This is a genomic window from Paenibacillus polymyxa, assembly GCF_015710975.1.
Taxonomy (GTDB): domain Bacteria; phylum Bacillota; class Bacilli; order Paenibacillales; family Paenibacillaceae; genus Paenibacillus; species Paenibacillus polymyxa.
The window spans coordinates 3,959,558-4,017,228 of sequence record NZ_CP049783.1; the positions used below are offsets into that span (position 1 = coordinate 3,959,558).

Annotated in this window: 26 protein-coding genes and 2 pseudogenes (2 of these 28 running past the window's edge); 20 read left to right on the forward strand and 8 right to left on the reverse strand. The window is 46.0% G+C overall.

Annotated features, from left to right (window positions below; all coding sequences use genetic code 11):
* The 10 genes from G7035_RS17660 to G7035_RS17705 all read left to right on the forward strand — a co-directional run.
* Positions 1 to 13,347, forward strand: the 3' portion of a protein-coding gene (locus G7035_RS17660; protein WP_019687991.1) for an SDR family NAD(P)-dependent oxidoreductase. 60 nt of this gene lie to the left of the window's left edge; 13,347 of the gene's 13,407 nt are visible here — the last part of the coding sequence; its start codon lies beyond the left edge, outside the window; its stop codon occupies positions 13,345 to 13,347.
* Between the two features lie 31 nt (positions 13,348 to 13,378).
* Complete coding sequence (locus G7035_RS17665) at positions 13,379 to 22,297, forward strand: hybrid non-ribosomal peptide synthetase/type I polyketide synthase (protein WP_019687990.1); 8,919 nt, start codon at positions 13,379 to 13,381, stop codon at positions 22,295 to 22,297.
* 59 nt (positions 22,298 to 22,356) lie between these two features.
* The gene (locus G7035_RS17670) at positions 22,357 to 23,232 is read left to right on the forward strand and encodes an SDR family NAD(P)-dependent oxidoreductase (RefSeq protein WP_016822429.1); all 876 of its coding nucleotides are present in this window, start codon (positions 22,357 to 22,359) and stop codon (positions 23,230 to 23,232) included.
* Between the two features lie 62 nt (positions 23,233 to 23,294).
* Entirely contained in the window at positions 23,295 to 24,248 is a 954-nt protein-coding gene (locus G7035_RS17675) for an acyltransferase domain-containing protein (RefSeq protein WP_016822428.1), read from the forward strand.
* A gap of 31 nt (positions 24,249 to 24,279) precedes the next feature.
* A complete protein-coding gene (gene fabD, locus G7035_RS17680) occupies positions 24,280 to 26,631 on the forward strand; it encodes an ACP S-malonyltransferase (protein ID WP_019687989.1) in 2,352 nt (783 codons plus the stop codon).
* 167 nt (positions 26,632 to 26,798) lie between these two features.
* Positions 26,799 to 28,568 carry an aspartate--tRNA ligase gene (gene aspS / locus G7035_RS17685; protein ID WP_019687988.1) on the forward strand — a complete coding sequence of 590 codons (1,770 nt, stop codon included), beginning with the start codon at positions 26,799 to 26,801 and terminating at the stop codon, positions 28,566 to 28,568.
* A gap of 225 nt (positions 28,569 to 28,793) precedes the next feature.
* Positions 28,794 to 29,456: an S-layer homology domain-containing protein gene (locus G7035_RS17690; RefSeq protein ID WP_019687987.1), complete on the forward strand. Its 663-nt coding sequence runs from the start codon at positions 28,794 to 28,796 to the stop codon at positions 29,454 to 29,456.
* Positions 29,457 to 29,715: 259 nt separating this feature from the next.
* The gene (locus G7035_RS17695; protein WP_016822424.1) at positions 29,716 to 30,384 is read left to right on the forward strand and encodes a uracil-DNA glycosylase; all 669 of its coding nucleotides are present in this window, start codon (positions 29,716 to 29,718) and stop codon (positions 30,382 to 30,384) included.
* 16 nt (positions 30,385 to 30,400) lie between these two features.
* Positions 30,401 to 30,823 (forward strand): YolD-like family protein, encoded by a 423-nt coding sequence (locus G7035_RS17700; protein ID WP_016822423.1) that lies wholly within the window; start codon positions 30,401 to 30,403, stop codon positions 30,821 to 30,823.
* A 120-nt stretch (positions 30,824 to 30,943) separates the two neighbouring features.
* On the forward strand, positions 30,944 to 32,830 hold the full coding sequence (locus G7035_RS17705; RefSeq protein ID WP_019687986.1) for an Ig-like domain-containing protein: 1,887 nt from the start codon (positions 30,944 to 30,946) through the stop codon (positions 32,828 to 32,830).
* A 77-nt stretch (positions 32,831 to 32,907) separates the two neighbouring features.
* On the opposite strand, the gene G7035_RS17710 is transcribed toward G7035_RS17705, so the two are convergent.
* Both G7035_RS17710 and G7035_RS17715 read right to left on the reverse strand, forming a co-directional pair.
* Positions 32,908 to 33,210 (reverse strand): hypothetical protein, encoded by a 303-nt coding sequence (locus G7035_RS17710; protein WP_013371923.1) that lies wholly within the window; start codon positions 33,208 to 33,210, stop codon positions 32,908 to 32,910.
* Positions 33,211 to 33,595: 385 nt separating this feature from the next.
* Positions 33,596 to 33,790: a hypothetical protein gene (locus G7035_RS17715; protein ID WP_016822421.1), complete on the reverse strand. Its 195-nt coding sequence runs from the start codon at positions 33,788 to 33,790 to the stop codon at positions 33,596 to 33,598.
* A 141-nt stretch (positions 33,791 to 33,931) separates the two neighbouring features.
* Here G7035_RS17715 and G7035_RS17720 point away from each other — a divergent pair, with 141 nt between their 5' ends.
* Positions 33,932 to 34,369 (forward strand): NucA/NucB deoxyribonuclease domain-containing protein, encoded by a 438-nt coding sequence (locus tag G7035_RS17720; protein ID WP_016822420.1) that lies wholly within the window; start codon positions 33,932 to 33,934, stop codon positions 34,367 to 34,369.
* On the opposite strand, the gene G7035_RS17725 is transcribed toward G7035_RS17720, so the two are convergent.
* A complete protein-coding gene (locus tag G7035_RS17725; protein WP_016822419.1) occupies positions 34,362 to 34,538 on the reverse strand; it encodes a hypothetical protein in 177 nt (58 codons plus the stop codon). The two genes, G7035_RS17720 and G7035_RS17725, sit on opposite strands and share 8 nt — an antisense overlap.
* A 114-nt stretch (positions 34,539 to 34,652) precedes the next feature.
* Between G7035_RS17725 and G7035_RS17730 the strand changes: the two are divergent.
* From G7035_RS17730 to G7035_RS17760, 7 genes and pseudogenes are all read left to right on the forward strand, one after another.
* Positions 34,653 to 36,474: pseudogene (locus tag G7035_RS17730) on the forward strand (sensor histidine kinase).
* Complete coding sequence (locus G7035_RS17735; protein ID WP_016822418.1) at positions 36,449 to 38,074, forward strand: response regulator transcription factor; 1,626 nt, start codon at positions 36,449 to 36,451, stop codon at positions 38,072 to 38,074. Before G7035_RS17730 ends, G7035_RS17735 begins: the two are co-directional and overlap by 26 nt.
* 120 nt (positions 38,075 to 38,194) lie before the next feature.
* The gene (locus G7035_RS17740) at positions 38,195 to 39,877 is read left to right on the forward strand and encodes a type 2 periplasmic-binding domain-containing protein (RefSeq protein WP_016822417.1); all 1,683 of its coding nucleotides are present in this window, start codon (positions 38,195 to 38,197) and stop codon (positions 39,875 to 39,877) included.
* 189 nt (positions 39,878 to 40,066) lie between these two features.
* Complete coding sequence (locus G7035_RS17745) at positions 40,067 to 40,957, forward strand: ABC transporter permease (RefSeq protein ID WP_016822416.1); 891 nt, start codon at positions 40,067 to 40,069, stop codon at positions 40,955 to 40,957.
* 27 nt (positions 40,958 to 40,984) lie between these two features.
* A complete protein-coding gene (locus G7035_RS17750) occupies positions 40,985 to 41,863 on the forward strand; it encodes a carbohydrate ABC transporter permease (RefSeq protein WP_016822415.1) in 879 nt (292 codons plus the stop codon).
* 28 nt (positions 41,864 to 41,891) lie between these two features.
* Positions 41,892 to 43,979: a beta-galactosidase gene (locus G7035_RS17755; RefSeq protein WP_196478866.1), complete on the forward strand. Its 2,088-nt coding sequence runs from the start codon at positions 41,892 to 41,894 to the stop codon at positions 43,977 to 43,979.
* A gap of 98 nt (positions 43,980 to 44,077) precedes the next feature.
* Positions 44,078 to 45,130 carry a glycoside hydrolase family 53 protein gene (locus tag G7035_RS17760; protein WP_019687984.1) on the forward strand — a complete coding sequence of 351 codons (1,053 nt, stop codon included), beginning with the start codon at positions 44,078 to 44,080 and terminating at the stop codon, positions 45,128 to 45,130.
* 93 nt (positions 45,131 to 45,223) lie between these two features.
* On the opposite strand, the gene G7035_RS17765 is transcribed toward G7035_RS17760, so the two are convergent.
* The 4 genes and pseudogenes from G7035_RS17765 to G7035_RS17780 all read right to left on the reverse strand — a co-directional run bounded on the left by G7035_RS17765 (position 45,224) and on the right by G7035_RS17780 (position 51,708).
* On the reverse strand, positions 45,224 to 46,987 hold the full coding sequence (locus G7035_RS17765; RefSeq protein WP_019687983.1) for a methyl-accepting chemotaxis protein: 1,764 nt from the start codon (positions 46,985 to 46,987) through the stop codon (positions 45,224 to 45,226).
* Between the two features lie 322 nt (positions 46,988 to 47,309).
* Positions 47,310 to 48,269: an AEC family transporter gene (locus tag G7035_RS17770; RefSeq protein WP_019687982.1), complete on the reverse strand. Its 960-nt coding sequence runs from the start codon at positions 48,267 to 48,269 to the stop codon at positions 47,310 to 47,312.
* A gap of 100 nt (positions 48,270 to 48,369) precedes the next feature.
* Positions 48,370 to 50,088 carry an NAD-dependent malic enzyme gene (locus G7035_RS17775; protein ID WP_019687981.1) on the reverse strand — a complete coding sequence of 573 codons (1,719 nt, stop codon included), beginning with the start codon at positions 50,086 to 50,088 and terminating at the stop codon, positions 48,370 to 48,372.
* 379 nt (positions 50,089 to 50,467) lie between these two features.
* Positions 50,468 to 51,708 (reverse strand): annotated as a pseudogene (locus G7035_RS17780) (nitrate/nitrite transporter).
* Positions 51,709 to 52,142: 434 nt separating this feature from the next.
* Here G7035_RS17780 and nirB point away from each other — a divergent pair.
* Together nirB and nasC are read left to right on the forward strand one after the other, a co-directional pair.
* Entirely contained in the window at positions 52,143 to 54,317 is a 2,175-nt protein-coding gene (nirB, locus tag G7035_RS17785; RefSeq protein WP_019687979.1) for a nitrite reductase large subunit NirB, read from the forward strand.
* Between the two features lie 44 nt (positions 54,318 to 54,361).
* A complete protein-coding gene (gene nasC / locus G7035_RS17790; RefSeq protein WP_019687978.1) occupies positions 54,362 to 56,542 on the forward strand; it encodes an assimilatory nitrate reductase catalytic subunit NasC in 2,181 nt (726 codons plus the stop codon).
* A 132-nt stretch (positions 56,543 to 56,674) separates the two neighbouring features.
* Here the strand turns inward: nasC and G7035_RS17795 are convergent, their stop codons facing one another.
* Positions 56,675 to 57,671, reverse strand: partial view of an anthranilate phosphoribosyltransferase gene (locus G7035_RS17795; RefSeq protein ID WP_019687977.1) — the 3' portion only. It continues 77 nt past the right edge of the window; the window shows 997 of its 1,074 coding nt (coding positions 78–1,074); the start codon falls outside the window, past its right edge; it ends in the stop codon at positions 56,675 to 56,677.

Genomic DNA, 57,671 nt, shown 5'->3' on the forward strand with positions numbered 1-57,671 from the left:
GAAGCACGATTGCGCCAATTGATGGGCGGGCTTTCGGATGAATCTTTGGAAGAATCATTGGAAGTCCGATCACAGGAATCAACTTCAGAGGAATTGTCTCTTTCGCTACAGCCATTGGACAGCTTTCACGGACCGGAGAAGGAGAGCAACGGCGAAACGGAAGTGCCGCCGGTGGTTCAATTGCAGGAATTTGAGCATGGCATTGTCCTGTTAACAATGAAGGATACCGTGCACAAAAATACATTTTCCGATGAACTGATTGTGGGCCTGAACCAGGCGTTCGCTACGGTGCAGGCTAACGAGAATTATAAAGTTGTGATTCTGACGGGATATGACACCTATTTTGCCACAGGGGGTACGCAGGAGGGATTGCTGGCCATTCATGAGGGAAAGGCGAAATATAGCGATACCAATGTTTACAAGATTGCACTGGATTGCAAGCTGCCAGTCATTGCTGCTATGCAGGGACATGGAATTGGCGCAGGCTGGTGCATGGGGATGTTTTGCGATTTTATCGTGATGAGTAGAGAAAGCATCTACACTACTAATTTTATGAAATACGGCTTTACTCCCGGTGCGGGCTCAACCCTCATTTTTCCTGAAAAATTCGGAGTTAGCATGGCGCAGGAAATTTTATTCACTGGTACTAGATATAGCGGTTCAGAACTGGAGTCCAAAGGGACTCCTTTTCCTGTTCTGCCGAGAAATGAAGTGGTACCGTACGCAATGCAGCTGGCAAGGAAACTGTCCGAGTCGCCAAGAGAGTCATTGATTGAGCTGAAAAACCATATGGCTCAGCCGATTAGAGAAAAGCTGGCGGCTACGATTGAGAAAGAAATAAAAATGCAGGACAAAACGTTTGTGAATCAGCAAGAGGTCAAGGAACGGATTCAGACGGCCTACGGACAACTTCCGAATAGCGATGGTACGCACAAACTGCTCAAGCAGGCGGATATGAAAAAATCTGTGCCCAGTATGCCGCATGGTCAGGAGAAGGATTCTATCGCAATTATTGGCATGGCGGGTCAGTTCCCCAAATCCAAGACATTGACTGAGTTCTGGGATAACCTGGCTCAGGGCAGGGATTGTATATCGGAAATTCCTTCAACACGCTGGTCCATTGATGAATATTATGATACTGATCCCAAGGCTGAGGGGAAAACCTATAGCAAGTGGATGGGTGTGCTAGAGGATATAGATCGATTTGACCCGTTGTTCTTTAATATATCTCCTGCGGAAGCAGAGATGATGGACCCTCAACAGCGTCTATTTCTGGAAAGTAGCTGGAAATGCATTGAAGATGCTGGATTGAATCCAGCCTCACTGTCAGGGAGCCGTTGCGGTGTTTTTGTAGGTTGTGCAGCTAGTGATTATGGAAGGTCCATGAGCGGACAGGGGTTGAATGCGCAGGTTCTTATGGGAGGAGCGCCTTCCATTTTATCGGCTCGGATTTCGTATTTGCTGAATTTGAAGGGCCCTTCTCTGGCGATTGATACCGCATGCTCTTCCTCTCTGGTAGCTATAGCTGAAGCTTGCAACAGCCTTGTTTTAGAAACAAGCGATCTTGCTTTGGCGGGCGGAGTAATGATCATGGCAGGGCCAGGGATGCATGTCATGACCAGCAAAGCAGGAATGCTGTCCAAGGATGGACGATGCTTTACTTTTGACGCCCGTGCAAACGGGTTTGTCCCTGGAGAAGGGGTTGGCGTTATTTTATTAAAACGGCTCTCTGATGCAATCAGGGACAAGGACTCCATCTATGGGGTTATCCGGGGATGGGGAATGAACCAGGATGGGAAAACCAACGGCATTACTGCTCCAAGTGTAAATTCACAGATTTCGCTTGAAAGTGAGGTTTACCAGCGGTTCAATATTAATCCTGAAACGATCTCTATGGTAGAGGCCCATGGGACAGGTACCAAACTGGGCGATCCGATCGAAGTGGAAGGGCTTACCGAAGCTTTCCGATCCTATACGAACAAAAAGGGCTATTGCGCGCTGGGATCGCTGAAAAGCAATATGGGACATATGCTAACAGCGGCCGGAGTAGCTGGCATAATGAAAGTGCTCCTCGCCATGAAACATCGGCAATTGCCGCCAACCATCAATTTTGAATCCCTAAATGAACATATTTCTTTGGAGGAAAGCCCGTTTTACATTAACACTGGGCTACAAAAGTGGGAGTCCAAACCGGGAATACCTCGACGTGCAAGCGTCAGTGCTTTCGGGTTTAGCGGTACTAATGCGCATATGGTTATTGAAGAATATGTGCCTGTAGCCTCTGAGGTGAAGCTGAACCCAGTCGATCAAGATAACCCAGTGCTATTTGTACTTTCTGCCAAAAGCGAACAAGCCCTGAAATCCTATGCCGCCGACATGATGGAATTTGTTAAATTGCACGAAAGCACTAAGCTGTCAGACCTGACTTATACCCTGCAAGTGGGCAGAGAGGCTATGAACTGGCGCCTCGCGTTTTTGACAGATTCAAGAGAAAATCTGATCCATGAGCTGGAACATTTTGTGAATGGAAACTCGTCGGACAAGGTGTTAACTGGACAAGTGGACGATGCTAGAGACGATATTGAACTTTTTGATTCTGACGAAGATACTGGAACCCTCGTTCGGACCTGGCTTCAGAATAAAAGAATTGATAAAGTAGCCAAATTATGGACTAATGGCGCAACTATTGAATGGGATGCACTTTATGGAGCAACCAAGCCCCAGCGAATCAGTCTGCCGACCTATCCTTTCGAGAGGGAACACTATTGGTTGTCTGAGACAGACATGGGCCAGGAGAATATAAACCCGGCTATGACCGCCCAAATTCACCCTTTGCTGCATCAAAATACTTCCGATCTCTCCGGGCAGCGCTACGACTCTACCTTTACAGGCCGGGAATTTTTCCTAGCGGATCACCGAGTTATGGACCAACCGACATTACCTGGGGTGGCTTACCTTGAAATGGTGCGAGCGGCCGTCGAAGAAGCAGCAGGGGATGTCATGGAGAGTGAGACCCGTATTCAACTGAGAAATGTAGTATGGGCTCAGCCCATCGTTGTAGCTAACAAACCGATCAGGGTACACACCAGCCTATATCCTCAGGACGATGGAGCGATTGCGTTTGAAATATACAGCGGCGGGGAAGAAGACGCCGAAGATATTATACACAGCCAGGGGATAGCTGTGTTGGAGAGAAGCGGTGAGCCGCAGTACCTGGACCTGAGTGTTTTACAGGCAGAATGTATTCACAGTTCACTATCTTCAAGCCAATGCTATGAAGCTTTCAGAGCTATGGGAATAGACTATGGCCCGGGACACCGGGGGATCGAGACCATCTTACGGGGAAAGGATTTCGTGCTGGCAAAGCTGTCCCTTCCATCCAATGTATCTCATACCCAAAGTGAATTTGTATTGCATCCGGCTGTAATGGATTCAGCCTTGCAGGCCACAATCGGGTTGGTGATAGATCGAGAAGAACATGTGTCTGAAGGCAACCTCTCGGTACCCTTTGCCTTGCAGGAACTGAAAATATTCGAAAAATGCACTTCTGTGATGTGGGCACGGATTTCCAGACAAGCGAGTGAGGAGACACTAAATGGATTGAGCATAGTACATATCGATCTCTGCGACGAGACCGGAAAGATTTGTGTGCAGCTCAAAGGGCTCTCATCCAGAGAACTGGAAAAAGGAGCAGGGCAAGCAGATTTCGTCGAGAATGTGGGCACACTCATGCTGGAGCCGGTCTGGGAGGAGGAGGCAGTCCTTGCAGGAGAGAACGCGTTCAAAGATATACGGCATATTGTGATTCTGTGCGAATTTGAAGGTATTTCCAGAAAGGATATTGCAGCTCGTATGGATGGTACTCGCTGCATTGTTTTACAGTCCTCAAGTAATGACTTGGATGCGCGGTTTGAAGACTACACTATTCAGATATTTGAAGAATTGCAAAATATAATGCTGGACATACACAAACAAAAAACTTTGCTGCAAATTGCAGTCCCTGCCCGAAATGACCACCAGGTTTATTCCGGGTTCTTTGCCATGCTGCAAACCGCCCAGAAAGAAAACCCGAATGTCATGGGTCAACTGCTAGAGCTTAATGCCAAGGATGGTCCTGAGGGGATTATTGCAAAAATACAAGAGAACCGTTACGGCCAGTACGGCGAACGGATACGATATCATGGCGACAAGCGACAGGCTTTAAAGTGGCAAGAAATTGAAACCTTGCGTGAAGATGCAGCCCAGCCATGGAAAGATGGAGGGACCTATCTCATCACTGGCGGTCTAGGCGGCCTGGGACTGATTTTTGCCAGAGACATCCTGTGCAATGTGAAAAACTCCACCGTCGTACTGGTAGGACGATCACCTCTGTCAGCGGATAAACAGACCTTGTTAAGCGAATTGGAAGCGCTGGAAGGTCATATAGAGTACAGACAGGTGGACGTGGGTCAAAAGGAAGCGGTCACCGAGTTAATTCATGGCATCGTCGAGCAATATGGCGGTCTTAACGGTATTTTGCACACAGCAGGAGTGATACGGGACAACTTCATCATCAAAAAGACGATAGAAGAAGTTAGAGAAGTGCTGACTCCCAAAGTCTCAGGGTTGATCCATCTGGATCAGGCCAGCAGCTCCCTGCCTCTGGATTTCTTTATCCTGTTTTCTTCCGGCGCCGGAAGTGTTGGCAATGTAGGTCAGGTTGACTACTCTGCTGCCAATGGCTTTATGGATGCTTATGCTTCTTATCGAAATGCTTTGGCGGCACGCAAGCAGCGCCAGGGGCACACGCTGTCGATCAACTGGCCGTTGTGGAAGGACGGGGGCATGCATGTCGATCGGGAAACGGAAAAGGCAATGCAAGGTCTGGGCATGATTGCCATGGAAACAGAGAATGGAATAAAGGCTTTGTATCAAAGCTTGTCTTCCGGTAAAAGCCAAGTCATGGTTATCGAAGGGTATCCTCAAACGATTAAGACGGCTATTCTTGGACAGCCTTCAGGAACGGAGATTTCAGACCGTTCCAGAATGGAAGATGGGGAAGCCTCGATTATCGGCGAAGAATGGCTTAGAGAAAAAGCTGAAGACTATTTGAAAACATTGCTTTCGGCTGTAATCAAGCTGCCAGCTGAAAGTATAAATGTAAATGCGCCTATGGACAGGTATGGGATTGATTCCATATTGGTCATGCAGCTCACAAATGAATTGGAAAAAACGTTTGGCTCACTGCCGAAGACATTATTTTTTGAATATCATAATCTCCGCTCATTAACTGGATATTTCCTTGAATCGCACCATGGCCGGCTGGTAGACGTTTTAAAAGCGCAGGAGAAGAATGCGGCTCCTCATAAAGTGGCGAACGAACCTGCAAAAGCAGCAATAGAGCCTTTGGCTCCGATCGCTGCGAGTCGCAGACGTACATGGCCTTTCCCGACAGGTACGCAGCCCCATCAGGAAGAAAAGGGCTTGGACATTGCCATTATAGGGATATCGGGAAGATATCCGGGGGCAGCAGGTATCCAGGAGTTCTGGAAAAATCTAAGGGATGGGAAGGACTCCATCACTGAGATTCCCAAGGAGCGTTGGGACCACAGCCTGTACTTTAATGAAACTAAAGGGAAGCCCGGGAAAACCTACAGCAAGTGGGGAGGGTTCATCGATGGGGTGGACTGGTTTGACCCGTTGTTTTTCAACATTTCGCCAAGAGAAGCGGAAACAATGGACCCTCAAGAGCGTCTTTTCCTGGAATGTGTGTATGAAACCATAGAGGATGCGGGCTATACGCGCGAAACTCTTGGTGCAGACCGGGGACTTGGCGGCATGGAAGGCAATGTTGGCGTTTATGTCGGAGTAATGTATCACGAATATCAGCTTTATGGAGCCCAGGAACAAGCCAAAGGGAATATGCTCGGGCTTCTCGGGAATGCTTCGGCGGTTGCCAACCGTGTATCGTATTTTTGTAATTTTCATGGACCAAGTATCGCTGTGGATACGATGTGCTCTTCGTCACTGACAGCAATCCATATGGCCTGTCACGGACTGCAGCATGGAGAATGTGAACTGGCGGTTGCAGGGGGAGTCAACGTTTCCGTCCATCCTAACAAATATCTATTACTAGGACAGGGAAGCTTTGCATCAAGCAATGGGCGGTGTGAAAGCTTCGGACAGGGTGACGGATATGTGCCAGGAGAAGGAGTCGGGGCTTTGCTGCTCAAGCCGCTGGCCAAAGCTATAGCAGATGGAGACCGGATATATGGCGTCATAAAAGGTACTGCAGTGAATCACGGAGGAAAAACCAATGGATATACCGTACCCAACCCTAACGCACAGGCTAGCGTGATTGGGCAGGCTATTCAGGAGGCGGGAATCAACCCTAGAACCATTAGCTATATAGAGGCGCATGGGACAGGAACTCCTCTGGGTGATCCGATTGAAATTGCAGGCTTACAAAAGGTGTTCCGGGAATATACCAGAGACAAGCAGTTCTGTTCAATTGGGTCTGCCAAGTCTAATATCGGACATTGTGAGAGCGCAGCCGGTATTGCTGCGGTGACAAAGGTGCTGTTGCAGTTGAAATATAAACAATTGGTGCCTTCACTGCATTCAAGCAAGTTAAATCCCAACATCGATTTTAGTGATAGTCCTTTTAAAGTACAGCAGACATTAGAGGAATGGAAAAGACCTGTCGTATCCATGGATGGTGAAATCAAGGAATATCCAAGGTTGGCAGGAGTCTCGGCCTTCGGGGCAGGCGGGTCTAACGCGCATGTGGTAATTGAAGAGTACATTCCAGCAGAGACTGGTCAGCTGCAAGCTGCTCCTGCGTCTCTTCATCCTGCCATGATTGTGCTATCGGCCAAGAACAGGGAAAGGCTGAACGAGCAGGCGCAAAGATTGCTATCTGCCATTAGAGAGCTGAATGACCCGCGTATAGGTCTCACAGATATCGCCTACACGCTGCAGATCGGACGAGAAGCGATGGAAGAACGGCTTGCGATCATCGCCACATCCATCCAAGAGCTGGAATGGAAATTGGAAAGCTTCCTGCTAGAAAAGGAAGGTATAGAAGAACTGTATAGAGGCCAGGTAAAGCGCAACAAAGGAGTGCTGGTCACTCAGGAAATCGATGAGGATATGGCTAAAATGGTGGGTGCATGGGTGAGCAAAGGTAAATATGGAAAGCTCGCCGAGCTTTGGGTGACGGGACTGCTGTTGGACTGGAATAGGCTTTATGGGGAAAAGAAGCATCGCAGGATTAGTTTGCCAACCTATCCTTTTGCCAGAGAAAGCTATTGGGTGCCCGTAAACCAGGTAAAGAACGATGGTATGACAGCCACCCTAGGCCAGTCTGCATTTTTGTCGCCTTTACTGCACCACAACACTTCAAACTTCTTGAAGCAGCGGTTCAGCTCAACGTTTACAGGCGAGGAATTTTTCCTCAGAGATCATACGGTAAAAGGCCAACGGATTCTACCAGGCGTCGCTTATCTTGAGATGGTGCGGGCGGCTGTGGAACGCTCTATAGGAGATGAGGACAACTGCACAACAGGAATCCGGTTGAAAAATGTAAACTGGATTCGGCCAATTGTGGTCGAAGATCAGCCATTCCCAGTACACACAGGCCTATTTTTGGAAGACGCGGGAAAAATCAGCTTTGAGGTATATAGTAAGCAAGCAGGAAGCGATATCGGACATACCGTGCACAGCCAGGGCAATGCGGTGCAGTTTAACGTGGAACAAAAGCCAGTGCTTAACCTAGAGGCATTACAGGCAGAATTTGATCTACACGGATTTGAGGGGGAGCGTTGCTACGATATCTTCCAAAAAATTGGCATGGATTACGGCCCAGCCTTCAGGTGTGTGGAGAAAGTGTATACACGTCCAGGAAAGATGCTGGCCAAGCTGGTATTGCCCTCCGTGCTCTCCGATTCGGCTGACAGCTTTGTTCTTCACCCTAGCCTAATGGATGCGGCCTTGCATGCATCCATTGGATTAATCATGGGTCAAGATGGAGAGCTGCCGGACAGCACAGTACCCAATACGCCTTCTATGCCATTCGCCCTTCAAGAGATCGAAATCCATGGGGCATGCACCCAGAATATGTGGTCGTTGATTCAATACAGCGAGGGCAGCAAGAGAGAGGACAAGGTACAGAAGCTCAATATCGACTTATGTGATGAGGAAGGGAACGTTCGTGTCAGAATAACGGGACTATCCACCCGAGCGCTGGACGGAGATATCCGCACTGAGCATGCACAAGGCGTAGTTGCAGGAGATCATGCCGCCGATCCGCTTGTAGGAGCTGTCATGCTCATCCCAAAATGGGACCCCGTTGCGCTTAAAAAAGAATCAGCTTTCCCATCTTCGACAGACCGAATGGTCATTGCAGGTGGTACGGACAAAGATAGACAGGCCATCCGGGAATATTATCCGAAGGCGCATTTTTTGGAGCTGCAGGCGCAGGATTCCATAGAAACGGTTGCCTCAAAGGTTGAAGAATATGGAGCCGTTGACCATATACTGTGGATTGCACCTACGATTTCTGTCGAATCGGTCACTGCTGAATCCTTGATTGAGGAACAGGAGCCCGGAGTCTTGCTCTTCTTTAGAATGGTCAAGGCGCTGCTCCTGCTGGGGTATGGGACGAAAAAGCTAGGCTGGACCACCATAACCACCCAGGCTCAGTCGATCGATCAGGACGATACAGTCCACCCGGCCCACGCTAGTTTGCATGGGTTGGTAGGCACGATGGCCAAGGAATATCCGAACTGGAAGGTTCGTATCATAGACCTGCAATCCGACTATGACTGGCCGTTATCCGAACTATTTACGTTGCCTTCAGACCGTCAGGGACGGATGTGGGTTTTCAGAGGCGGTCAGTGGTATCGCCAGCAGCTGATTCCGTTTAAGCAGACTCCAGGCTCAAAAGGACAGACGCTGTACAAAACCGGAGGCATCTATGTGGTTATCGGTGGTGCAGGCAACATCGGAGTGGCGTGGAGCAAGTATATGGCTTCGACCTATCAGGCCCAGATGGTGTGGATAGGCAGAAGGCCAAAGGACGCGTCCATCCAGGCTAAATTGGACGAATTTAAAGGCCACGGACCTGTTCCATACTATATTACGGCAGATGCAGCAGATGAAAGGTCGCTGCAGGGGGCATATGAGGAGATAAAGCAGCGGTACTCCAAGATCAACGGCGTAGTCCACTCTGCCATTGCCTTTTTGGAGAAGGGGTTGGAAGATTTGACGGAGGAAGGGCTCCGGTCCGGGCTTTCAGCAAAGGTCAATGTCAGTGTGCGTATGGCTCAGGTTTTTCAAAATGAACCGCTGGATTTCGTGTTGTTTTTCTCTTCTATTATTGCCTATGTAAAAAATCCGGGACAAAGCAGCTATGCTGCCGGATGTACCTTTAAGGATGCGTTTGCGCAGCGGCTTTCACAGGAATGGCATTGCCCTGTGAAAGTCATGAACTGGGGATACTGGGGGAACGACGCAAACAATACCTCCCAAGACAGGCAGCAAGAAGTCGATAATTACTCAAAACTAGCGCAGATCGGCGTCGGACTTATTGAGCCTCACGAGGGGATGGAGGCACTTGAGACGTTGCTTGCCTCACCGCTGGGTCAAATGGGACTGATGAAAACAACAAAACATTTGGAGTTGGAAGGGACTAATCCGGCAGAAGCCATCAATCTATACCCGCACAACACGGATCCCGATCTTCGGGATATACAAGAAAATATTGCTGCAGTGATCAAATCAAAAGACCAGTTTGCCGAGGACTATGCGGCAGAGGATGCTGGTAGCCTGCAGGAAGAGGAATTGGAACACCTTCTGGGCAAGCTGTTGCAGGAGCAGCTTTGGTCCGTGGGGCTGTCAGGGACAGATCGTCAGTCTGTTGACGAGTTCAAACATAAGCATGGACTGCCTGAGTTATACGGCAAATGGCTAGGTGAGAGTGTAAAGATTTTGGCACGGCTGAATGATGCTCTTACAGATGGAAATGCTTCCAGCCCGGCTTACCGAGAGGATGTCTGGCAGGAATGGGAAGAGCACAAGCATACATGGCAAAAATATCCGCAGATGCGGGCGAGGGTACATTTGGCTGAGACAACGCTGCGGGCCTTGCCTGAAATTATTACCGGCCAATGTCCTGCAACGGAAATCATGTTCCCCAATTCCTCGATGGAATTAGTGGAAGGGATTTATAAAGACAGTCTGGTAGCTGACTATTTTAATGAAGTTCTTTCCGATACGATCGCCGCCTATGTTCAGCAGAGAATTATGAGCAACTCCGCTGCAGAAATCAGAATTCTCGAAATCGGAGCAGGCACCGGAGGAACCAGCAGCGCCGTATTCCTCAAGTTACGGCCATATCGCAAACACATTCAGGAATATTGTTATACCGATATTTCGAAGGCCTTTTTGATGCATGCGGAAAAAGAGTATGGGCCAGACAATCCGTATCTTAGTTATCGAATATTTAATGTGGAAGAACCTATTGCTGGACAAGGTATTGATGCAGGTAAATATGATATTGTCATTGCTGCCAATGTACTTCATACGGCAAAAGATATTCGTCAGGCATTGCGTAATGCGAAAGCGGCTTTGAAAAGCAACGGCCTGCTTCTATTAAATGAACTCATGGGCAGCAGCGTGTTTACCCACCTTACCTTCGGATTGCTGGATGGCTGGTGGGCTTATGAGGATTCGGAATTGCGTATTCCCGGCTGCCCTGGACTTTATCCTCACGTATGGAAAAGCGTATTGGCCAAAGAAGGCTTTCACACAGCGTTTTTCCCGGCACAGGAGGCGCATGATTGGGGCCAGCAGATCGTTGCAGCCCAAAGCGATGGCTTGGTTCGGCAAAAGCGACAGCCAAAGCAAAAATCCCTATCGGTAGAGAATAGAATCGTTGAAGCAGGATCAATAAAACAATCAGCTCAGCCCAAAAGAGAGGCAGTACAGGCGGAATCAGCGGAATCAGAAAATGTGCTGCGCAGCAAAAGTACGGCCTACTTTAAAAATTTACTTGGCGAAACCCTAAAAATGGAACCGGGAAGCATCGACTCTACGGTTGCCCTGGAAGAGTACGGGATCGATTCGATATTGGTTGTGCAAATCACCAATGTTTTGCGTGAAGTGATCGAGGATTTTGCCAGCACCCTGTTTTTTGAGTACAACACCATAGATGATCTGGTAGCGTACCTGCTTCAAACGCAAAAGGATTTGTTGAAGAAGCTGGTAGGTATGAAGGAGACAGAGATGAGCGAAGAAACTTCCAGAGTGGAAGAAGTCCCTGCTCCACAGGTAGTCGATATTGCCCCGATGAGGTTTGCACAGGAAGGACGCTTCCTTAAGCCGTCTGCCAGTAAAGGTGAGAAGCCGCAGGAGCACTCCTCTAATATCAGAGATATTGCGATTGTGGGCTTGTCCGGGCGCTATCCAGGAGCTCGTAATGTAGAGGAATATTGGAACAACCTAAAAGAGGGTAAAAACTGCATCACTGAAATTCCGAAAGATCGTTGGGATTGGAAGACCTACTTTGACGAAGAAAAAGGAAAACGAGGTACCATCTATACGAAATCAGGCGGCTTTATCGATGGAATCGATTTATTTGATCCGCTATTTTTCAAGATTTCTCCTGCAGAAGCCGAAACTATGGACCCGCAGGAACGGCTCTTTCTGGAAGCTGCATACGCAAGTATAGAGGATGCCGGATATACCCCTGCCAATCTTTGTGAGAGTCGTAAAGTGGGCGTATTCGCAGGCGTGATGAATGGAAATTACGGTTTGGGGCCTCAATACAATTCTATTTCCAATCGGATATCCTATCATTTGGATTTCCAAGGTCCAAGTATGACCATCGATACCGCTTGTTCCTCCTCATTGACGGCTATCCATCTAGCTTTGGAAAGTCTGTATAGCGGTATCAGCGAGTGCGCTATTGTCGGAGGGGTCAATTTGATCGTAGACCCAATCCACTATATCAAGCTGTCAGCAATGACGATGCTTTCGAAAACTGGCGAATGTAAGTCGTTTGGAGACCAAGCGGATGGATTCGTTGATGGGGAAGGCGTCGGCGCTATCGTGTTAAAGCCGCTGGAGAAGGCTATTGCAGACGGTGACCATATTTATGGTGTCATCAAAGGGAGCATGCTCAATGCTTCAGGTAAAACCAGTGGTTATACCGTGCCTAGCCCTCAAGCTCAATCTCAACTGATTGAGGATGCGCTACGGCGTTCGAATGTTGATGCAAGAACCATCAGTTATATTGAAGCCCATGGAACCGGCACGGCTTTGGGAGACCCTATTGAAATTGCCGGATTGACCAGGGCTTTTGAGAAATTCACACAAGACAAGCAGTTCTGCGCCATAGGTTCGGTCAAATCCAATATTGGTCACACCGAGAGCGCAGCAGGCATTGCAGGAGTAACTAAAATATTGCTGCAGCTTAAGCATCGCCAGTTAGTACCGTCCTTACATTCTAGGAAGTTGAATCCTGAAATTCATTTCAGCAATACTCCTTTTGTCGTTCAGCAGAATCTAGAAGAATGGAAGAGACCGGTAATTACAACCGATGGAATCACTCAGGAGTATCCGAGACGGGCTGGAATATCGTCTTTCGGTGCAGGTGGGGCCAACGCTCATATCGTGATTGAAGAGTATATTCCCGAGGTTCAGGAGCCATCAGGAATAGAACCTGCTTCTCAGGGACCTGCGATGATCGTGCTATCAGCCAAGAGTGAGGAGCAGCTTAAGGAAAAAGGACGACAGCTGCTTGAGGCTCTTCAGGGTCAGCTATCCTCGGCCAGCATATTGGATATTGCCTATACGCTCCAGGTGGGACGCGAACCGATGGAGGAGCGTCTAGCCATGCTCGTGGATTCGATCACAGATCTTGAGGAGAAATTAAAGGAATTTGTGGACGGACGCCACAGCATGCTCAACCTGTATAGAGGTCAAGTAAAACGCAACAAAGAAGCGTTGTCCATTTTTACGGGGGACGAAGACCTGCAACAACTGATTGAACATTGGATTTCCAAAAGGAAGTATACAAAGCTTCTGGAGCTGTGGGCCAAAGGGCTAAATTTGGATTGGGAAAAAGTTTATACAGGGAAGGTACCTCACCGTATCAGCCTGCCAACCTACCCATTTGCAAAAGAGCATTATTGGACTTCGGATAGCAAGGATCAATTAAAAGCCCACGCATTACTGTCGCAAAATGAAAGCAATGTAGATTTTGATGATCAATTGTGCGGCAGACTCTTGGATGAAATGATGAACGACGCCATGTCTGTTGATGAGGCCGCCAATGAAATCTTCAATATATTCATACGTAAATGAGAAGTTTCTACATGCTGGGAGGCAATCGAAGATGAAGGACTTTTTTCAAACTATTCTGGGCGAGGTAAAAAGCGGACGGATGCAGAAAGAGGAAGCTCTCCTCAGAATACGCCAAATTCAAGCTCAAATGGCTTCAGATGGAACTCTGCACAGCAGAGCAGGGAACACGGAGGGGGCTCTGGCGGATACAGGAGTGCTTATGCTTGAGCCTTCATGGAAAGAGCAAGCTGCGCTCCAAAAAGCGACTCTTCATGAATGTAGCCAGCATCTGGTGGTGCTTTGTGAACTGGATCATATCTCAGAGCGAAGTATTGAAGCGCTCATGAAAGGAACCCGATGCATCAAGCTCCATGCCGGTTTGACCGGCATGGATGAACGCTTTCAGCGCTATGCCCTTCAACTGCTTGCAGAAGTGCAAATGCTCCTCAAAGAGAACTTGAGGGGCAGCGTGTTGGTACAGATTGTTGCTTCTTCACAAACCGGGCAGCAGCTCTTTGCTGGGCTTTTGGGATTGCTGCAAACAGCCGAAAAAGAAAATCCAAAAATCGTAGGGCAATTTGTTGAATTGGAAGCTACAGGTTTGGAAGAGATCGTTGAGAAATTGAAAGAGAACAGTCAATACCCCAAAGACAAAAGGATACGGTATGAGAACGGTAAACGTCTGATTCTCAGCTGGAATGAAATGAAAGCCCCTGAAACTCCGGGAAGAGTGCCCTGGAAGGATCAGGGGATTTATTTGATTACGGGCGGTGCAGGAGGTTTAGGGCTTGTTTTGGCGAGAGATATCGCCCGGCGAGTCCGAGAAGCTACGCTAGTCCTTGTAGGACGTTCCATGCTTGACGAAGGCAAGCAGGTCATACTGGAGGAGTTGAAGGCGCTGGGAGCCCGCGTAGAGTACAAACGAGCGGACGTATCCCGAAAGGAAGAGGTCTCGCAACTGGTCCTAAAGATCCGAGAGGAGCATGGGGGGCTTGATGGCATCCTCCATAGTGCAGGGGTGATACAGGATCGTTTTATGATTCACAAGACGCAGGAAGAGTTCAAGGAAGTAATGGCGCCCAAAGTAGCTGGATTGATCAACCTGGATCAGGCGACGAAGGAGCTAGACCTTGATTTCTTCATTTTCTTCTCTTCCATCGCAGGGATTATGGGCAATCCTGGTCAGGCCGATTATGCCGCAGCAAATGCGTTTATGGATGCCTATGCCTTTTATCGAAACAGCCTCGTCTCTTGCAAGGAGCGCAAAGGGCAGACGCTGTCTGTCAATTGGCCTCTCTGGAAGGATGGAGGCATGCATGCGGATGCTGAAACGGAGAGGGTTTGGCAAAGTATTGGCATGGTGGCCATGCAAACTTCAAACGGTGTTAAGGCTTTATATGATAGCCTGGCCTCTGGCCAGAAGCAGGTGCTGGTGATAGAGGGGGATTTGTCCAGATTGCGGAAGCATCTATTGGAGCCTCAGCCACAGGAGAACGTGTACGTTGAAGAGACAGCTTCTTCACCGATAAATCCTGAGCTGCTTCTGGAAAAAACCTTGCACCAGCTTAAAGTGTTGTTTGGAGAAGTGACTAAGCTGAGCGTTGAAAAGATTGATGTCAGTGAGCCTTTGGAGAGCTACGGCATAGACTCCATCATGATTACAAGGCTCAATCAAAAGCTTCAGGGAGTTTTTGGTGAAATCTCGATGACCCTGTTTTTTGAATATCAGACGTTGGAAGCGGTAGCGAAATATTTTATTGCTGACTACTATGAGGAATGCGTACGGTGGACAGGACTTGGCAGACGGGTGGAGCCGGAAGAAAACTTCGTCCCTGCATCCTTGCATGTTAATAGCGAATTATCATTGCCGACTCTGCCAAAGGAAGAAAACCAACGTATCAGCAGCGCAGCTATAGACACAGGCAGTGCGAAACACGAGCAAATAGCCATTATTGGCATGAGCGGACGATTTCCACAAGCGAAAAATATGGAAGAATACTGGAGCAATTTACAACAGGGCAAAGATTGTATTACAGAGGTCCCTGCGGATCGCTGGAAGAGGGAAGGATTTTATTCTCCTGACATCAAGGAAGCTGTGGAGAAGGGCAAAAGCTATAGCAAATCTGGAGGATTTGTAGAGGATTTCGCAGATTTTGATCCTCTTTTCTTCAATATATCGCCCCGGGAAGCGATGAGTATGGACCCTCAGGAACGGATATTCCTGGAAGAATGCTGGAAGGCCTTCGAGGATGCTGGATATAGCAGAGATCAGCTTGCAGTGCAATACAATGGGCGCATCGGCGTCTTTGCAGGCATTACCGCAACAGGCTTCAATTTATACGGGCCCAAGCTGTGGGAGCAAGGCAAACCGATCTTTCCTCGCACATCGTTCAGTTCGGTAGCCAATCGAATATCGTATCTCTTGAATTTGAAGGGACCGAGCTTTTCGGTCGATACCATGTGCTCTTCGTCATTAACTGCAATCCATGAGGCTTGTGAGCATATTCATAACGGAGAATGCGAGATTGCCATTGCAGGTGGAGTCAACTTATATCTTCATCCTTCCAACTATGTTTTTCTAAGCACAATGCGAATGCTATCGCCAGAGGGACGTTGCAAGAGTTTTGGCGAAGGGGGGAATGGATTTGTCCCTGGTGAAGGTGCGGGCGTTGTACTGCTCAAACCTTTATCTCAGGCCATTGCTGACAAGGATCACATTTATGCGGTTATTCGGGCTACTAGTATCAATCATGGTGGAAAAACGAACGGATATACCGTTCCTAATCCGGTAGCACAAGGAGAATTGATCCGAGAGGCTTTGGATAAAGCAGGCGTCAATGCTCGAACAGTCAGTTATATTGAAGCCCACGGAACAGGGACAGAGCTTGGTGATCCTATTGAAATTACCGGACTTACCCAGGCTTTCAAGAAGGATACACAGGATACAGGGTTCTGTGCGATTGGCTCGGTAAAATCAAATATAGGCCATTTGGAGGCGGCCGCAGGGATTGCGGGTGTCGCTAAAATTATACTGCAAATGAAAAACCAGAAAATTGCCCCAAGTCTGCATGCCAAAGTATTGAATCCCAATATAAATTTTGCCAAGACGCCATTTGCAGTTCAGCAGGGACTTGCTGAATGGAAACGTCCGATTCTGGAGGAAAACGGCGAGCAACGGGAATACCCGAGAATTGCAGGAATATCTTCCTTCGGAGCCGGAGGATCTAATGCCCATATCGTTCTTGAAGAATACATTCCAGCAGAACAGGCTGCCTCTACTCCGCAAAGGCCAGTTGTCATCGTATTGTCGGCCAAAAGTAATGAAGCATTGAAAGAGCAGGCTGTTCAATTGACTGCTGCAATGGATAAAAATGACTTCTCGGATAATGACCTGATAAATGTGGCTTACACCTTGCAGATAGGGCGTGAGGCGATGGAAGAGCGCCTTGCTGTGGTCGTTCAGTCAGTGGAGGAACTTAGAAACAAGCTGCAGGAATTTATTGGGGGAAGGCAGAATATTGTACAGCTTTATCGGGGACAGGCTAAACGAGATAAGGAGAGTTTAGATGTCGTTAAGCAGGAAGAAGCGCTGGATGAATCCTCTGATGCCTGGAATCTAGCAGAGAAATACGGCAGGCTTTCGGAATTGTGGGTCAAGGGTGTGCACATTGACTGGAACAGACTTTACAGTGATGTCCAGCCTTTCCGCATCAGTTTGCCTACGTATCCCTTTGCTAGGGAACGCTACTGGATATCAGTAGATGAAGAAAAGCCCGCTGGCGTCACTCCGGCATATCTGCACCCCTTACTGCATCACAATACCTCCGTTCTTTCTGAGCAAAGATTCAGCTCAATCTTCAACGGTCAGGAGTTTTATCTGAATAACTCCGTCGTTGATGGAAGACTTGTTCTGTCGGATGGAGCATGTCTTGAAATGGCGCGGGCAGCGGTTGAACAATCGTTAACAGTTCAGGAGAAGGGTCAGGCAGGCATCACACTCACAGACATGGTATGGACACATGCTCCTGTCATAGGAGATCAGCCGGAAATACATATAGGACTCTTTCCGGGAGATCAAGGTGGAATTGGCTTCAAAATTTACAGCACACGAACCGAAGCAGGAGATCCTGTCTTACACAGCGAGGGAAGTGCCGAGCTGGAGGCTTTAAATAGAACGGAAACATTAGATATTCAGGCTTTGCAGATGGAGTGCATTGATCATATTTTACCTAGGGGAGACGATGAAGCACTGCGCACGACTGGAGCCAACTACGATTCGGAATTCCAGTCCGCTGAGCAAGTTTATATAGGTCAGGGTTTGGTGTTGGCCAAGCTATCACTGCCTTCCGGTATTGCGAATACTGGGGGCCTATTTGTTATGCATCCCTTCATGACAAGTGCTGCCCTGCAATTGCCGTTATACCTGCTTTCGAATAATGAAAATGTTATGCAGTTCAATGGCATTGATTCTCGGGAAAAAATACTGCCGACTGCGATAGATAAGCTTCAAATATTTCAGGAATGTCCGAGCAAAATGTGGGCGTTAGTACGGCATGGAAGAGGAAATCAGATTAATCATAAGATGCACAAGTATGATATTGATTTGTGCGACGAGGCAGGCAGAATCTGTGTGCGCATAAAAGGGGTCTCCTATAAGGAAGCGGAGACTTGTGAGCAACCGCTCGGTGCAATGATGCTACAGCCATTCTGGAAAGAACAGGCGGCTAATAAGGAAACCATAGCAACCGACTACGAACGGCATGTGGTCATACTTTGTGAGACAGATGCCATAGCTGCAGTACATGTCGAGGCCTCCTTGACAGGCGTGGAATGCATCACCCTACAAGCCCGCATGGAAGAGGTCAACCGACGCTTTGAAACATATGCCGTTCAGGTTTTTGAGAAAATACAAGGCATCCTAATTGACAAGCCTAAAGGCAAAGTGCTGGTACAAATGGTAACGATGTCTGGAAATGAGAAACTACTTTTCTCCGGGCTGTGCGGCATACTCAAAACGGCTCATAAGGAAAATCCAAAGTTCTACGGGCAACTGATTGAAGTAGGGGAAACGGAAAAAAATGAAGGACTCATTGAAATATTAAGGTCGAGCAGTCAGCGTCCAGAGGACAGCCGCATCCGTTTTGTAGAAGGTAAACGTTGGATTCCTGCCTGGAACAAGGTTGAAATGCCAGCGACACCACAAATTCCATGGAAAGATCATGGGGTTTACCTGCTTACTGGAGGTGCCAAGGGCCTGGGTCTAATTTTTGCCAAAGAAATTGCGCGCCAGACCAGGGAAGCAACCTTGATTCTGACTGGGCGGTCCCTGCTGACCGAGGACAAGCTGGCCCAATTGGAAGAATTGAAGGCTTTGGGCGCCAAGGTGGAATACAGACAGGTGGATGTCACGCAGAAGGCAGCGGTGGTTGGCCTGATTGAGGACATCCAAATGGCATACGGCGGAATTAACGGCATTCTGCACAGTGCTGGAATCATTAAAGATAACTATATTATCAAAAAGACGAGCGCAGAATTCAGGGAAGTTCTGGCACCGAAGGTGGTCGGACTAGCCAATTTGGATCAGGCCAGTAAGGACATGCCCCTAGATTTCTTTATTCTTTTCTCATCAGCTGCCGGAGTGGGCGGAAATGCGGGTCAGTCTGACTATGCCACCGCGAATGCGTTCATGGATGCCTATGCTTGGTATCGTAATACTTTGGTATCCTCCTGGGAGCGTATGGGCAAAACGCTGTCGATCAATTGGCCGTTATGGAAAGACGGCGGAATGCGACCTGACCAGGAGACGGAAAAAGCTTTGCAGAATGTAGGCATGTATGCGATGAGGACAGAGACTGGTATTCGTGCGTTGTATCAAAGTATAGCCTGCATATCGAATCAAGCGATGGTGGTAGAAGGAGACATTGAGCTGATCAGCAGAATGATGATTATGGAAGGACAGCTTGAAGACAGCGGAGAAGCAGCCCGAGATCAGAGACTCGGATCAGAAGACAACATCGCTCCTTTCTCAGAAAATAAGACAGTGTCCGTCCAAGATGAACATCTGCTGCGTGAAAAGACGGCCCATTACTTGAAGACTTTGTTGTCTTCGTCAATCGAACTGCCTGCATATCGAATTGAAGAGGATGCGCCGTTGGAAAATTACGGGGTGGATTCTATCAAGTCCATGGAACTGACTGACCAGTTGGAGAAAACGTTCGATCAGGTGTCGAAGACGATATTTTTTGAATATCCGAATATCCGGAGCTTAACCGAGTATTTTCTGGAATCTCATCGAGACGAATTAATCGCTCTGTTTGGTCTGGAGCAGGCAGTAACTGTAGGTGTAAAAGCCACCACCGCTACGACAGCAATGGATACAGAACTTCGACCAGGAGAAGAACAGTTGCGTGATCAGGTGACAAGTTATCTAAAAGGCTTGCTTTCTTCGTCTACCGGACTGCCGGAACAGCGCATTGAAGAGGATAAAAACCTGGAGAACTATGGAGTTGACTCCATAAAGTCTATGGAAATAACCGATCAGCTGGAAGAAACGTTTGGATCACTGTCCAGAACCTTACTGTTTGAATATCCGAATATCCGAAGCTTAACCGAATATTTTCTGGAATCTCACCGAGACGAATTAAGCACTTTGTTTGGTCTGGATCAGGTAGCGACTGTAAGTGCAATAGCTGACACGGCTTCCGTAGCCAATGAGACAAAATCCCTGGCTGGAGAAGAGCGGTTGCGTGATCAGATAACGGGTTATCTAAAGGGCTTACTTTCCTCATCCACTGGACTGCCGGAACAGCGCATTGAAGAGGATAAAAACTTAGAAAACTATGGGGTTGACTCCATAAAGTCTATGGAAATAACCGATCAGTTGGAAGAAACGTTTGGATCACTGTCCAGAACCTTACTGTTTGAATATCCGAATATCCAGAGTTTAACGGCTTACTTCCTGGAATCTCATCGGGACGAATTGAACGCTTTGTTTGGTGCTGAACAAGAGCTAGTCGCGGCAGCCAGCACGAAATCCATGGGCATCGTAGAGCATGCAAAAGCGCCCTCTCCTTTATTTCGGCACTCACCTATTTCGTCAGTGCGAGTAGAGCCTAAGGAGGAGGCAAAAGAAACGAAGACAAAAATAGAAACAAAAACAGAAACAGGAGCGATGGACATTGCTGTCATCGGGATGTCTGGAAAATATCCTGGAGCGGAAAATATTCAAGAATTCTGGAGAAATCTCCAAGAGGGCAAGGACTGCATTACCGAAGTTCCCAAAGATCGCTGGGATCACGATCTTTACTTTGATAAAGAAAGAAATAAACCGGGAAAAACCTACTGCAAGTGGGGGGGCTTCCTAAACAGAATAAATCCGTTGGATTCTTCTTTCTTTCACCTCACTCCTTATGAGGTGAGTTTGATGGACCCTATGGAACAGCTTTTCCTGGAAATGATATGGAGCCTGCTGGAAAGTGCGGGATATACGCGAGAGATGCTACAGAAAAAACACCAATCCAAGGTTGGGGTCTACGTTGGTGCTACGTATCATAAATACTGCACCTGTGATACAAATACGGATGCCCCTCGGATCACATCCTTTGGTTCTGTTGCCGTCGCCAACCCCATGTCGCATTATTTCAATTTCCAGGGACCGAGCATATCCATTGATACGATGAGCTCTTCCTCTGCTGTGGCTGTCCATATGGCATGTGAAAGCCTGATCAGAGGTGAGTGTCAAATCGCAGTAGCTGGCGGTGGGAATCTGTTGACAAGCCCCAAAAAGTATATTGAATCCAGCCAGAACCAATTGATCGGAAGCCATGAAGAAAGTCGAAGCTTTGCGGATGGAGACGGATATCTTCCTGCTGAAGGTGTTGGGGCAGTTCTCTTAAAGCCGCTTCATAAGGCAGAGGAGGATGGAGACTGCATTTTAGCAGTCATCAAATCTACGGCCACTAATCATGGAGGACACAGTAATGGGTACACGGTCCCCAATCCCAATGCACAGGCACAACTTGTTGAAGAGAACTTTTTGAAAGCCGGCATTCACCCTCGGACAGTCAGCTATGTAGAGGCAGCAGCCAATGGATCTACATTAGGAGACCCGATTGAGCTAGTCGCCTTGAAAAAATCTTTCCAGAAATTTACGGATGAGCAGCACTTTTGTGCCATGGGTTCGGTTAAATCCAATATAGGCCATGCAGAAGCGGCCTCGGGGATATCGCAGCTTACCAAGGCCATATTGCAATTGTGGCATCGAAAGCTGGTTCCCACCATTAAAGCGGAAAAGCTGAATCCTAATCTTACGTTCAGCAATACTCCATTTTATTTGCAGCGGGAGCTTCAGGAATGGAAGCGGCCTGTAATAGAGCTGGAGGGAGAAGAGCGGGAATTTCCGCTACGGGCAACAGTAAGCTCCTTCGGTGCTGGGGGATCGAATGTTCATTTTATTCTGGAAGAATACATCCCTTCGCCAAAAGAAGCTGTCCAGTTGCAAGGGGCAGATCAGACAGAAGTAGTGGTTCTCTCAGACATAAACTGGGAGCGACTAAATGCGCTTGCGAGTCAATTACTTGAATATGTAGAGCAGCAGCACGAGCTTTCCTTACATGATATTGCTTTCACCCTTCAGACAGGCCGTGAAGCGATGAAGTGCCGGGCGGCAATCGTAGCGAGCTCACGGGAGGAATTGCGAACTGGTCTTAGAGAGCTTATCGAGTCAGTCGGCCAGGGCAACGAGCCGGAGAGAGCATCTATTCCAGTATTTATCGGAGAAGGCGGAGAAGATTCAAATAAAAGTGCACTTCTGTCAGGAAAAGTAGGCGAGAAAGTTTCTCAAATACTTCTAGAGGAGAGAAATCTGGAAAATATTGCGATGTATTGGACCCAGGGAGGCAGGATTACGTGGGAGGCGCTCCATGAGGGACACACTGTTCGTAGAATTCCCTTACCGACTTCTCCTTTCTGAGCACACATTGGGGAACAAAACCCTGTCTAACGAAAAATACGAATATTCCGGAGGTAAACATGAGGGAGTTCAAAGATAAGGTAGCTGTGATTACGGGAGCTGCCAGCGGAATTGGCCGAGCTATTGCAGACCGATGTGTCAATGAAGGGATGAAGGTTGTTCTGGCGGATATTGAGGAGGGGGCTCTTCTAAGGACTGAACGAGAATTGCAAGAAATGGGCGCAGCTACACTATCTGTTGTGACCGATATTTCCAAAGAAGCTGATATTCGTTTATTAGCGCAAAAAACAGTTCAGACCTTTGGTGCTGTGCATCTTTTGTTCAATAATGCAGGTGTGGATGCCGGCACAGGCCGCTTATTATGGGAGAATACTGTGGCAGATTGGCAGTGGGTAATTAACGTAAACATTTGGGGAATTCTGTTTGCTACCGAAATTTTTGTTCCTATTATGGTGAAACAAAAAACTCCATGCCATATTGTAAATACAGCATCGATTGCTGGTCTGCTGTCCGGTCCTGGAAATGGAATATACAGCGCGTCAAAGCATGCCGTTTTAAGCCTGTCTGAAACGCTATACCAAGAGCTAAGATTGATCGGTTCTAATGTGGGAGTGTCGGTTGTGTGTCCGGGATTCGTCCGTACTCAAATTATGGATGCAGAGCGAAACCGCCCGACAGAGCTGCGTAAGCCAGATGGGAGTGGAAATCTTCCGCCCGAAAGACAAGTCATTACCGAATTGGCTCGCAAGGCTGTCCAAAATGGCATACTTCCAGAGGATGTGGCCCATCAAATTTTTGAGGGCATCCGAAAAGGGCAGCTATATATCATCACAGAACCGAAATTCAAACCTGCAATCAGGCAGCATATGGAGAATGTCCTTAATGAAAGTAATCCTACGGCATCCCAAATGCAATTAGTGCGCAATTTGTTATGAACTGTGAATGATAGAGGAACTGCTTAGGCGAGTCTGATCAATACGTTGTGGGGGTTACTCGGATGGACAGATCAGTGGTTTTTATGTTTTCAGGTCAAGGTTCGCAATACTACGGTATGGGAAAGGAATTATATATGTCCAACCCGGTTTTCCGAACATGGATGACCAGGTTGGATGAGATTCATATGGATGTTACAGGCAGGTCTGTATTAAAAACGCTGTTCGATGACACGCGTCGCAGGGGAGAAGAGTTTGACAACCTGCTATATACTCATCCTGCCATTTTTATGGTTGAATATGCGCTCACACAGGTGTTATTGGAAAAGGGAATTTACCCTGATTATGTTTTAGGCTCTAGCCTGGGTGAGTCTGTTTCTGGTGCTGTGGCTGACTGCATGAGCTATGAGGACACACTTCAATGCATTATCAAGCAAGCACAGCTGGTGGAAACGTACTGTCCGAAAGGGGGTATGATGGCCGTCATTGGTGATCCCGGTCTGTATGATGAAGTACCCATATTGAATACCAACTCAGAGCTGGCATCCATCAACTTTGACTCGCATTTTGTTATTTCAGGCAGCTGCGAGGGTCTGTCAGAGATTGAACACTATTTGAAGGCAAATGAGATGATCTGTCAAAGACTGCCAGTACACTATGCTTTTCATGCTTCCTTAATGGACCCAATCGCATTGGAATATACGGAATTTTTAAAGCTCATGACCATAAGAAGCCCTAAAATAAATATGGTTTCATCTATGTACGGCGGGAAGATGACATGGCTTGACAACCGTTTTCTTTGGGATGTTACTAGAAAGCCTATGCAATTTCAGAGCGCTCTAAAGTGTCTGGGAGACAGGGACGGTGTTGTCTATATTGATCTCGGTCCCTCGGGCACGCTTGCTAATTTTGTAAAGTACAATTTTGGCCCCAAGAAAAAGGCAAGCGTCTGTTCTATTCTCTCCCCTTTTCAACAGGACATAAAAAATTTGGATCGTCTGTTCGAAATATTTGCCTAATATGCATCCATTACTAACAAGGAGGAAATCAATGATCGCATATCTGTTCCCTGGACAAGGAGCTCAAGTAAAAGGTATGGGCGAAGGACTGTTTGATGAATTTCCAGAATTGGTTGCCAAAGCGGATGCAGTTCTTGGTTATTCTATTCAGAAGCTGTGCCTTGAAGACCCTGCCAACCAGCTCGGGCAAACGGATTTTACCCAGCCAGCCCTATTCGTCGTAAACGCTTTAAGCTATCTGAAAAAAATAAGAGAGACCGGAAGAAAACCCGATTATGTTGCAGGACATAGCTTGGGTGAATATAATGCTTTATTTGCCGCGGAAGCGTTTGATTTTGAAACCGGCTTGAAGCTGGTCCAAAAAAGAGGAGAGCTGATGGCTCGGGCTACTGGTGGCGGAATGGCGGCAGTTTTAGGCTTGAAAGAAGAAGTGTTTCGGGAAGTAATGGAGAAAAATAAATTAATAGAGCTCGATGTTGCCAACTATAATTCGCCCAGCCAGATTGTCATTTCAGGGCCAAAGGAACTGATTGAGCAGGCGAAACCGATTTTTGAAGATGCAGGAGCCCGAAATTATGTGGTTTTGAATGTAAGTGGAGCATTTCACTCTAGGTATATGGAAAATGCCAAACAGAAATTTGAGGCCTATGCGGCGCCATTTGAATTCTCGAACATCAAAATACCCGTTATTTCCAATGTCCATGCCAGACCCTACAAGCAGCAGGACTTAAGAAGTACGCTGATCAACCAGATTGTAAGCCCGGTCAAGTGGTCGGAGAGTATACGGTATCTGATGGGTAAAAGTGTAACCCAGTTTATCCAAATCGGGCCTGGAAATGTTGTGGCAGGATTGGTTAATGCCATACAACGAGAAGCCGAGCCATTGATCGTGACAGAGGTTGAAGACCGAAACGAACAGGTACAGAAGAGGATGTCGAAGGATACGTTGAGAAATGATGAATCGATATCCGAAAAGCGACAGGCTCCCATAACAAAATCCGGTCATGACGTACTGGAATCCAGCAAACGATTTACGGCAGAGTCTCTTGGGCATAGCGAATTTAAACAAGATTACGGAATTAAGTATGCGTATCTTATAGGCTCTATGTACAAGGGAATCTCTTCAAAAGAGATGGTCGTAACAGCAGGAAAGGCAGGAATGATGGCATTTTTTGGAACTGGGGGAGTGAAGATGGATGTTCTGGAGGAAACCATAAAGTATATTCAGAAGCAATTGAACCATGGCGAAGCCTATGGAATGAATCTGATTCATGTGCCGGACCACCCGGACATAGAAAATAACATCGTTGATTTGTACATAAAATACGGTGTTAGAAATATTGAAGCCTCTGCGTTTATGAGTATCACACCTTCTTTGGTTAGGTACAGGCTGAAGGGGCTGAGACGGAATGCACAGGGAAATGTTACGCCACAGAACAGAATTATTGCGAAAGTATCCAGGCCAGAGGTTGTTGAAGCCTTCCTGAGTCCTGCGCCTCAGAATATTATCAATAAGCTGCTGGCGGAAAATAGGATCAGCCGGGAAGAAGCGATGATGGGGATGGAAATTCCCATGGTAGATGATTTGTGCGTCGAGGCTGACTCAGGTGGGCATACTGACCATGCAGTTGCTTATGTATTGGTCCCGCTGATGCTTCAGATGAGGGATGAAGCGATTCGAAAGTATAAACACAATAAAAGTATAAGGGTAGGGGCAGCCGGGGGAATAGGGACTCCACAAGCTGCAGCGGCGGCGTTTATACTGGGTGCTGATTTTATCATGACGGGTTCAATCAATCAGTGTACGGTTGAAGCAGGGACGAGTGATGAAGTAAAAGATTTGCTCCAGCAATTAAACATTCAGGATACGGACTACGCTCCAGCAGGGGATATGTTTGAAATGGGGGCAAAAGTTCAGGTTATGAAAAAAGGAGTGTTTTTCCCGGCCAGGGCGAATAAATTATATGATCTTTACCGGAATTATAATTCCATAGATGAAATTGATAGAGAAACCAAACATTATATTGAAGAAAAATATTTTAAGAAGAGTATCGAACAAGTCTATGAAGATATTAAAGCTTATTACCCGGCTGAAATCATTGAAAAAGCTGAAAGAATCCCGAAACGTAAGATGGCCTTGATATTTAGATGGTACTTTACTTATTCTACTCGACTTGCCATTAATGGCGACAAAAACAACAGAGTCGATTATCAAGTACACTGCGGACCAGCCCTCGGCGCTTTTAATCAATGGGTTAAGGGGACAGCTCTTGAGAATTGGAAGAATAGACATGTTGACGATATAGGACAAAAAATAATGGTTGAGACTGCAGAGCACCTAAATGAAAGATTTAAAGCTTTAACTGCTAGTCTTACAATCTAGTTGGATTCAAGCTAGGGCAAGAAGCTAATAATGAAGTGCAGTATGTTCTAACCGTATAAACCCATGGCCGGATTCATGCAGAATAGAGTAGCAATATATGCAATCAGACCATGGGTTACATCATTGAAACCATGTAGATACTAGGGTAAAAGAAAGAGGGTGTTTCTGTGCATAGATATAGAACTCATAACTGTGGAGAACTGGATCAGACGCATGTCAGGGAAATCGTGAGAATTGCAGGTTGGGTTAAAAATATGCGTAACCTTGGCGGGATTGTTTTTATTGACCTTAGGGATCATTATGGGGTTACGCAAATCGTTGTCTCTGATCCTAATGAATTAAAGGATTTTGCATCCAAGATCAATAGGGAATCAACCATCTCTGTTATAGGAGCTGTATGTCACAGGTCCGAAAGTACGATCAGTCCTCATATGAAAACCGGTTATATTGAGGTCATTGCCAAGGAGATAGAAGTGTTAGGGAAGGTCATGAACCCATTGCCTTTTGAAGTATCTTCAGCACATGAAGCCCGGGAAGATTTAAGATTAAAGTATCGTTTCCTGGATCTGCGCCATGAAAATCTGCATGATAATATTGTACTTCGCTCTAAAGTCATTCAAAGTATCCGAAAAAAGATGATTGATTTGGATTTTTTGGAGATTCAGACACCGATTCTGACAAGTTCATCTCCAGAGGGCGCCAGAGACTATTTGGTTCCTAGTAGAGTGCATCCAGGCCAATTTTATGCCTTGCCCCAGGCACCTCAACAATTCAAACAACTATTAATGGTTTCCGGCTTTGATAAATATTTTCAAATAGCCCCGTGCTTTAGAGATGAGGATGCAAGAGCAGACAGATCACCCGGTGAGTTTTATCAGCTGGATTTGGAAATGGCTTTTGCTACACAGGAAGATGTTTTTAATGTAGTTGAAAATATGCTGTATGAAGTTTTTTCTGAATTTACACATTTTAAAATTTCAAAGCCTTTTAGTAAAATTCCCTATCAAGAAGCCATGCTCAAATATGGGAGCGATAAACCTGATTTAAGAAATCCATTAATTATCCATGATGTTACAGAGCTTTTTGCAGAGAGTGATTTTAAAGTGTTTAAAAATAAAACGATACGAGTTATTGCTGTTCCTGATTGTGGAGGGCAGCCAAGAAGCTTTTACGACGACATGGTAAACTTTGCTGCTGAAGCTGGAGCGAAAGGTCTTTCATGGATTAAGTTTAATGATGATATGTCTCTCAGCGGCTCGATTGCAAAGTTTATACCGGAGAAGGTAAAAAACGAATTGATCGATGTAACGCAAGCTGGTCCGGGATATGCACTGTTTTTTGCTGCCGATGAGCTTAAAAATGTCGAAAAAATAGCTGGCGCTGTCCGAAACCAATTAGGCAAAAGGCTGGATTTATTGGAAAAGGATACGTTTAAGTTTTGCTGGATTGTTGATTTCCCCATGTTTGAATTGGACCCTGATACTCATAAAATAGAGTTCAGCCATAACCCATTTTCGATGCCGCAAGGTGGCATGGATGCGCTGCTGAATATGAATCCTCTGGAGATCCTGGCGTACCAATATGATATTGTATGTAATGGAATTGAGCTGTCCTCGGGGGCTGTCCGTAACCACGATACAGAGATTATGGTAAAAGCCTTTGAGATCGCGGGTTATACATATGAAGAGATTAAGAGTAAATTTCCTGCACTCTTTAATGCTTTTCAATTTGGGCCACCCCCTCACGCAGGTATAGCACCTGGAATTGATAGGATTGTGATGATCCTTGCAAATGAATCGAATATTCGAGAGGTTATTGCCTTTCCAATGAACAGTAAAGCACAGGATGTATTAATGGGAGCCCCTTCAGAGGTTACTGACAAACAATTGAGAGATGTTCATATAAAATTGGCAAATGCCAAGCCACAAACAGAATGAACGGATTCAACAAGATACTGCAAGCAAAGCTGAATCCAGCACGCAATTAAATCCGATTGAGTGAGCTAAAAACTCTCCCTGCTAGAAGCAGAGGAGAGTTTTTTTATGTAGCTTAGATTGTTCAATTTAGGTTAGTAGCAACTGCTGCAACCTTTCTATCGTGAACCACGTCAAGAAGTTGTTAACGGCCAAGCGGCCTAATTCAACTACAAGGTGGAACTTAACATGAGCATGAGAAAAAGTGCAATCGCAGCCCTTACGACTATAGCTCTGCTGTCCTTCTCGATTGGAGGTCATTTGTCTGCGGCAGACAGTCAATTCAAGGATTTGGGCCATGTAAATGGCAAAGAAAAAATCATATCCCTTAAAGAGCGGGGGTTACTTAAAGGTGCCTCTGACACGCAGTTTCTCCCCTCATCTAAAGTGACCGCTGCCCAAGGCATTCAGTTGATCTCGGGCGGACTTCAGCTTAGTTTGGCCGCCATTGATTTGAACCAGGCGCCGCAGGCGAGTGGACTGTTTACCCAGGTTAGGGATACCGCCTGGTACGCCGAAGCTTTTATTAACGCGTATTATAACGGTGTAGACATTCCAAAAGAAATCAATCCTGCCAAAGCACTAACCAAAGAAGAGTTCACTCACATGTTGATTCAGGGCATGGAAAAAGCAGGTGCTCTTCCCATGATTAAAATCGCACCTGCAAATATTGCGGATGACAGCGAGCTGGAGCCTTCTTACCAAGGCAGCATTCAACGCTCGCTAGTGTACAAGGTCAATGTCCTGGATGGGAAGGGAAATTTTCATCCCAAAAGTGCGATTACACGTGCCGAAGCTGCTGTTATGTTATACAATGCATTGGAATACCTGAATGCTCATCCAAAGTCGTAACCAATACAGCAATTAAGAGCTTTACTTCTGAGGAATTTAAGCATTCAGTTACTTGACATCAATACCGTGAATGCTATAATAAGGAAATCGAATTTAGACCCCGCGGTAGTTGACTATCGTAAGAATACTTTTCTGGTCCTTCGGCATAGAAACACAAGTAACGAATAAATAAGCTGGCTCCGGATGAGGGGTCAGCTTTATTTGTTTGTACAAAAGTTAACAGCTTTCACAGATTTACATATTGAGAGGAGACAGCGGTATGTTTGGGAATGACTGGGATGATGTACTACGGGAAGAGGTCGAAAAGCCTTACTTTAATGAATTAAGGTATACGTTAGCTCGAGAGTACAAGTTACATAAGGTATATCCTCCAAAGGAAGATTTGTTTTCAGCACTCAAATTAACGCCATATCATCTGACCAAAGCGGTTATATTAGGGCAGGACCCATACCATGGAGAGGGACAAGCTCACGGCTTGAGCTTTTCGGTTAGACCCGGTGTGCGTACACCGCCGTCTCTACAAAATATATACAAGGAGCTGCGCGATGATGTCGGCACTCCCATTCCGAATCAGGGATACCTCGTTCCTTGGGCTGAGCAAGGTGTGCTGCTGCTGAACAACGTGTTGACCGTGCGCGAAGGACAACCTCAATCTCATCAGGGAATAGGTTGGGAACGTTTCACGGATGCTGTCATTGAAGCGATTAATGAACGTGAACAGCCGGCAGTGTTCATTTTGTGGGGGAGCCATGCTCAGAAAAAAGCAAGCTTCGTGAATACCAGTAAGCACTTGGTGCTGAAATCTGCTCATCCGAGTCCATTGGCGGCTCATAGAGGTTTTTTTGGCAGCAAGCCTTTTTCACGTACCAATGCATTTTTGCAAGAGCATGGAATGGAACCGATTCGGTGGGAGATTCCTAACCGCTAGCACGGGAGGTGAGGACATGCGTCAATGGAAGGGACGTCAGGTCATTTTATATCACGGCAACAACGGTCATACCCAGAAGGTGCGCGGCACACTTGAAAAATGGGATGATATACGAAAATGCGTTATTTTGGGCCCGAAAATGCTGGCTATTCCTTTTGAAAATATTACGCATATTACCATGCTTCCTCCGGGACGTGAGCGTAAAAGCCGCCAGCCAGCGAGGCTGAACGCTTTCGGTTATGTAATGAATGTTCCGTTACAGTTTGATAATGCCATTCATTTTCAGTCGGCGGTGACGATTTGGAGAGATGATCAACTGATTGCTTATAATGTAAAGCTGGTTAGTCACTCGGCAGACCATGTGACTCTTGAGGATGGACAAACCTTATCCAAGGCAGAGCATTTATTTGTAGTGAGGTCACTGCGTGGCGAACTTTAACTGTTATAATTCACCTTTTTTTGATGAAGGGTTCAATTTAGTTAGCTGCTTACCGATAAAAGATAATGGGATTGTTAATAATATCCTGTTTTATAGAATGAAACCAAGGGAGAGAAACGAATGGAGCGTATGAAACGTATGAGCAAACGGAGTACCTTCTTACTTGCTTTGCTGATGTTTGTATTCGCAGCATGGCCAGCAGGTTTGATCCGGGCTGAGGAGAAAACGACCTCTACGGTACAGTGGGACAGTCAAAATCCAACCACAATCAATCTGGGTGGAAGCCCCGCTCAATTAAAAGTGTGGTCTGTGACGGAGACTGGTAAAACGGATGTAACCGAAGAAGCTGAATGGATCTCCGGGGACTCAAGTATTTTAAAGGTAGAAAAGGGACTCATTACCCCAGTGTCCAAAGGGCAGATTAAGATTGTTGCCACATATGGTCAGAAAACGGTAAGTACGACGATTACGGTAAAATCGCCTTACAGCAAGTTGCAATTCAATCCGACGGGTCCTCTGAATCTGACTATTGGCGGAGAATCGAAGCAACTGACTGCTCAAGGTGTGCTTAGCGGAGGTGGCACGGAAAATGTGTCCGGCGTGGAATGGACATCCACGAATGAAGCTGTTGCTACCGTAGAAAATGGACTTGTACGTCCTCTTGCCAAAGGCGTGACTTATATAAAAGCCGCCAAAGATGGCCTTAATGCTCAATTGATCGTGTATGTGCGCTCTTCATCCCAGGCACTGGTACTGAGTGAGACTGGCTCCAAATCGGTCTATATGGGGAGCTCCCCCATTCAGGTTACTGCAACCGATGTGAACCTGACTGGCGGCAAAACAGATGTGACCAACACAGCAGAATGGACTTCCTCTAATTCGCTGGTTGCCACTGTAGAGCAAGGGAAAATCACACCGATGGATGTAGGGAATTCGACGATTACAGCTTCCTATCATGGTTTGAGTAAGACTCTGAAGATTAATGTACTTCCAACTGTCGAAAAACTGGTCTCAAGCAAAGCCAGTCTGGCTCTTGAAACTGGCAGCAAAACATCTCTTCCGAGTATATCTGCTTATTTGGTCAATGGAGCCAAAAAAGCAGTTCAATCCGATGTAAAATGGAGCTTAAGCAGTGAGAGTGCAGTCAAAATTGCAAATGGTAAACTGGTAGCAGTAAACCCAGGTAGTGCAACATTGACAGCGACAGTAGGTGCGCTCAAGCTGGACATTCCAGTGACCGTACAATATAAGGTTCTTAAGCTGACGGCTTCTGAGAAAAAATATGTATTGGTTGCAGGCCAAGAAACGAGTATTCCGACTGTAAAAGCACACATGGCTGGTGGCGGAGTACTGGATGTGACCAACCAGGTAAGCTGGGTAGCTACAACAGCGGCAGTTACAGTGGGAAATGGCAAAGTAAAAGCGGTGAGTGGTGGAAACTCGGGAATCAAGGCAATGTATATGAATAAATACGTGAAAGTGCCTGTCATTGTGGAGGGAGCCATTTCTACATTGACACCAAGTTTTTCGAATGCTGAGATGAATTTGAAGGGAAGTAAGTCCATCAAAGTCGTCGGCAATTATACAGATGGTAAAAAAGTTACCCTGAGCAGCAAAGTGAAATGGACAACATCGAATGCTTCTGTAGTGCTCGTAAAAGGGTCTTCCATTAAAGCTGTTGGAATTGGAACAGCAACCATTACGGGTACGTACCAGGATAAGTCGTTTAACGTGGAGATTAAGGTTACACCTAAGTTGCTTAAGCTGGTATTGAGCAATAAAAACCTGAAGCTGCCTAAGGGCTCATCTCAAGTGCTTAGCGTGAGTGCAGTTTATGATTCAGGCGCGACTGCGAATGTGACCAATTCAGCGGTGTGGACATCCTCCAAACCGTCGATCGTACAGGTTACAGCTGGTCAGGTGAAGGCCTTGGATAGCGGAAGCTCCAGTATTAAAGTAGTCTATGGTGGTAAGAAGGTAACGACGTCTGCCAAAGTGTTAAAATAGTCTACGTACATTGCCACATCTGGCGTATACCAAACAAATAAACCCCCGGTCCAAAGACCGGGGGTTTTATTTTCAGCTTATTCTACGCCGTCCTGATAATGATTTTTCCAGTGCTTATCGCCTTTGTGCGCGAAATCTTCAACTGTTTTCTCCAGAGTAGCTACTAGTTGGGCTTTAATCTCAGCGATTGTGTCACGAAATAATCTTTCTTCCGTACCGTTGATTTTTTCACCATATAAAGCTTGAGCAGCTACAAATTGACGATGTTGTTCTACAAAACTGTCAATCGAATGCAATGCATGCTCCACGTATTGTGAAATGCTATGATGCTCGTTAGGCAGTTGTAATTTTAATTCCTTAACTCTGTTTAATAATGCCATGATGATCACCTCGTGCGTTTTGTTATGTCAATAATTATACATCATTTTCGGAAAAATTTCATTAAATTTCGGTTAAATTGTGACTTTTATTATGTCATGATTGCATTTTCAATGGTAATCAGTCCTAATCTCGGAATTTTGTGCTTTTTTCTTGGTATCGTGATTTCAAAATTTAAAATATATGATACGAAGACAATGTAAAAGCAGGCTGCGACAGCTGTCTTTCTGACATGCTATAATGGGGAAAAAGCCCAGTCGGAAAGGTTGTCAGTATGGTATGAAGCTTTTTAAAGGTTTATTTTGGGGAATTCTGATTAGTCTTCTCCTGTGGTGCGCCTTGTTTGGGCTTGTCCGCTGGATGACTCATTAAGTCGTTCTCTGTATCTTATACAATAACTCTTGCGACTGTATCCACGTCATTAACGGAAATCGTATATACGTGTTCGTCATCGTAGAGCTTGAATTGCTGAGTTTCTTGGTCAGATAGGAGCTTAGGCCAGCCAATTACGGTATTTCCATTCAGTAACCGGATTACAACAGCTTGCATTTGGCTCACGGCCAGTTTGATCTCATCGTTCATTCGTACAACCTCCTCTCTATACTATTTGTCGTCGGATATTTAACCTTTTTTTATAGTCGGTAAGGGGTTACAAAAAATAAAATCTGGGGATTACCTTAGCTGAAGGTCATTTACTGGAATAGCTTGAAAGGAAGAGGGAAATTGAAGAAAAAGTTGCTAAGTTTTATAGCCTTAGTGTTGCTAGCTGTGGGAGCGTACTGGTTTGAAGGAGACAATCTTTTTACGAAAATAACAGGAGAGAACCCGCCTTCATCAGCTCAGGTAACGCTGCAATTTCCGTCAGGTCGTTATCCTGAAACGGCGCAGCATATTAAGGAAGCCATTCAAGCGGGAAAATCACCAGTATGCACAATTGACCGGGAAGGAGCCGAGCAAAATCGTCAGCATTCACTTGCGGGTGTTCCTACTCGTAAAGGGTTTGATCGTGATGAATGGCCGATGGCTATGTGCTCAGAAGGGGGTAAGGGTGCAAATATCAAATACATAGCTCCTAAGGATAATCGTGGGGCAGGATCATGGGTCAGTCACCAGTTAGATCAGTATGAGGATGGGACTCGTGTAAAATTCGTTATTAAATAGTTTTTGATTTAGTGTTTTTACCTTTTAGCTCCTTAGATGTTTCCTGTTTGGCTTTAATCAGCGCCAAAAAATCAAAAAAATCACCTAGTGTATTGAAGCCGGCACCTAATATGGCCAGGTCTTCAGCAGATAGTTGATCTAACCATTCCATTTGCTTAGCGTCAAACATATTATCACCGCCAACCCTTAATAATGTATAGTATGTAGTGGCGGCAACGAAGGTCAGGGCTCTGGCATACCTTTTAAGTATGCCTGTTTTTTGTGCAGAGGATGTGTAAAACTCATGTTAAAATTTAATTTTTATACTAAAATCGTTTCCATCGTTATCGTATTGCTGATACCTGTGCTGCTTCTGTATGTCTACTCTAATCAGACAACGACAGGCGTATTACGTGAAGAACTGAATCAATCCAATTATAACCAGCTGACTTTTTTTCAAAACCAGGTGAATACGAATATTGAAATGATTTCCTCCTGGCCGCATCTGCTGATTCATGATCCTGATGTAGCCAGTTTCCAAGCAATTTTTTTAAAGGATAAGACTCTCAACCTGGATGGAATTAACCTTGTCAAGCGGATTCAAACCAAGCTTGGGCTTCAGGAAAGCTCTTCGAACTGGAGAACAGGGCTGAGTATATATTCTCCTTCGCTTGGACGAGTTGTATCGGAGAATGGAGCCAGTTATTATGATCAGAAGAAATTAAGACAATCGATTACAAACGGCTGGCAGGTATCTAAAAAAAGAGTGTACGGTAAGGATCAATTTATATTTTCATTGTATACCTTATCCCCGTTTTCCTCACTAGCCAATCCGGAAACCGCTAACACAATTATTAAAGTGGAATTCGATAGCAGCAACATTCAGGACATGCTTGACCGCTTTAAAGGCGATGGGCGAAAGGAGCCTTTTTATTATAAAAAAGGTGTAGGCGTGATTTACAATCGCTCTGCAAACGAAGAATTGTCAAGCCAGCTGATTGCGAAACTGGAGAAATTGGGATTACATGAAGTTGATAATTTGACCGTGAAAATTGGAGAAGAGAGTTACCTTGTTCACGCCGTTCTTTCGCAAACAACAGGTTGGTATTTGATTGACTACATGCCCTTGTCCGATATGATGTCTCCGATTTATTCATCTAACCGACTATTTTATATAACCGTTGTTGGCTCGCTACTGGTGGGGATCATTGGTGCTTATCTTCTTCACTCACAGGTACAAGTTCCGATTCTCCAGCTTGTGCGGGCGTTTCGGAGATTAAAGGATGGAGACTATGCTGTTCGTTTGAGTCCTAAGGGTAGTCATGAATTTGCATTTCTGTCACGTCAATTCAACCTGATGGTCGAACAGATTCAAGAGCTGTTTGAGAAGGTTTACGTTGAGAAGCTGCATGTAAAGGAAGCTCGTCTAAAGCAGCTCCAGTCTCAAATCAATCCCCATTTTTTTTATAATTGTTTTTCCTTTATTACGAGTATGGCAAAGCTGCGCAATCATGAGGCGGTCGTGGCTATGGCTCATAATTTGTCCAAATATTATCGCTATACGACAAGACAGGAAAGAGATCTGGTTCCTTTATCGGATGAAGTCGAGTTTGTGCAATATTATTTGAAAATTCAGCAGATGCGTATGCCACGGTTAACGTTCACTATTGACATTTCTTCACAGGCTCATAGTCTGCTGGTTCCACCGCTTGTATTGCAACCCCTGGTGGAAAATGCAGTGCTGCACGGAATAGAACCTCAGGCGGAGGAGGGGATCATCCGTATTATGACTGAGTGCATCGGCTCATCCATGTACTTGATTGTAGACGATAACGGACTCGGTTTGAGTGAAGAGGATATAACATCCCTGACTTTAGCACTTGAGAAGCCTGTAGAGGAGAAAAGTGGCTATGGTTTATGGAATGTGCATCAACGAATGCGATTACATTTTGGTGAAAACGCCGGGCTGGAATTCTCGTTGTCTCCGTTGGGAGGATTAAGAGTGATTTTAAAATGGCCACTGTCAATTGAAGAAGGGCAGGAAGACGGGTTGATCCATTCTTCATCAAATTCGAGAAATAGTTAAATTGGAGGATACTGATGGTTCAGATATTACTAGTCGATGATGAGAGTTATGTTACTGAAAGCCTGGCGGCTACCATACCGTGGGAGTCATTGGGAATTGAGAGGGTACATCAAGCAGCTTCAGCCTTGGCAGCAGTAGATGTGCTGGAAGCGCATGATATTGATATTCTGGTTACGGACATTCGTATGCCTGGCATGACGGGATTAGAGCTGATTGTTGAAGTAAACGAACGTTGGCCGCACATCCGAAGTTTATTACTGACAGGCTATGCTGATTTTGAATATGCTAAAAAAGCGCTCCAGCTTAAGGCTTTTGATTACATATTAAAGCCGGTGGATGATGATGAGTTTATCAAATGTGTGTCAGCTGCTATGGATTCGATAAAGGAAGAATGGGAAGCATTCGACAAGGTTCATCAATTACAATACAGTCGCAGGAACGATTTCGGTGTGCTGCGCACTCATTTGATGCACGATTTGTTACTCGGGCGTGATTTGACTGTACAGAAAATAACGGACAAAATGTCCGAATATGAAATCAAGCTACGTACAGAACATCCTGCCAGTATGCTGCTTATTCAGTTGGGCAAGCATTTTTCTGATATGGATTATCACTCAGTGTCCTTAATTGAGTATGCGATTGGAAATATTGCAGAAGAAGTGTTTGCTCCTGATTTTCATGTTTGGCATTGCAAAGCGCCACATGATTGCCTAATCGTGTTAATTGAAGGAAATTGGGATTTATTTGCTGAAAGGACTGTGGATGAACAGAATCATTTTTTGCGTGCAGCGATTGAGACCTTTCGAAAAAATGTGAGCAATTACTTGAAAGGTGAAATTTACGTCACATTAACGAATTGGTTTCATTTCCCGGATGAGCTGCCTAAGCTATATCAGACAGCAATCAGATCTTTATATTGGAACCAACAGGAGGAAACGAATCCACTGCTATTCATAGAAGAGCAGACAGAACAGTCACATAGCTCAGTGAAGTCGCTGGAAGGGCTTTATACGCACCCTACGCTTACTCATCTGCTAGAGTCCAGGCAATGGGAAGAGGCCGAAGCAAAAGTAAGCCGTGTATTTGGCAAAATGGAAGAGGCAGGTTATACACGCGAGCATTTGTATGAACTGTTTATTTCGGTAACGAGCGCCTTTATGTATACAGCTCACAAACAAGGACGCTTCATTACACAAATGGACCAGATAGGCTTCGATCCGTTACATGCGCAGAAATTGGTTCATTCGTTTCCCCACCTCAAAGAGTGGATATTTTCCATGATGAACAAGCTTAAAGCCGAGTGGTCCGCAAGCGAGCAAAGCGCCAAAAGCTATGTGGTCAAGCAGGTTCAGGAGTTGATCGCTCAAGATAAAGGACAGGAGCTGTCTGTTAAGACGATTGCCGATCAGGTCTATCTTCATCCCGTCTATTTGTCCAAAATCTATAAAGCCGAAACTGGGGAAGGCCTGGGAGATTATATTATCCGAATGAGAATGGAACGGGCTCTTTATTTGCTCAAATATTCCAACAAAAAAATATATGAAATAACAACTGAACTCGGTTATCAGAATCCCCAATATTTCAGCAAGATGTTCAAAAAACATTATGGAATGACTCCGCATGAATTTCGGGACCAGTAAAGACGAATGAGTAAAGATCAGTTGGGAAAGGTGCAGAAATATTTATTTTGTGACATAGGCTGCTAAGAAAAGCCCTCTTATAATAAAAGAGTAGAAAATGATTTTTAGAGGGGGAACAAGATGCGAGTTCATTCGAAGAAAAAGCTATTGTCGTTGCTCGCCGCAACTATGGTATTAGGGGTTGGCCTTGTGGGCTGCTCAGGTGCAGGAAATGATGGGAATGCGGACAGTACAGCTAAAACTGAAAACGTATACAAAGAAAAATACAACCCAGAAGTTACAATATCCACGGTATGGGGTGTAGATCCCGCCTTAAAATTTAAAAATGGCGAATCTATCGAAAATAACGTTGCGACGAAATGGGCCAAAGAGAAATTTGGTATTAATATAAAATCACTCTGGTCTGTCACGGATACAAACGGTGCGTTTGCTACCAAGCTGCGGTTGGCGATGTCCTCTGGTCAGGAGATGCCTGATGTCGTTGTACTGGGAACGGAGAATGAGCAACTGGCCCAGGATATGATCGATTCCGGTATGTTCGCTGAAGTTGGCCCGTTGTTTGATAAATATGCTTCGGATTCTTGGAAGCAGGCCATGAGTCAGGATACGAATGTATGGAATCAGTATAGCCGGGATGGTAAAAAAATGGGTATCCCTGTGCTTGATTTCGCCTATAACCATGATTATGTATTGTGGGTACGACAAGATTGGTTGGATAAGCTGGGGATGAAGGCTCCTGAGACGATGGATGATCTGGAAAAAGTGATGGATGCCTTTAAAAATAAAAATCCGGACGGATTGGCTCCGGACAAAGTGACCCCGCTCAGCATCGGTTTCAAAACATCCATGAACACTTGGATGGGTGACCCATCCTGGATTTTCGGGGCTTATGGCACACTACCCCAGCAGTGGAACAAAGGTGCAAACGGCAGCTTGGAATATGGCTCTGTCCTGCCTGGCATGAAGCCGGGTCTGCAAAAACTGAGTGAGTGGCTCAAAAAAGGATATATCCCTCAGGAAGCAGCATTATGGGATGAAAATAAAACGACAGAACCTACAGTTGCAGGGACAGCCGGGATGATTCCTGGGCCATATTGGATGAGCGGATGGCCGCTTCAAGATACGGTTAAAAATGCGCCGAGTGCTGTATGGAAGCCGATCAAGATTCCAGCCGGACCTGACAACAAAGCTATGCGCCATGGAACGCAGTACACCAATGGTGTCGTACTCATCAACAAACAAATGCAGCAACCTGAAGCCTTCTTCACATATCAAAATTACTTGTTTGATCATTATGCAAATGCCAAACCGGACGGTGATTTGTCGAATGGGCTGTTTAAGGGCTACGATTATGATTTAGATGCCAATGGAAAGCTGGTGTCTATTGATAAAATACCGGGTGGTTATGTAAACTCTATTCGTTATTTGCTGGTTCGTGATGGTGCACGTATCCCTGATGCCCAAATGAAGGCTTTGTTAAGCTTGGCTGACGGTGCAGAACCGAAAACCAGACTGGAGAAAGATGTAATGGTGAATTACGGGAAAGACACTCCCGCAGCGGCCAAAGTGCTTATGGAACAAAAGGATATCTCTATGAAAGATCAGTTTACAGGACCAACCACGCCAACGATGAAGGCTAAAAAGGATTATCTCGATAAGATTGAAAGCCAGACGTTCAATGAAATTATTTATGGCAAACAGCCGATTTCCGCTTTTGATACCTTTGTACAGACGTGGAAAGCCGCTGGTGGCGAACAAATTACAAATGAAGTAAACGAATGGTATAAGAGCGTCGAAAAGTAAAAGTTGTCGATGTTGTAAAACAGATTGTAAAAGGCTGTCCCAAGGTGGACAGTCTTTTTACTTCAGCTTCATATGGATTAAATAAAAATGATTGCTTTTGTGCCATGTATGTTGGTTTTTTGAACTGTTAGGACTGCGAAAACGCTTTTATAATTGAGGTATACCATGAGAGTTACAGGAGGAACTGCAATGAGAAGTCTGCAACGTACGTGGCCATTTCATATCATGCTGCTGCCAGCCATCATTTTCTTAATTGTATTCAGCTACATTCCAATGGGCGGCATCGTGATGGCCTTTCAAAATTACAAACCTTGGCTAGGCATAACTGGTTCTGAATGGGTTGGACTGGATAATTTCCGCTTTTTGTTCCAACGGGAGGACAGTCTTCAGGTCGTATGGAATACGCTGATTATTGCTGTGTTAAAGATGTTTTTCAATCTGCTGGTTCCGTTTGTATTTGCTATACTGCTGAATGAAATTCGCAAGGTCGGACTTCAGCGCTCCATTCAGACATTGGTGTATCTGCCACATTTTCTGTCCTGGGTAATCTTGGGTGGAATACTGATTGATCTGTTGGCTACTGACGGATTTATGAACCGGATTCTTGGAAGTATAGGAATCCAGCCTATCTTCTTTCTGGGAGATAACAACTGGTTTCGTTTTACCGTCATTGTATCGGACATATGGAAAGAGTTTGGCTACAATACCATCGTATTCCTCGCTGCACTGGCGGGTATCAATCCTTCGTTGTATGAGGCTTCTGAAATGGATGGAGCGAGCCGATGGAGACAGACGCTGCACATTACTGTACCATCATTGATTCCGATGGTGGTCGTTGTTGGGACGCTTGCCCTTGGTAATGTTCTGAATGCTGGTTTTGACCAGATTTTCAACCTTTATAATCCGCTGGTATACCAAAAAGGCGATATTATTGACACATTCGTCTACCGGACAGCATTGATCAATGGGGAGATGGGCTTTGCTACCGCCATTGGGTTGTTCAAATCCGTTATCAGTATGATTCTCATTCTGATATCTTATCGGCTTGCTTACAAATGGGCAGGTTACCGCATATTCTGATTCCACGAGGCTGAAAGAGGGAGAGTCATGTATCATAAAACAACGCCATACCGCATTTTTAATGTGTTCAACATTTGCTTGCTTGTGATATTGTCTATCATGTGTATTGTTCCACTGATTCATGTGTTGGCGGTATCGTTTAGTGCTAAATCAGCAGCAGATGCTAATCTGGTTGGACTGTGGCCAGTGCAATTTTCATTAGAAGCCTATAAGAAAACGATGAATAACCCAATTTTCCTGCACTCCATCTGGATTTCCGTCTGTCGAACTGTCTTGGGAACCGGATTGACGCTGCTGATTACCTTTTTAGCTGCTTATCCGCTTTCGAAGGAAACCACGGTGTTCCGTAGTCGCAACATTTATTCATGGCTGTTTGTATTTAGTATGATTTTTAACGGTGGTCTGGTTCCATTCTATATGGTTATTCAAAAGATTCATCTTATGGACAGCTTCTGGGTACTTGTTTTGCCAGGAGCCGTCAATACATTTCTGGTCATTCTTATGCTGAACTTTTTCAGAGGTATCCCCAAAGAGATGGAAGAGGCGGCATTGATCGACGGAGCAGGGCATTTTCGGACATTGTTTAGTATTTTCTTACCGATATCCATGCCTTCCATTGCGACGATTGCGCTGTTCAGTATGGTATTTCATTGGAACTCATGGTTTGATGGTCTGCTCTATTTGAGCAATGCAAAGGATTATCCGCTGGCGACGTTCCTGCAAACTGTAATTATACAGAAGGATATGAGTTCCATGAGCATGAGTCCCAAAGAGATGGAATTACTGTCTCAGACGACGGTTAATGCAGCACAAATTTTCATTGGTGCAGCGCCTATTCTTATTGTATATCCATTTTTACAAAAGTATTTTGTTAAAGGTATGACGTTAGGTTCCGTCAAAGAGTAACAGAACTAATACAAGGAGATGATTTACAGTGACATATCCAAACATAACCAAGTACCCTCCCATTAGTGAGCGAGTTCCGCGTATGCTGCATGGAGCAGACTATAACCCGGAGCAATGGCAGCAATATCCCGAGGTGTTAGCGGAGGATATCCGCTTGATGAAACTAGCCAAATGCAACGTAATGTCTGTCGGCATTTTCTCATGGGTATCCTTGGAGCCTGAGGAAGGTATATTTACGTTTGAATGGCTGGATCGTATACTGGATTCGTTTGCTGAGAACGGAATCTATGCGTTTTTGGCCACTCCGAGCGGAGCAAGACCAGCCTGGATGTCGCAAAAATATCCCGAGGTGCTGCGTGTAGGGGTTAACCGTGTCCGTAACTTGCACGGGTTTCGACATAACCACTGTTATACGTCGCCTGTATACCGGGAAAAAGTACGTATCATGAATACGAAGCTGGCTGAGCGATATGCTAATCATCCTGCTGTTATTGGCTGGCACATTTCCAATGAATTTGGTGGAGACTGTCACTGTGATTATTGTCAGGAGGCTTTTCGCACTTGGGTGCAGGATAAATATGGTACGCTGGATCAGCTTAATCATTCATGGTGGACAACATTTTGGAGTCATACAGTTACAGATTGGAGCCAAGTCGAATCTCCAGCACCTCATGGTGAAACGCAGGTTCATGCCATGAATTTGGACTGGAGACGATTTGTAACCGAACAGACCGCAGATTTTATCAAGCATGAGATTGTGCCGCTTAAGGCTGCAAATCCGGACATTCCAGTCACAACCAATTTAATGGAGTTTTTCGAAGGATTGAATTACTGGAAGTTTGCTGATCTGCTCGATGTTATATCCTGGGATAGTTATCCGACCTGGCATGACCGTGAAGGAGATGATAGCAAGCAGGCTGCAAGAGTGGCAATGATGCACGATATTATTCGCTCCATTAAAGGTGGGAAGCCTTGGATGCTCATGGAAAGTACGCCAAGTTTGACAAACTGGCAAGACGTTAGCAAGCTGAAGCGACCGGGCATGCATCTGCTATCATCTTTACAGGCTGTGGCGCACGGCTCAGACACCGTTCAATATTTTCAGTGGCGGAAAAGTCGCGGTTCGAGTGAAAAGCTGCATGGTGCAGTCGTCGATCATGTAGGACACGAGCATACTCGGGTATTCGAGGATGTGACAGATGTCGGTCATGCGCTGGAAAAACTGGAAGAGGTGATCGGTACATCCGTACCGGCTGAGGCCGCAGTCATTTTTGATTGGGAGAACCGTTGGGGAATCAACGATTCACAGGGGCCGCGGAACAAAGGCGTGAAATATGAGGAGACAGCTGAAGCACATTATTTGGCATTGTGGGAGCAGGGAGTGCCAGTAGATGTCATTCATATGGATGCAGATTTCTCCAAATATAAACTTTTGGTCGCTCCGATGTTGTATATGGTCCGCAGCGGTGTAGGGGAGCGCATACAGAAGTTTGTCGAAAATGGCGGCATTTTCGTAGCAACCTATTGGTCTGGCATCGTGGATGAACATGATTTGTGTTTCCTTGGAGGCTTTCCAGGGCCGCTTCGTAAGACGCTGGGAATCTGGTCGGAAGAAATTGATGGATTACATGATCACGATCGTAACTACATTATACCTATTGAAGGCAATGAGTTGGATCTACGGGAGGAGTATGAAGCTGTAGAATTGTGCGATCTCATTCATACGGAGGGTGCAGAGGTACTGGCTAAGTACGGGACAGACTTTTATGCAGGACGTCCAGCTTTGACGGTGAACCGTTTGGGACAGGGAAAAGCTTATTACATCGCATCACGCAACACCGGACTATTCCATAGTCATTTTTACAAGAGTTTAATTGATGAGGCAGGTCTCAGTAAAGCACTCGATGTGCAGTTGCCACATGGAGTGAACACAGCGATTCGTACCGATGGAGTTCATGATTATATTTTTGTAATGAATTTTACGCATGAGCCGCAAGAGATTACACTGGATGGACGAACTTATACGGATATGCTTGAAAATCTTGTGGTAGCAGACAGCAGCGTTCAATTGGGTGCCTATGCTGTTAAGGTTCTAAAGACAGCGCGCAATAATTAGAACACGTTATACATGTGATCGCCGCCGATTCCCGAGTGAGGGAGCAGGTGGATTGGCCAGAGGCAATGTGAGTATACAATTTAGATTGGGGATGACTTATGAAAACAGGTAAACGTACTATGGTATTTGCGATGTTGATCTTGTTATCCAGCTTTTTGTACCCATTGGGCTCTGTGGGAGTGGGTGCGGCTTCGGCCGCCCCTGCTTTCGCCAAAGGAGCAGATATAAGCTGGGTCGCAGGGATGGAAGCCCAAGGTATGACCTGGAAGGATAAAAAAGGGGTTCGCCGGGATGTGCTGCAAATTTTACGGGACGATTATCAGATCAATTCGGTTCGTATTCGAGTGTGGGTAAATCCTGACATGAAGGATTATGCAAGCGGATACATGAATGCCGAGAAGGCAGCAGAACTTGCGCAGCGAGCTCAAAAGTTAGGCATGAGCGTTATGCTGACCCTGCATTATAGCGATTCATGGGCTGACCCAGGACAGCAGAATAAGCCTTACGCATGGCGCAATTTTACATTTACACAACTTATGGATGCGGTCTGGTCCCATACCGTCTATGTTATGAACACGATGAAGAGCAAGGGTGTGACACCGGATTGGGTGCAAATCGGCAATGAAACGAACAATGGCATGCTCTGGGATGACGGCAAAGCCTCAGTGAATATGAAAAACTATGCGTGGCTCGTCAATACAGGGAATAACGCTGTTAAATCCGTAAGCAACAGCACCAAGACGATCGTACATTTAGCTAATGGGGATAACAGTTCCGTTTTGAACTGGAACATTGGTGGACTGATTGAAAATGGAGCTCAGTTTGACCTTATTGGACTGTCTTTATATCCGTCTTCCTCTGACTGGCAGGGTAAGGTGGATCAGACGATTACCAATGCCAATAGCCTCATTGCGAAATATGGTAAAGGCATTGTTATCAGTGAAATCGGGATGGAATATAATGAACCTGCTGCTTCCAAGGCATTTATTTCTGCAATCAAAACGAAGGTTCGGAGTATCGGAGGCGGTAAAGGCGTGGGCGTATTTTATTGGGAGCCAGCTGCAACCCCAGGTTATAATCAAGGCTATAACAAAGGTGCTTGGCAGGCTGATGGTAAGCCAACCTCAGCGTTGGAAGGCTTTTTAAACTAAAGAACGATGTAAGAGCATATCAAAGAACCTCTAATGCGCATTCTATGCAGATTAGAGGTTCTTTGTTTTATGATGATTGGGTAGTTATAATGTTTAGACTTCCCGGTTTACCTTGAAGAATGAAATAAGCTCTTCCAGCTCCCCGGACATCAATGTAAGCTTGTCCGAAGCTTGGACAATCGAAGCCATAGACTCTGTCTGTTCCCCAATGGTTTGTTCAATTTGTTTGCTGCTGTTGACTGTTTTGCTAACTGTGGAAGACAACTCGTCCGAGGTAGCTGACATTTCCTGCGTGCTGGCCGAGATTTGCTCAGTTGCACTGGATACCTCCTGGATTTGTGACGACACTTTGTTGGACGCTTCTAAAATTTCAGAGAACATTTCGCCTGTCTGCTTCGTAACTTCCAGTCCGACGTGAACTTCTTTTGTACCCAGGCTAATGCCTTTTACAGTTTGTTCAATCTCTTTTTGAATTTCTTCAATAAGCTCTGCAATTTGTTTGGCGGATTCTTGAGACTGTTCAGCCAAATTACGCACTTCTCCAGCTACTACTGCAAAACCTTTGCCTTCTTCGCCGACTCTGGCAGCTTCAATCGAAGCGTTGAGAGCAAGCAGATTCGTTTGGCTGGCAATACCGGTAATGATGCTTACAATATTACTGATTTCGTTAGAACGGTTCTGCAATGCATTAACGGAATCAACTGTACTTTCCATTGTAGTGGAGATAGAGTCCATCTGAGTGGATAGCTTTTGAGCTACCTGATTGCCTTCAACGGAGCGCTTTTCCATGGAATAAGCTTGATCCGCAACAGAAGAGGAGCTTTCAGCGATGGTTTGGATCACTGTAGACATTTCATTCATAGCCCTGGAGCTTTCAAGTGCTGCGTGATCCTGAGCCTCAAGCCCCTGGGTTATTTCCCGGATATTGCTGTTAATGACGTTTGTATTCGTACTGTTTTTCTCGCTGATGCTTAACAATTCCTGGGCTGATCCCGTTACTTCTTGCGTCGTATCCTGTACTTTCACCATTGTATCGTTAAGGCGCTTGATCATAGAATTAAATTTTTGATTAATAATACCAAGGTCGTCTAGTCCTGTCTTAATTTTCACATTCAGATTACCCTCGCTGACTTCTTCAATTCCCTTCATCAAGGAACGAATTGGGGAGAGCGTGCGTTTTACCAGCAAGTATTGAATCGTCAAGAAGATAGCAAGAAACAGAATGAGCAGTGAAACACCATATACAAGCAGCTTATGAAGACCTGTAGGTACAGAGCTCGCATCTACGTCAAAGTAAATTGCACTTGTGACTTTACCACTTGCGTCTGTAATCGGGTAAACAATCGTAGTCCATGTGCCATATTCGTCCGTATAAAAGCTGCTCAATGCTGATTCATTGGATTGAAGCACCTTATTTACGGCTTCTGCATTTTCGTCAGGCAGAGTGTACATATCCCCAATATTCATCTTCGAGTCTTGGAAAGCTTGAACCAAATTAGTGGGAACGCCAATAATGGAGGTTTGATTTCCTTCTTTTAGTTCTGTCCCAAATATGTAAGCTTGGGCGACATTAGGATAAAATGTGTGAATAGAATCTAGAAATTTACGTAATTCCTGTTGAACAGAACCGTTATAATCTTTTTCGCTTAATGCTTGTTGTACTTTTGTTTTGTCAACATCTTCTGCCCATTTTTTGGTCAGCACTTTAACCTGATCTTGCAGCTGCGTGGTGAGAATGTTCTTTTGAAGTATATAGCTAGATGTGATAAGAATAGCACCTATTAATACGATGTTAAGAAAAGATATTAATAGATTTTTACCAAAAAAGGACATAGTGCTCCACTTCAAGTTTTTCACAAGTTTCTTCTCCTTTAAATTTTAATTTAATGCTACAGTACAGCTATCCCTTATATATTTCGTCAATTTCCTTTATAAATGTTAGCGAATTATTACAATTGGGATATACTTACTGGTTTCACTAAAAACAAAAGCGGCAACCCACATGCAATAAATGTAGGTCGCCGCTTGCTAGCAAGACGGGATAGCTGGTTTCAACTCAAATACAACTAAATTACTTTATTGTTTGAACAATATTTAAAAAATAAGATAAATGCGGGCGAACGAATGCCCTTAATCATTATATAACAGTCTTTCGCTGAACGTTGAAAGCTTTCTGTCATTATACAAGTAGTGAAATGAGCAGAGGGAGCGAAATAAGCGATAATACTGAGCTTATAACAAATGCAGATGCCGCTTCTGTTTCCAGTGATTCATAGCGGGTCGCGATCATAGCGGCTACAGCAGAGCCGGGAAATGCGACAAGCAGTACGGCTTTGGTTACATCCTCAGGGGACAGTCCGATCAGAACAGCAATACCGAGCATAACCATAGGCATCACGATCGCTTTCAGTACAGCGATACTAAGTGCTTTTGGACTGAACGTAATCTTTTTAATCCCAATAGTTACCCCAATAGCAAATAGAGCCGTACCAGCAGTAATATTGCCGATCTGATCAAACATGGATTGCAAAAGCTTCGGAGCTTGGAATCCGCATAAAGTCAATACAACACCAATCAAGGGTACGCAAGCCAGCGGTTCGCTGAGTCCATGAAGGACAGATTTTATAGTGACTGTAAATAAATTGCCTTTAGTGTCGTTAGATTCTGTTGATTTACGCTGGCCGACCGTTCCCAAAATACTTGCAAGCGGATCAAGAATCGCATTAACGACGATGCCGGTAATCGCAATAGGAATGGCGACCGCCGCACTTCCGAACAAGCTTCCCAAAACCGGAATCCCCATGAATGCGAAAGAAGGCTGTGTTGAATTCAATGCGAACATGGAGGATTCTGTCAGACCTTTTTTTGCAATTAAGCGATATAAGATGAGCAATACAATGTAAAAGCCGATCACTCCAAGCAGCAATGCAACAAGAAAGGGCCACTTTTGGATTAACGTCTCTCTTGGTGTCGTCGTAATACCAATAAACAAGTGTGCAGGTAAAGCGAATTTGGTTACCAGTGTATTTAATCCCTTAGATGAAGCTGGGTTAAAAGCCTTAAAAAAACCTGCAAAATAACCAATTAAAATGACAAAGAAAATAGGAATTAAGATAATAAAGATATGACCTGTAGCCATGATGTCGCCTCCAATAAAGATGTCCGCCAAAAATGGCGGACATCAGTTAAATAATCACTTTGCTTACAGCAAGTATAAATTTTGATGTTGTTCGCTATTTTTAAACCAGAACGGCTTCCTGTCCATACTGTTTGATGGGTTTATATTTGCATTCCCACATGGATTCCCGAACCGCTTGTACGATATCATCCGGCTGATGACGCGCAACTCCATCTTGAACGGCTGCCTTGGCGACTGCCACTGCTACAGCTTCAGATACTTCTCGCAGTTCGTTGATTTTTGGCAGCAGGGAAGCACCAGGCTGTGACAAATCAACCATTTGAGCTACTGCATGGGCAGCTGCTGCAAACATGCTATCTGTTATAATTTTGGATTTTACTACGATTGCTCCAAGACCAAGACCTGGGAATACGAAAGCATTATTGGATTGTCCAATTTCAAACTTAATATTGTTGTAGATTACTGGCTCAAAAGGACTTCCTGTTGCAATAAGGGCTTTTCCTTCCGTCCAGTGGATCAGGTCTTCAGGAGTTGCCTCTGCCAGAGGAGTCGGATTGGACATTGGCATAATAATAGGGCGTTCTGTATGCTTGGCCATCTCTTTCACGATTTCCTCACTAAATGCTCCAGCAACACCGGAAGTTCCGATCATAATCGTCGGTTTCACACGGCGAATGACTTCAAGCAGAGGGATTTTGCCATCTTCAGCATGCTCCCAGTCACGGCATTCGGCAGCATCACGCACATAAGGGACCTGGAATGGGAAAAGTCCTTCCGTTTCATTGGTAAGCAGACCACGGTAATCATATGCCCAGAAGTTACGTCTTGCTTCAGTTTCTGACAATCCTTCGAGCATCATAGCCGCACTAATTTGGTCTGCATTGCCGATTCCGGCAGCTCCTGGACCAAACACTAGAACCCGATGCTTGCTCAGTGGGATTCCGGACAATTGGACACCAGACATCACACCTGCTAGTGTAACCGCGCCAGTACCTTGAATGTCATCATTAAACGTTAAAATATTATTTCCGTACTTGTTGATAATATTCCGAGCATTGACGTTACCTAGATCCTCCCAGTGCAGCAGTGCGTTCGGGAAAGAAGAAAGTGCAGCTTGAACATAAGTATCAATAAATTGATCATATTGTTCTCCACGTACACGCTTATGACGATTCCCCATGTATAAAGGATCTTCTAACAGCTTTTCGTTGTTTGTACCCGCATCCAGCACAACGGCCAGTACCCGGCTAGGATCAATACCAGCAGCGGCTGTATATACAGCAAGCTTACCAATAGAGATGTTAATACCGCCAACTCCCCAGTCCCCAATTCCCAAAATACTTTCAGAATCTGTGGCTACAATCAGGTCGATATCATCAGGACCCAAGTTCAAATTCTTAAAAGCTTCTTTGATGCCAGCAAGGTTATCAATAGATAAATACATACCACCTGGTTTATGATATTCATGACTGTATTCCTGAATAGCCTGACCGACTGTTGGTGTATAAACAATCGGAAGCATCTCGCTCAGGTGCTCGGAAAGCAAACGATAATAAAGGACGGTATTCCGATTAAAAAGATCATTTAATGCAACGTTTTTACGCAAATTATCTGGTTGGCTTTGAAATTGCTCGTATACCCGTTGAACCTGTTCCTCAATAGTTAATATGGTAGGAGGAAGGAGGCCGTCAAGTCCAAGCTGCTGACGCTCTTCCAGCGTAAAAGCCACTCCTTTGTTCAGCAGTGGGTTGGCAAGAAGATCCTTTCCGGTTAATTTGGTTTCGATAGTTCCATCTTCCGTAACATGAAAAGCACGCATTTCCAATTCCTTCTTTCCTAAAAAAATACATTTGGTTAACCCTTGAACAATTCGTGAACAAGTATACGCCTTATTTTAAACCAAGTGAACAAGTATGTTGTGTGAAAAATGGTTATATAAGTGTTTACATAAGAAAAAATATGAAAATGAAAGCGATTTTCAATGATTTTCAACTGAAAAATTCATTAAATTTTCATAATGTTTTCGGTAAATATTCATTAAATGTGACTTTTTTCATAGCTCTTATAATTTGATTGAATATGTATAGAGGAATAGCTTAACTTCATTTTTCTATAAATGAAGTTAAGCTATTTTTTATTATAAGGGATAATTGAGGCTTAAAATCTAAACGTTTGGTGGCTGTCTATTTAGTGGATAGTCAGATATTTAATTCTCCGATTCGGTTAACGGCTTCATTAGCGCCTGGAGCAGAGCGTTGCATCCAGCTGTTGCGCCATTTCAATTGCATGATAATGACGAGGACAAAAGCACAGAATGTGATCAGACTTAGACAGATGAAGCCAGGCATGTAAGAACCCGTTAATTTGTACAGATGGCCCAGAATAAGAGGAAGACAGTATCCACCTATGCCACCAGCAGCCCCGACGATGCCGGTCATAAGCCCGATTTCGTTGCCGAATCGCTGCGGCACAAGCTGGAATACGGAGCCGTTGCCAGCCCCAAGGCACATCATGCCTACGAACAGCAGAACTACGACTACGGCAAGTGGTGGCAAAAATGCAATGCTGGCGAGCATTATCCCGGCCCCGGCATACAAATACATTAACATGCGAGAACCACCAATCCGGTCAGACAAAAAGCCGCCTACAGGACGAAAGAAGCTTCCGGCAATCACACAAACGGTTGCAAAATCAGCGGCATGCACCGCAGAGAGGCCGTATTGGGTATTGAAGAAAATGGTCAAATAATTAGAAAGGCCGACGAACCCACCGAACGTCACGCAATAAAAGGCACAGAACACCCAGGCATCCCTCTGTTTGAGCACTGAAGCATATTGCGCCAGACTTTTTGGTGCTGGGCGATGAGGGCTGTTGCGGGCAAAAATACTGAACAGAACAAAGACGATGAAAATGGGATAATGGCCAATCCAAACACGACCTCCCAACTGTCAAAATGTTGGGCAATACGGTTGGCAAACAAAGTTGCGAGGACGGTCCCGCTGTTGCCGGCACCGGCAATTCCCATGGCCAGACCTTGATGCTCTTTGGGGTACCATTGGCCAGCCAATGGTAGTGCAGCTGCAAATGAGGCGCCGGCCACACCCAGAAGCAGGGCGACAGTGTACAACTGCTCCAGCGAATCAACCCACAGCCAGCCGAGCAGGAGAGGAATGATCGTGACAAGCATACCGATCTGTCCCGTGAGCTTCGGACCGATATAATCTGACATGAATCCAAGCACAAGTCGCAACAGAGAGCCGCTGAGTATCGGGAGAGCGACAAGGTTGGCTTTTTGTACAGGGTCCATTGGATAATCATTAGCAATGACAACGACCAACGGTCCAATCATCCCCCATATCATAAAGCTAATATCAAAATACAAAAAAGAGCCAAAAAGGGTGGGCTTGTGTCCGCTGTGCCAGAAACTTTTTTTCTTCATTCTCCATCTCTCCTGTTCTTATTGGGGTTTGTAGAGCTCAGGCCTTAGACTTCAGCCCTCTGCTGAACATAAAAAGCCGCAAATCGTCCCGTCATTGATATTGGGAACGTTTTGCGGCTTCATTGCCGTGTTTGACACACTTCATTGTGCATCGCTTTGGTATGATCACATGGTAGTGATTTTAATTCAAATTATAAAAAGACATTCTACTTGTGTCAATATACATAACATTAAAATTATAATAAATTAAAAAAATAGGTTTAAATACAGGTTTCATGTATTGAATATTGACATCATACTCACAATTCAGTAATCTTAAGTACATATCGGTACAACGATGTGCCGACATTTACGGCAACGGTGCTCTTTTCCATCGAATGGAGAAGGGCTTTTTCTGTCTTATTTTAGGTTCAGAGAATGGGGCTGGATTAATTATGATAAAAAGACTGGTCGTCATCGGTAATGGTATGGCAGGCATCAAATGTGTGGAGGAAATTCTCAGTCTGGAGCCGGAGCGGTTCCAAATCACAATATTTGGTGCAGAGCCACGTCCCGGGTACAATCGTGTGCTCCTGTCCAAAATGCTTCAGGAGGAGAGCACGTTCCAACATATTGTTACCCATAGCTGGGACTGGTACGAAGAAAATGGGGTAAAGTTGCAAGCCGGTGAACGTGTGTGTCGTATTGATGTAGCAACCGGTATGGTGGAAACGGAATCCGGCATTCAAGAGCCCTATGACATTCTCATACTGGCAACTGGCTCTTTGCCTTTCATACCTCCCATTCCCGGAGTCCGAAAAGAGGGAGTAATCGCTTTTCGTGATGTAAATGACTGTGAAACCATGGCCAGATATGCCAAAACGTATCGCAAGGCCACCGTCATCGGAGGAGGGCTATTGGGGCTTGAGGCTGCTCAAGGCTTGCTGAATCTAGGGATGGAAACTGACGTTGTTCATAATGCGCAGTATCTGATGAATCGTCAGCTTGACCGTACTGCGGCTGTGCTTTTACAACGGCGGTTGGAGCAGCAGGGCATGCGGTTTCATTTGGCGAAGGATACGGTCAATATTATAGGCCGCAACCGGGCACAAGGATTGATGTTTGCGGACGGGAACAGATTGGAAACAGACTTGGTCGTGCTGGCGGTTGGTATCCGGCCCAATATCGCTTTGGCTCAGGACAGTGGTCTGACAGTAAACCGTGCCATTGTCGTGGATGATTATATGCGCACGAGTATTCCTGGTATTTACGCAGTTGGCGAATGTGCTGAGCACCGTGGAATTTCATATGGGCTGGTGGCGCCGCTATATGAGCAGGGCAAAGTGCTGGCAAAGGTGATTTGTGGTCGTGAAACGGCTCCTTATGAAGGGACGGTTCCCTATGCCCAGCTCAAGGTTGCGGGAATTCATGTGTTTTCGGCAGGAGACATTCGTGAAGAGGGAAACGAGATTGCGATCATGGAATATAACGGTATGCAGGAGATGTACAAAAAAGTGATGATGCGCGCTGGCGCTATTACTGGAGCGATTTTATTCGGCGATACGGCGGAAAGCACCTCGCTGCTTGGAATGGTTCGGCGCGGCGCGCCGACTACAGAGCTTACACCTCAGAATAACAGCAAAAGCAAAGCAGAGGATGCTGCGGAAGCATTGCCCGAAGGAGAGACGGTATGCGCATGTAACGGTGTGAGCAAGGGGGATATCTTGCGAGTGATTGCCACAGATAAGCTGAAAACAGTCGAAGAGGTGAAGAGCCGGACCAAAGCGTCCGGTTCCTGCGGTGGTTGCCGGCCGCTAGTGGCTGCACTGGTCAAAAATGGTTTGTCCCGAGCGACAGCTTCTGGACCTGTGGTTACTCCGACTGCTCAAGAAGTTGTTCCTGTGTGTGGTTGTACGCATTATGATCATGATTCGCTTAAGACAGCGATGGTGGAGGCAGTTTGTCGAACTCTAGAGGAAGTGGTATCTCGTCTCGGTTGGACCAGGCAGCAGGGCTGTGAATTATGTCGTCCTGCTGTACTTTATTATCTGGAATCTCTAGGTTTGCGGAACGGATCTGCAACAAATCAACTGGGAATAGGCGTTGCGCTTCAGCCCACCGTACCATACGAAGGGGAAGCGGGTTCTGTGGGCCTGAGTTTTACAAATTTGGATGTTGAACGTAGGGATTTTGTTGATCCTGCCCCGATCGATCAGGCTTCTGGTGGAGTGATCTGGTTGAGAGAGCGGCTGGCAGCAGTATGGGGCAGTCTTTCATTACCGTCACCAGTTGCGGTTGCTGTTAGTCCGGGTTCAGAGTATCCCGATGGCGTGCTTGTCCATGACATTGGAATCTCCCGATCTCCAGCAGGTTGGGAGGTTTATGCTGGTGGCCATGCAGGACATCCGGTTCGTCAGGGGTTGCTGCTTGGATTGGAGGAGAATCCGGAAGAAGTGGTGCTGATGGTTGTAACCTGCTTGCAAATATACAGGCATAGTGCTAGGTATGGGGAGAAAATGTGGGAATGGATTGAACGGACTGGCGTTCTAGCGCTGCGGGAAAGTGTGCTCGACGTTACTCTGCGAAGTGAGCTGACCGGTAGCCTGCGGTCCACCATGCTGACAGGTTAACAGATTGTGGGAGTTGTAGTGAATGGAGAGGGAAGGTGACTTTTATGTGTCAGTCAGGAGAAAACAAACTGGAAGCCGGTCAATACGTCCTCCCTGTGGTGGAGACACAGTGCCCATTTTGCAGCGTGCAATGTAAGATGACCGTTAGTACGGAAACGGAAGCACTCGCGGGTATCGTTCGAACGGTGTATAAAGCGGAAGGGAAACCTAATGCAGCCTCACAAGGCAGGTTGTGCATCAAGGGAATGAATGCGCATCAGCATGCAACTCATGCAGAAAGGCTGACACAGCCTCTCCTGCGCAAAGAGGGCAGGCTCGTTCCTGTCCCATGGGGAGAGGCGATGGATGCTGTAACTAGCAGTTTCTCTTCGCTACTGTCCACGCAGGGTCCTGATGGAATCGGCATTTACGGCGGAGGCTCGTTATCGAATGAAACGGCTTATTTACTTGGGAAATTTGCCAGAGTGGCTATAGGTACGCGCTATATTGATTATAACGGGCGCTTCTGCATGTCGGCGGCAGCATCTGCTGGCAGCAAAGTGTTTGGTGTTGACCGCGGACTGACCTGTAGGCTGGCTGATATTCCGTTGGCTCGTTGTATTGTGCTAGCAGGCACGAATATCGCTGAATGTCAGCCGACGTTAATGCCTTATTTTCACCAAGCGAAGGAAAATGGCGCGTTTATCATCGTAATTGACCCACGCACGACTCCCACAGCGGCAATAGCCGATCTGCACCTGCAAATCAGACCAGGTACGGATGCTGTACTGGCCAATGCCATGCTAAAGGTCGTCGTGGATGAGGGATTGATAAATGAAGAATTTATCAGCAAGCGGACCAACGGGTATGACCAGTTGTTGACTCATTTGAATGGGGTGAATCTGAACGAATCGGCTGCGTTGTGCGGAATTGAGGCAGAAATGATCCGGCAGGCAGCACGTGCCTTTGGCGGCGTGGAGACTGGCATCGTTTTTACAGCCAGGGGCGTCGAACAGCAGACGGATGGACATATGGCGGTACGTGCATTTCTTAATCTCGTGCTGGCCACCGGAAAGATTGGAAGAGAAGGGTGTGGGTATGGGGCCATCACAGGTCAGGGGAACGGGCAAGGGGGGCGAGAGCACGGTCAAAAGGCTGATCAGCTTCCTGGTTACAGATCGATTGAGAATGAAGCAGACCGAGCCTATGTTGCGTCCGTGTGGGGAGTTGAACCAAGCAGCTTGCCGGGAAAAGGAGTATCGGCCTATGAAATGATGGAGCTTGTGAATCAGGGAGAAATTCAAGCCCTGTTCGTGATGGGCTCTAATCCTGTTGTATCTAACCCGAATGCACGGTTGGTCGAGGACGCGCTGGAAAAGCTCGATTTGTTGATTGTGGCGGATATGTTTCTCACTGAAACGGCGCGAAAGGCCGACGTTGTTTTGCCTGTGACGTCTTATTTGGAGAATACGGGGACGATGACTAATCTGGAAGGCCGCGTTTTGCTGCGGGAAGCGGTGCGCCTTGCACCGGGCGAAGCTAGAGATGACTGGAGCATTTTATGCCAAATAGCTGCAAGGTTGAACAAGGGGAGGTACTTCGCATATAAAGATGCAGAAGATATCTTTGAAGAACTGCGTCTCGCTAGCCGAGGGGGACTTGCTGATTATTACGGGATCACTTATGACAGGCTGCGTCGCGAGGAAGGGGTGTATTGGCCATGCCCATCTATGGATGAAGCTGGTACGGATACGATGTTTCGGGAAAGTTTTGCTCTTTCCAACCGAAGGGCTGTTTTTACAGTGGTTGAAAGCTGTGGAGCAGGAGAGGAAATATCCGAGGAATATCCGCTTACTTTGACGAATGGCCGCGTGCTGGCTCACTATTTGACTGGCGCGCAAACACGCAGAAGTCCTTCGCTGGCCGCGCGTGAGATTGAGAATTATGTAGAAATTCATCCGCGTACTGCGCAGCGCTGGTATATCAGGGACGGGGAGTGGGTGGAAATAACATCCCAGCGCGGCAGCTTCACCGTCCGCAGCCGGATCAGGCCACATATTCGCGAAGACACGCTTTTCGTGCCCATGCATTGGGGCGGGACGCAAAATGTAAATCGGGCGACCCGTCCAGACCTTGATCCGTTCTGCCGGATGCCCGGCTTCAAGACGGCAGCTGTATGCATCCGTCCCCTCCGCCTAGCTGTAGCTGCAACCAGTGGACATAACGGGGAGTGGTCACAGTTCTAGAACAGGAAGGTGTGAGTGCATTTTCTTTTTCCTTGCATAAAAGGCCCGCCCCCTTTGCATGAGCATGGGGGCGGACCTTTTTGAGTAGTTCAGTTTATGTCCCGATAAATGCTGGACTGTAGGAGACGAGTTTTATAAATGAAAATGGGGTTCGGATGTGTTGGCACCCGTTTTTATTTCTTTTCTCAACATTGCTTCACGCCAGCGGCAGTACAAATTCCAGGCACCCCCGTTTTCTAGCAGCGGTTTGCAGGTGTACAAACCTTCCTCGATGGAGTCGACTCGCCCTGCAATGAACAGTCGTACCGCGCCGTTGAGCAACACTTGATTCGAGAAGGCAGTAGGAGCTGTGCCTTGCAGCACTTCCTCTGATATGCGCAGCTGTTCAGCAGGGGTCCAGTGGTGTTCTGGTACTACCGAATCCAGCCCGTACATTTCGGGATCTATAACCTGGAGGGACACCTTACCATTAGCAAACAGGTAAGTCCGGGTCGGTCGATCGATGAATAGGTCCTCCGATCCTTCGCTCCCCTGGACGATCAAAGCCCTGCGATAACTCAGATTTTGCATGACTTTCGCCGTCTTGTCGAATACGGTGTTGTGGAAAACACCAAATACAATGTACGGGGAGGAACCATAATCAACCAGTTTCTCGGCTGTGTTCAGTACTGTGCGAAGCCCCAACTCTTCGCGAATAGACCGCAGATCCCGCAGGGGCGTGCACCATTGTTCGGAAACAACGAAAAGCACGCCTGTCTGCTTCGCAGCATGAATGGTGGTTTCGTGTGACATGTCCGCAGTCGCTACCCCCATCTCCTGCAACAAAAGTGGGAGTGTAACCCCCCATTTGGGAGGGAGGGGTGCACTCCCATGCATCGTTACAGGTAATCCGTATGAGGCAAGTAGAAAGGCAGTTGCGAAGGTAGCAATAAATGATGACTTCCTACCGTCGTACGGACCGGCGAAATCAATGCCTTCCTGCATGGGAAAGCGGTGGGAATATTTGCGACAGACATTAACGAATGCTTCCAGCTCGGTAACACTCTCCATTTTGATGCGTTCCGCGGCAAAGAAGGCACCGATTTGAGCTGGGGTTGCTGACCGGGTCATAATCAGTTCGGCGGCAGCT

Coding starts and splice junctions, on each gene's coding strand:
- G7035_RS17665 (WP_019687990.1), top strand. CDS start 13,379: ATGAAGGACTTTTTTCAAACTATTCTGGGCGAGGTAAAAAGCGGACGG.
- G7035_RS17670 (WP_016822429.1), top strand. CDS start 22,357: ATGAGGGAGTTCAAAGATAAGGTAGCTGTGATTACGGGAGCTGCCAGC.
- G7035_RS17675 (WP_016822428.1), top strand. CDS start 23,295: ATGGACAGATCAGTGGTTTTTATGTTTTCAGGTCAAGGTTCGCAATAC.
- fabD (WP_019687989.1), top strand. CDS start 24,280: ATGATCGCATATCTGTTCCCTGGACAAGGAGCTCAAGTAAAAGGTATG.
- G7035_RS17690 (WP_019687987.1), top strand. CDS start 28,794: ATGAGCATGAGAAAAAGTGCAATCGCAGCCCTTACGACTATAGCTCTG.
- G7035_RS17695 (WP_016822424.1), top strand. CDS start 29,716: ATGTTTGGGAATGACTGGGATGATGTACTACGGGAAGAGGTCGAAAAG.
- G7035_RS17700 (WP_016822423.1), top strand. CDS start 30,401: ATGCGTCAATGGAAGGGACGTCAGGTCATTTTATATCACGGCAACAAC.
- G7035_RS17705 (WP_019687986.1), top strand. CDS start 30,944: ATGGAGCGTATGAAACGTATGAGCAAACGGAGTACCTTCTTACTTGCT.
- G7035_RS17710 (WP_013371923.1), bottom strand. CDS start 33,210: ATGGCATTATTAAACAGAGTTAAGGAATTAAAATTACAACTGCCTAAC.
- G7035_RS17715 (WP_016822421.1), bottom strand. CDS start 33,790: ATGAACGATGAGATCAAACTGGCCGTGAGCCAAATGCAAGCTGTTGTA.
- G7035_RS17725 (WP_016822419.1), bottom strand. CDS start 34,538: ATGTTTGACGCTAAGCAAATGGAATGGTTAGATCAACTATCTGCTGAA.
- G7035_RS17735 (WP_016822418.1), top strand. CDS start 36,449: ATGGTTCAGATATTACTAGTCGATGATGAGAGTTATGTTACTGAAAGC.
- G7035_RS17740 (WP_016822417.1), top strand. CDS start 38,195: ATGCGAGTTCATTCGAAGAAAAAGCTATTGTCGTTGCTCGCCGCAACT.
- G7035_RS17745 (WP_016822416.1), top strand. CDS start 40,067: ATGAGAAGTCTGCAACGTACGTGGCCATTTCATATCATGCTGCTGCCA.
- G7035_RS17750 (WP_016822415.1), top strand. CDS start 40,985: ATGTATCATAAAACAACGCCATACCGCATTTTTAATGTGTTCAACATT.
- G7035_RS17760 (WP_019687984.1), top strand. CDS start 44,078: ATGAAAACAGGTAAACGTACTATGGTATTTGCGATGTTGATCTTGTTA.
- G7035_RS17770 (WP_019687982.1), bottom strand. CDS start 48,269: ATGGCTACAGGTCATATCTTTATTATCTTAATTCCTATTTTCTTTGTC.
- G7035_RS17775 (WP_019687981.1), bottom strand. CDS start 50,088: ATGCGTGCTTTTCATGTTACGGAAGATGGAACTATCGAAACCAAATTA.
- nirB (WP_019687979.1), top strand. CDS start 52,143: ATGATAAAAAGACTGGTCGTCATCGGTAATGGTATGGCAGGCATCAAA.
- nasC (WP_019687978.1), top strand. CDS start 54,362: ATGTGTCAGTCAGGAGAAAACAAACTGGAAGCCGGTCAATACGTCCTC.